At 62.8% G+C, this 54,707-nt stretch carries 51 protein-coding genes, 1 tRNA gene and 5 pseudogenes (1 of these 57 running past the window's edge); 34 read left to right on the top strand and 23 right to left on the bottom strand.

All coding sequences use genetic code 11. The features are described 5' to 3' along the window. Positions 1 to 55: 55 nt before the first annotated feature. Positions 56 to 963, top strand: a pseudogene (locus BLV47_RS37040) (LysR family transcriptional regulator). 12 nt (positions 964 to 975) lie between these two features. Here BLV47_RS37040 and BLV47_RS15810 read toward each other — a convergent pair. Both BLV47_RS15810 and BLV47_RS15805 read right to left on the bottom strand, forming a co-directional pair. Next, positions 976 to 1,050 (bottom strand) — tRNA-Gln (locus BLV47_RS15810). A 165-nt stretch (positions 1,051 to 1,215) separates the two neighbouring features. Further along, positions 1,216 to 1,911, bottom strand: a complete 696-nt coding sequence (locus tag BLV47_RS15805) for a hypothetical protein (RefSeq protein ID WP_244168886.1) — start codon at positions 1,909 to 1,911, stop codon at positions 1,216 to 1,218. A gap of 228 nt (positions 1,912 to 2,139) precedes the next feature. Here BLV47_RS15805 and BLV47_RS15800 point away from each other — a divergent pair, with 228 nt between their 5' ends. The 5 genes from BLV47_RS15800 to BLV47_RS15780 all read left to right on the top strand — a co-directional run bounded on the left by BLV47_RS15800 (position 2,140) and on the right by BLV47_RS15780 (position 9,964). Further along, the gene (locus BLV47_RS15800; RefSeq protein ID WP_092315093.1) at positions 2,140 to 3,735 is read left to right on the top strand and encodes an FAD-binding oxidoreductase; all 1,596 of its coding nucleotides are present in this window, start codon (positions 2,140 to 2,142) and stop codon (positions 3,733 to 3,735) included. A 3-nt stretch (positions 3,736 to 3,738) separates the two neighbouring features. Next, positions 3,739 to 5,331 carry a glycerol-3-phosphate dehydrogenase/oxidase gene (locus tag BLV47_RS15795; RefSeq protein WP_092315091.1) on the top strand — a complete coding sequence of 531 codons (1,593 nt, stop codon included), beginning with the start codon at positions 3,739 to 3,741 and terminating at the stop codon, positions 5,329 to 5,331. A 21-nt stretch (positions 5,332 to 5,352) separates the two neighbouring features. After that, positions 5,353 to 6,927: an FGGY-family carbohydrate kinase gene (locus BLV47_RS15790; RefSeq protein ID WP_092315089.1), complete on the top strand. Its 1,575-nt coding sequence runs from the start codon at positions 5,353 to 5,355 to the stop codon at positions 6,925 to 6,927. 128 nt (positions 6,928 to 7,055) lie between these two features. Further along, positions 7,056 to 7,559, top strand: a complete 504-nt coding sequence (locus BLV47_RS15785; protein WP_092315087.1) for a hypothetical protein — start codon at positions 7,056 to 7,058, stop codon at positions 7,557 to 7,559. A gap of 278 nt (positions 7,560 to 7,837) precedes the next feature. Beyond that, positions 7,838 to 9,964, top strand: coding sequence for a TonB-dependent receptor family protein (locus BLV47_RS15780; protein ID WP_092315085.1), 2,127 nt, complete (start codon positions 7,838 to 7,840; stop codon positions 9,962 to 9,964). Positions 9,965 to 10,006: 42 nt separating this feature from the next. Here the strand turns inward: BLV47_RS15780 and BLV47_RS15775 are convergent, their stop codons facing one another. Next, positions 10,007 to 10,504, bottom strand: coding sequence for a hypothetical protein (locus tag BLV47_RS15775; RefSeq protein ID WP_092315083.1), 498 nt, complete (start codon positions 10,502 to 10,504; stop codon positions 10,007 to 10,009). Positions 10,505 to 10,721: 217 nt separating this feature from the next. On the opposite strand from BLV47_RS15775, the pseudogene BLV47_RS37035 reads away from it, so the two are divergent. Continuing rightward, positions 10,722 to 11,495, top strand: a pseudogene (locus BLV47_RS37035) (PAS domain-containing protein); the annotation flags it as partial. Then, positions 11,493 to 12,035 (top strand): methyl-accepting chemotaxis protein, encoded by a 543-nt coding sequence (locus BLV47_RS37030; protein WP_371826212.1) that lies wholly within the window; start codon positions 11,493 to 11,495, stop codon positions 12,033 to 12,035. The pseudogene BLV47_RS37035 and the gene BLV47_RS37030, both read left to right, overlap by 3 nt. 62 nt (positions 12,036 to 12,097) lie before the next feature. Here the strand turns inward: BLV47_RS37030 and BLV47_RS15765 are convergent, their stop codons facing one another. The 3 genes from BLV47_RS15765 to BLV47_RS15755 all read right to left on the bottom strand — a co-directional run bounded on the left by BLV47_RS15765 (position 12,098) and on the right by BLV47_RS15755 (position 15,273). After that, the gene (locus tag BLV47_RS15765) at positions 12,098 to 13,810 is read right to left on the bottom strand and encodes an amidase (RefSeq protein WP_092315079.1); all 1,713 of its coding nucleotides are present in this window, start codon (positions 13,808 to 13,810) and stop codon (positions 12,098 to 12,100) included. Positions 13,811 to 13,957: 147 nt separating this feature from the next. Next, a complete protein-coding gene (locus BLV47_RS15760; RefSeq protein ID WP_092315077.1) occupies positions 13,958 to 14,404 on the bottom strand; it encodes a hypothetical protein in 447 nt (148 codons plus the stop codon). A gap of 20 nt (positions 14,405 to 14,424) precedes the next feature. Continuing rightward, positions 14,425 to 15,273 carry a suppressor of fused domain protein gene (locus BLV47_RS15755; RefSeq protein WP_208605270.1) on the bottom strand — a complete coding sequence of 283 codons (849 nt, stop codon included), beginning with the start codon at positions 15,271 to 15,273 and terminating at the stop codon, positions 14,425 to 14,427. Positions 15,274 to 15,463: 190 nt separating this feature from the next. Between BLV47_RS15755 and BLV47_RS15750 the strand changes: the two genes are divergently transcribed. Beyond that, on the top strand, positions 15,464 to 15,829 hold the full coding sequence (locus tag BLV47_RS15750) for a DUF7677 family protein (protein ID WP_092315073.1): 366 nt from the start codon (positions 15,464 to 15,466) through the stop codon (positions 15,827 to 15,829). A 132-nt stretch (positions 15,830 to 15,961) separates the two neighbouring features. On the opposite strand, the gene BLV47_RS15745 is transcribed toward BLV47_RS15750, so the two are convergent. The 5 genes from BLV47_RS15745 to BLV47_RS15725 all read right to left on the bottom strand — a co-directional run bounded on the left by BLV47_RS15745 (position 15,962) and on the right by BLV47_RS15725 (position 22,492). Further along, positions 15,962 to 18,181: an OsmC domain/YcaO domain-containing protein gene (locus BLV47_RS15745; protein WP_092315071.1), complete on the bottom strand. Its 2,220-nt coding sequence runs from the start codon at positions 18,179 to 18,181 to the stop codon at positions 15,962 to 15,964. A 359-nt stretch (positions 18,182 to 18,540) separates the two neighbouring features. After that, on the bottom strand, positions 18,541 to 19,539 hold the full coding sequence (locus BLV47_RS15740; protein WP_092315069.1) for an NADP-dependent oxidoreductase: 999 nt from the start codon (positions 19,537 to 19,539) through the stop codon (positions 18,541 to 18,543). 64 nt (positions 19,540 to 19,603) lie between these two features. Beyond that, positions 19,604 to 20,473, bottom strand: a complete 870-nt coding sequence (locus BLV47_RS15735; protein WP_092315067.1) for an alpha/beta fold hydrolase — start codon at positions 20,471 to 20,473, stop codon at positions 19,604 to 19,606. Between the two features lie 75 nt (positions 20,474 to 20,548). Next, on the bottom strand, positions 20,549 to 21,337 hold the full coding sequence (locus tag BLV47_RS15730; RefSeq protein ID WP_092315065.1) for an SDR family NAD(P)-dependent oxidoreductase: 789 nt from the start codon (positions 21,335 to 21,337) through the stop codon (positions 20,549 to 20,551). A gap of 54 nt (positions 21,338 to 21,391) precedes the next feature. Beyond that, positions 21,392 to 22,492, bottom strand: coding sequence for an alkene reductase (locus BLV47_RS15725; protein WP_092315063.1), 1,101 nt, complete (start codon positions 22,490 to 22,492; stop codon positions 21,392 to 21,394). 149 nt (positions 22,493 to 22,641) lie between these two features. Here BLV47_RS15725 and BLV47_RS15720 point away from each other — a divergent pair, with 149 nt between their 5' ends. From BLV47_RS15720 to BLV47_RS15710, 3 genes are all read left to right on the top strand, one after another. Then, complete coding sequence (locus BLV47_RS15720; RefSeq protein WP_208605269.1) at positions 22,642 to 23,229, top strand: TetR family transcriptional regulator; 588 nt, start codon at positions 22,642 to 22,644, stop codon at positions 23,227 to 23,229. Between the two features lie 169 nt (positions 23,230 to 23,398). Further along, the gene (locus BLV47_RS15715) at positions 23,399 to 23,941 is read left to right on the top strand and encodes a hypothetical protein (RefSeq protein WP_042941200.1); all 543 of its coding nucleotides are present in this window, start codon (positions 23,399 to 23,401) and stop codon (positions 23,939 to 23,941) included. Between the two features lie 62 nt (positions 23,942 to 24,003). Then, positions 24,004 to 24,399, top strand: coding sequence for a hypothetical protein (locus BLV47_RS15710; RefSeq protein WP_016965432.1), 396 nt, complete (start codon positions 24,004 to 24,006; stop codon positions 24,397 to 24,399). 65 nt (positions 24,400 to 24,464) lie between these two features. On the opposite strand, the gene BLV47_RS15705 is transcribed toward BLV47_RS15710, so the two are convergent. The 4 genes from BLV47_RS15705 to BLV47_RS15690 all read right to left on the bottom strand — a co-directional run bounded on the left by BLV47_RS15705 (position 24,465) and on the right by BLV47_RS15690 (position 27,669). Continuing rightward, positions 24,465 to 25,220 carry a hypothetical protein gene (locus BLV47_RS15705; protein WP_092315059.1) on the bottom strand — a complete coding sequence of 252 codons (756 nt, stop codon included), beginning with the start codon at positions 25,218 to 25,220 and terminating at the stop codon, positions 24,465 to 24,467. A gap of 169 nt (positions 25,221 to 25,389) precedes the next feature. Further along, positions 25,390 to 26,214: a GIY-YIG nuclease family protein gene (locus BLV47_RS15700; RefSeq protein ID WP_092315057.1), complete on the bottom strand. Its 825-nt coding sequence runs from the start codon at positions 26,212 to 26,214 to the stop codon at positions 25,390 to 25,392. Positions 26,215 to 26,334: 120 nt separating this feature from the next. Continuing rightward, positions 26,335 to 26,754, bottom strand: a complete 420-nt coding sequence (locus BLV47_RS15695) for a hypothetical protein (RefSeq protein WP_016966845.1) — start codon at positions 26,752 to 26,754, stop codon at positions 26,335 to 26,337. Positions 26,755 to 26,883: 129 nt separating this feature from the next. Continuing rightward, positions 26,884 to 27,669: a response regulator transcription factor gene (locus tag BLV47_RS15690; protein WP_092315055.1), complete on the bottom strand. Its 786-nt coding sequence runs from the start codon at positions 27,667 to 27,669 to the stop codon at positions 26,884 to 26,886. 138 nt (positions 27,670 to 27,807) lie between these two features. Between BLV47_RS15690 and BLV47_RS15685 the strand changes: the two genes are divergently transcribed. Both BLV47_RS15685 and BLV47_RS15680 read left to right on the top strand, forming a co-directional pair. Further along, positions 27,808 to 28,911 (top strand): extracellular solute-binding protein, encoded by a 1,104-nt coding sequence (locus BLV47_RS15685; protein ID WP_092315053.1) that lies wholly within the window; start codon positions 27,808 to 27,810, stop codon positions 28,909 to 28,911. 165 nt (positions 28,912 to 29,076) lie between these two features. Beyond that, the gene (locus tag BLV47_RS15680; RefSeq protein ID WP_092315051.1) at positions 29,077 to 30,249 is read left to right on the top strand and encodes a contractile injection system protein, VgrG/Pvc8 family; all 1,173 of its coding nucleotides are present in this window, start codon (positions 29,077 to 29,079) and stop codon (positions 30,247 to 30,249) included. Between the two features lie 7 nt (positions 30,250 to 30,256). Here the strand turns inward: BLV47_RS15680 and BLV47_RS15675 are convergent, their stop codons facing one another. Then, a complete protein-coding gene (locus BLV47_RS15675) occupies positions 30,257 to 30,694 on the bottom strand; it encodes a hypothetical protein (RefSeq protein ID WP_092317254.1) in 438 nt (145 codons plus the stop codon). Positions 30,695 to 30,781: 87 nt separating this feature from the next. On the opposite strand from BLV47_RS15675, the gene BLV47_RS15670 reads away from it, so the two are divergent. Next, the gene (locus BLV47_RS15670; RefSeq protein WP_341865631.1) at positions 30,782 to 31,438 is read left to right on the top strand and encodes a class I SAM-dependent methyltransferase; all 657 of its coding nucleotides are present in this window, start codon (positions 30,782 to 30,784) and stop codon (positions 31,436 to 31,438) included. Between the two features lie 21 nt (positions 31,439 to 31,459). On the opposite strand, the gene BLV47_RS15665 is transcribed toward BLV47_RS15670, so the two are convergent. After that, positions 31,460 to 31,906 carry a DUF6896 domain-containing protein gene (locus BLV47_RS15665; protein WP_092315047.1) on the bottom strand — a complete coding sequence of 149 codons (447 nt, stop codon included), beginning with the start codon at positions 31,904 to 31,906 and terminating at the stop codon, positions 31,460 to 31,462. A 133-nt stretch (positions 31,907 to 32,039) separates the two neighbouring features. Here BLV47_RS15665 and BLV47_RS36750 point away from each other — a divergent pair, with 133 nt between their 5' ends. Both BLV47_RS36750 and BLV47_RS15655 read left to right on the top strand, forming a co-directional pair. Further along, positions 32,040 to 32,168 carry a hypothetical protein gene (locus tag BLV47_RS36750; RefSeq protein WP_279626581.1) on the top strand — a complete coding sequence of 43 codons (129 nt, stop codon included), beginning with the start codon at positions 32,040 to 32,042 and terminating at the stop codon, positions 32,166 to 32,168. A 78-nt stretch (positions 32,169 to 32,246) separates the two neighbouring features. Next, positions 32,247 to 32,843, top strand: a complete 597-nt coding sequence (locus tag BLV47_RS15655; RefSeq protein WP_092315043.1) for a hypothetical protein — start codon at positions 32,247 to 32,249, stop codon at positions 32,841 to 32,843. A 54-nt stretch (positions 32,844 to 32,897) separates the two neighbouring features. Here BLV47_RS15655 and BLV47_RS15650 read toward each other — a convergent pair whose 3' ends face one another. From BLV47_RS15650 to BLV47_RS15640, 3 genes and pseudogenes are all read right to left on the bottom strand, one after another. After that, a complete protein-coding gene (locus BLV47_RS15650) occupies positions 32,898 to 33,533 on the bottom strand; it encodes a helix-turn-helix domain-containing protein (protein WP_092315041.1) in 636 nt (211 codons plus the stop codon). Continuing rightward, positions 33,530 to 33,862, bottom strand: coding sequence for a type II toxin-antitoxin system HigB family toxin (locus BLV47_RS15645; protein ID WP_092317251.1), 333 nt, complete (start codon positions 33,860 to 33,862; stop codon positions 33,530 to 33,532). The genes BLV47_RS15650 and BLV47_RS15645 overlap by 4 nt, the downstream gene beginning before the upstream one ends. 349 nt (positions 33,863 to 34,211) lie before the next feature. Continuing rightward, positions 34,212 to 34,685: pseudogene (locus BLV47_RS15640) on the bottom strand (LuxR C-terminal-related transcriptional regulator); the annotation flags it as partial. Between the two features lie 225 nt (positions 34,686 to 34,910). On the opposite strand from BLV47_RS15640, the gene istA reads away from it, so the two are divergent. Further along, positions 34,911 to 36,596: an IS21 family transposase gene (istA, locus tag BLV47_RS15635; protein WP_062838241.1), complete on the top strand. Its 1,686-nt coding sequence runs from the start codon at positions 34,911 to 34,913 to the stop codon at positions 36,594 to 36,596. Continuing rightward, positions 36,484 to 37,233, top strand: coding sequence for an IS21-like element IS1474 family helper ATPase IstB (gene istB / locus BLV47_RS15630; protein WP_062838242.1), 750 nt, complete (start codon positions 36,484 to 36,486; stop codon positions 37,231 to 37,233). Before istA ends, istB begins: the two co-directional genes overlap by 113 nt. A gap of 93 nt (positions 37,234 to 37,326) precedes the next feature. Here istB and BLV47_RS15625 read toward each other — a convergent pair. After that, positions 37,327 to 37,662, bottom strand: a pseudogene (locus tag BLV47_RS15625) (helix-turn-helix transcriptional regulator); the annotation flags it as partial. Positions 37,663 to 37,795: 133 nt separating this feature from the next. Here BLV47_RS15625 and BLV47_RS15620 point away from each other — a divergent pair. Together BLV47_RS15620 and BLV47_RS15615 are read left to right on the top strand one after the other, a co-directional pair. Continuing rightward, positions 37,796 to 38,620, top strand: coding sequence for a carbon-nitrogen hydrolase family protein (locus tag BLV47_RS15620; protein WP_092315037.1), 825 nt, complete (start codon positions 37,796 to 37,798; stop codon positions 38,618 to 38,620). A 39-nt stretch (positions 38,621 to 38,659) separates the two neighbouring features. Continuing rightward, complete coding sequence (locus BLV47_RS15615) at positions 38,660 to 39,775, top strand: polyamine ABC transporter substrate-binding protein (RefSeq protein WP_092315035.1); 1,116 nt, start codon at positions 38,660 to 38,662, stop codon at positions 39,773 to 39,775. Positions 39,776 to 40,010: 235 nt separating this feature from the next. On the opposite strand, the gene BLV47_RS15610 is transcribed toward BLV47_RS15615, so the two are convergent. Continuing rightward, complete coding sequence (locus tag BLV47_RS15610; RefSeq protein ID WP_244168884.1) at positions 40,011 to 40,199, bottom strand: short-chain dehydrogenase; 189 nt, start codon at positions 40,197 to 40,199, stop codon at positions 40,011 to 40,013. A gap of 613 nt (positions 40,200 to 40,812) precedes the next feature. On the opposite strand from BLV47_RS15610, the pseudogene BLV47_RS35465 reads away from it, so the two are divergent. Then, positions 40,813 to 40,962 (top strand): annotated as a pseudogene (locus BLV47_RS35465) (IS4 family transposase); the annotation flags it as partial. Between the two features lie 10 nt (positions 40,963 to 40,972). On the opposite strand, the gene BLV47_RS15600 reads toward BLV47_RS35465, so the two are convergent. After that, positions 40,973 to 41,983, bottom strand: coding sequence for an aldo/keto reductase (locus BLV47_RS15600; RefSeq protein ID WP_092315033.1), 1,011 nt, complete (start codon positions 41,981 to 41,983; stop codon positions 40,973 to 40,975). A gap of 92 nt (positions 41,984 to 42,075) precedes the next feature. Here BLV47_RS15600 and BLV47_RS15595 point away from each other — a divergent pair, with 92 nt between their 5' ends. The 12 genes from BLV47_RS15595 to BLV47_RS15535 form a co-directional block, all read left to right on the top strand. Continuing rightward, the gene (locus tag BLV47_RS15595; RefSeq protein WP_092315031.1) at positions 42,076 to 42,975 is read left to right on the top strand and encodes a LysR family transcriptional regulator; all 900 of its coding nucleotides are present in this window, start codon (positions 42,076 to 42,078) and stop codon (positions 42,973 to 42,975) included. 600 nt (positions 42,976 to 43,575) lie between these two features. Further along, a complete protein-coding gene (locus BLV47_RS15585; protein ID WP_092315029.1) occupies positions 43,576 to 44,178 on the top strand; it encodes a transposase in 603 nt (200 codons plus the stop codon). Positions 44,179 to 44,210: 32 nt separating this feature from the next. Further along, the gene (locus BLV47_RS15580; RefSeq protein ID WP_425272153.1) at positions 44,211 to 45,887 is read left to right on the top strand and encodes a ShlB/FhaC/HecB family hemolysin secretion/activation protein; all 1,677 of its coding nucleotides are present in this window, start codon (positions 44,211 to 44,213) and stop codon (positions 45,885 to 45,887) included. 21 nt (positions 45,888 to 45,908) lie between these two features. After that, a complete protein-coding gene (locus BLV47_RS15575; RefSeq protein ID WP_092315025.1) occupies positions 45,909 to 47,726 on the top strand; it encodes a DUF2341 domain-containing protein in 1,818 nt (605 codons plus the stop codon). Between the two features lie 11 nt (positions 47,727 to 47,737). Beyond that, positions 47,738 to 48,163 carry an ExbD/TolR family protein gene (locus BLV47_RS15570; protein ID WP_011061113.1) on the top strand — a complete coding sequence of 142 codons (426 nt, stop codon included), beginning with the start codon at positions 47,738 to 47,740 and terminating at the stop codon, positions 48,161 to 48,163. A 3-nt stretch (positions 48,164 to 48,166) separates the two neighbouring features. Next, positions 48,167 to 48,883: an energy transducer TonB family protein gene (locus BLV47_RS15565; protein WP_092315023.1), complete on the top strand. Its 717-nt coding sequence runs from the start codon at positions 48,167 to 48,169 to the stop codon at positions 48,881 to 48,883. Between the two features lie 40 nt (positions 48,884 to 48,923). Then, positions 48,924 to 50,627 (top strand): putative porin, encoded by a 1,704-nt coding sequence (locus tag BLV47_RS15560; protein ID WP_092315021.1) that lies wholly within the window; start codon positions 48,924 to 48,926, stop codon positions 50,625 to 50,627. 17 nt (positions 50,628 to 50,644) lie between these two features. Continuing rightward, a complete protein-coding gene (locus BLV47_RS15555; RefSeq protein ID WP_092315019.1) occupies positions 50,645 to 51,292 on the top strand; it encodes a DNA repair protein in 648 nt (215 codons plus the stop codon). A 20-nt stretch (positions 51,293 to 51,312) separates the two neighbouring features. Next, entirely contained in the window at positions 51,313 to 51,798 is a 486-nt protein-coding gene (locus BLV47_RS15550; protein ID WP_092315017.1) for a YbjN domain-containing protein, read from the top strand. Then, complete coding sequence (locus BLV47_RS15545) at positions 51,795 to 52,733, top strand: peptidylprolyl isomerase (RefSeq protein ID WP_092315015.1); 939 nt, start codon at positions 51,795 to 51,797, stop codon at positions 52,731 to 52,733. Before BLV47_RS15550 ends, BLV47_RS15545 begins: the two co-directional genes overlap by 4 nt. Positions 52,734 to 53,159: 426 nt before the next feature. Continuing rightward, positions 53,160 to 54,137 (top strand): LysR family transcriptional regulator, encoded by a 978-nt coding sequence (locus BLV47_RS15540; protein WP_092315013.1) that lies wholly within the window; start codon positions 53,160 to 53,162, stop codon positions 54,135 to 54,137. Positions 54,138 to 54,386: 249 nt separating this feature from the next. Further along, a protein-coding gene (locus BLV47_RS15535; RefSeq protein WP_092315011.1) for a GNAT family N-acetyltransferase crosses the window boundary here: on the top strand, positions 54,387 to 54,707 show its 5' portion. 198 nt of this gene lie beyond the right edge of the window; only the first 321 of its 519 coding nucleotides appear in the window; it begins with the start codon at positions 54,387 to 54,389; its stop codon lies beyond the right edge, outside the window.

Raw genomic sequence — 54,707 nt, 5'->3', positions numbered from 1 at the left:
TTTATGATGATTTTTCTTGAGTGAATGGAAACTGATTCATGAATAAGGACGTTGCATGTTTGCTTCCGAACGCCTGAAGGGCATCGATGTTTTTGTCTGTGTGGCCGACTCCGGCAGCTTCAAGGCTGCTGCCGAGCGTCTGAACCTGACGCCGTCCGCCGTCAGCAAGGCCATTGCCCGGCTGGAAAGCCGCCTGCAGGCCCGGCTGTTGCAACGCACCACCCGCAGCCTGGCGCTGACCGATGCGGGGCAGGCCTTCTATCGCACCTGCACCGGGGTACTGGCCGACCTGCAAGAGGCCGAGTGGGCGTTGCAGGCGGAAAACACCGAGCTGCGGGGCAAGGTGCGGGTCGATCTGCCGGGGGCCTTTGGCCGCACTCAAGTGCTGGAGCTGATCTTGCGCTTTGCCCGGGAACACCCCTTGCTGCAACCCCACGTGACCTTTGCCGATGCCTTTGTCGATCCCCTTGAGGCCGGTGTCGATATTGCCGTGCGGCTCGGCGGGCCCGAGCAGTGGCCCGTCGCCCTGGGGCATCGTCAACTGGGCCACGAGCGGCATCTGTTCTGTGCCTCCCCGGCGTACCTGCAGCATCAGGGCACGCCCTTGACCGATGCCGATCTGCTGCGGCACCGCTGCATTGCCTACGGCTGGGTGGATGGACGGGTCAACCCCTGGACTTTTCCCGGCAGCCGGCCAGGGAGATCGAGCGTCGGGTGGTGCCGGCCGCTTGCGTGGTGGGGGATGGCCAGGGGCTGTTGATGGCGGTGATGGCGGGTTACGGGATCGCCCAGTTGCCGTCGTGGCTGGTCAAGCGCCAGTTGGATGAGGGCAGCCTGGTGCAGGTACTGCCGCAGTGTGCAACCCAGGGGCACGCCATCCATCTGTTATGGCTGAAGAATCGTCAGGCATTGCCCAAGGTCAGCGCCTTGCTGGAGCTGTTGGCAGAACACTTGATGGGATAGACAGAAAGAAAATGGCAGGGGCGGCTGGATTCGAACCAACGCATGGCAGGATCAAAACCTGCTGCCTTACCGCTTGGCGACGCCCCTGTAGTACTGCGACGTTACTTGCTTTGACTGCCGGTCCGGGGAGGGCCGCTGCAAGAATGGGCGCAAATTTACCAACTAATACGCGCCCTGGGAAGCCCCCAGTGCAAAAAAATCAGTTTGAAAAACAGTTGCTTAGTGTTTTTCCCGATTTTTTCCCGCCAGGCTTCAACGCTCCAGATAGGCATCCTGTGAATCACTCAGTGGCCGGGCCTTGGCCAGCGCCTGGCGAATGCTCCGCAGCTCGGCGCCCTCGAGCACGCGCCGGCCCAAGTCATAGTCGTTGCCGCCCGGGCTCAGGTACACCGAGAGCAGTCCCACCCACTGCTGCTCACCCACTTCAAGCAGCATTTGCATATGGCCTTCGTGACCGTCGCCAGCCACCAGGTAGGTCAGCCCCTGGACCTGGGCGCGAGCGCACCAGCGCGGCGCGTCCCAGTTCAGGTTGGTATTGCCGTGTTCGTCGCCGATCCTGGCCAGCTGCCAGGCCGCCGGGTCGAGCGGCTGTGTCTGCAGGAATGCCAGCAACGGCGTGCAGGACAGCACCTGGAAGCGGTAGCGCTGCTGCCCCTGGTGGATATCCAGCAAGGGGGCAGGGGGCATGGGCGCCGGCCCGTCGATCCTGACCCGCAATAGGTGGCTTTGAGCGATTTCCGATGGCTGTTCGCTCCAGCCATTGAGGTCGGAAACCGGCGGGCACCAGATCAGTTGCAGGGTTTCGCCGGGCAGGATGTGGTCCAGGCGTTCGAAGTAGGCCGAGGCTGTTTGCCCCACTTTGGGCAGCAACTGATCAAGGCTCAGGCTCGGGGCTGCATAGTCGATACCCAGGTCCGGGGACCAGAACAGGGGGGCAAGGGTTCTCATGGGCGCTGGCATGGCTGGGCTCTGTGGATCGACAGCGCGGATTTTTCGCGGTGGGGCGAGAAATGTCACGTGGTATTGGTGGCGTAGCACCACGACACAGACGCCTGTGGCCAGGCATGACTCAATCGGCTACTTCCCCTGGCGCGATGCGCCCGTGACAGCTGCCAGCCGCGCACTAGTATAGGGAGCCTGACGTAAGACCAATAAGAACAGCACAAGGACACACGTATGCGACGCTGGAACGGCTGGGGGGATGCATCCACGGTGGTTGAATTACCGGCCCAGGGCGCGGGGTTTCTCGCCGAGCGCCTGGGGCCGGGGCGTCGCTTGCCGGAGGCGACCCTGGAGCAGGCGCTGGCCAAGGTGCCGCTCTCTCGCCTGGCTGCCCACCCGCTGTACTGCATTGATCCCCAGGAACGCCTGCTGCATGCCCGCGGTCAGAGCCTGCCGGACTGGCTGGCGCTGCGCGAAGGCGAGCTGGGGGTCTACCCCGATGCCGTGGCCTTCCCGGAAACCGCCGAGCAGATCCGTCAGTTGCTGGCCCTGGCCGAGGATCGCGACCTGTGCCTGATTCCCTATGGCGGCGGCACTTCGGTGGCCGGGCATATCAATCCGCCCTGGTCCGAGCGGCCGGTGCTGACCGTATCCCTGGCGCGCATGAGCCGCCTGCTGGAGCTGGACGAAGACAGCCTGCTGGCGACCTTCGGCCCCGGTGCCAGCGGCCCGCAGGTGGAAAGCCAGCTGCGCGCCCGGGGCTACACCCTGGGGCATTTCCCTCAGTCCTGGGAACTGTCGACCCTGGGTGGCTGGGTCGCCAGTCGTTCCAGTGGCCAGCAGTCGCTGCGCTACGGGCGCATCGAGCAGTTGTTCGCCGGTGGCACCCTGGAAACCTTTGCCGGGCCGATGCCCATCGCCAGCTTTCCGGCGTCCGCCGCCGGGCCGGATATGCGCGAGGTGGTGCTGGGCAGTGAAGGGCGCTTCGGGATCATTTCCGAGGTCAAGGTGCGGGTCAGCCGCCTGCCGGACGACGAGCGCTTCTATGGGGTGTTCCTGCCCGACTGGTCCCAGGCTCTGCAGGCGGTGCGGGCCCTGGCCCAGGCCCGGGTGCCGTTGTCGATGCTGCGCCTGTCCAATGCCCTGGAAACCGAAACCCAACTGGCCCTGGCCGGCCACCCGAGGCAAATCGCCTGGCTGGAAAAATACCTGGCCCTGCGCGGCGCCGGGGTGGGCAAGTGCCTGCTGACCTTCGGCGTGACCGGCAAGCGCCAGCAGAATGCCCTGTCCCTGCGCCATGCGCGCCAGCATCTCAAGGCCTTCGGCGGGGTGTTCACCGGCACCTTGCTGGGCAAGAAATGGGCGCAGAACCGCTTTCGCTTTCCCTACCTGCGGGAAAGCCTGTGGAACGCCGGCTACCTGGTGGACACCCTGGAAACCGCCACCGACTGGAGCCATGTCGACCACCTGTTGCAGCGCATCGAGGGCAGCCTGCGCGATGGCCTGGCCGCCGAGGGCGAGCAGGTGCATGTGTTCACCCACCTGTCCCATGTCTATGGCGAAGGGTCGAGCATCTACACCACCTACGTGTTCCGCCCGGACGCCCAGTACCCGGCGACCCTGGCCCGCTGGCAGGCGCTCAAGCACGCTGCCAGCCAGACCATCGTCAATCACCACGGCACCATCAGCCACCAGCACGGTGTGGGCAAGGACCACGCGCCTTACCTGCTGCGGGAAAAGGGCCCGCTGGCCATTGATGCGCTGCAGGCCCTGAGTCGCCACTTCGACCCGGCCGGGCGCCTCAATCCCGGCACCTTGCTGGAGCAGTGAGCCATGAACCAGGACTGGAATGCCCAGTGGCGCCAGCAGGCGCTGCCCGGGTTGGCGACCCAACCCTGGGACCTGATCGTGATCGGCGGCGGCATCAGCGGCGCCGGGATTCTGCGTGAGGCGGCGCGGCGCGGCTGGCGCTGCCTGTTGCTGGAGCAGCGGGACTTTGCCTGGGGCACTTCCAGCCGTTCTTCGAAGATGGTCCATGGCGGTTTGCGCTATATCGCCAAGGGCCAGTGGCGCCTGACTCGGGATTCGGTGCGCGAGCGCCAGCGGCTGTTGCAGGAGGCCCCGGGGCTGGTGGAGCCGATGAGTTTCCTGATGCCCCATTACCACGGCCAGTTTCCCGGGCCCAAGCTGTTTGGCGGCTTGCTGAGCCTGTATGACGCCATTGCCGGGCGGCGCAATCATCGCTTTCACGACGCCCGGCAACTGCAGTACCTGGCCCCCGGGGTCAAGGAACCGGGGTTGCTCGGTGGCACCAGCTTTCTCGATGCCCTGACCGACGATGCGCGATTGGTGATGCGGGTGCTGGCCGAGGCCCGGGCCGACGGCGCCGTGGCCCTCAATGGCCTGCGGGTGACCCGCCTGCTGCGGGAGAACGGGCGAGTGTGCGGGGTGGCGATCGAAGACAGTGAAACAGGCGCCGTGCTCACCCTGGACTGCACGGTCCTGGCGGTGGCCACCGGGGCCTGGGCCGAGCGCCTGCGCCCGGCCAGCAGCCGTCGGCAGTTGCGGCCGTTGCGCGGCAGTCACCTGCTGCTGCCGGGCTGGCGCCTGCCGGTGGCCCAGGCGTTGAGCTTCATGCATGGCGAGGATCGGCGGCCGGTGTTCGTCTTCCCCTGGGAAGGCGCCACCGTGGTGGGCACCACCGACCTCGATCACCGCGACGACCTGGACCAGAGCGCCAGCATCAGCCAGGAAGAGCTGCGCTATCTGCTGGCCGCCTGCGCCCAGCAGTTTCCCCAGGCTCAGATCGGTCCCGGGGACGTGCTGTCGACCTGGGCCGGGGTGCGCCCGGTGGTGGCGGGTAGCGAAGGGCAGCAGGGCAAGCCGTCCAATGCCACCCGTGAACACGTGCTGTGGCAGGAGCCCGGCTGCGTGACCCTGGCGGGCGGCAAGCTCACCACCTTCCGCCCCCAGGCCATCGAAGTGCTGCAAGCCTGCGGGGCGATGCTCGGGCGTGAAGTGCTGGATGACGGCGCCCCGGTGTTGGCGCCCGTGGCCGCGCTGGACATCCCCGGCCTGAGTCGTGCCCAGACACGACGCCTGGCCGGCCGCTACGGCCGCGACCTGCCGCGCCTGGCGCAACAGGTGGCGAACCTGGGCGGCGACTGCATCGGTGCCAGCGACACCCTGTGGGCCGAGCTGGCGCTGGCCGCCGAGACGGAGTTGGTCCTGCACCTGGACGACCTGCTGCTGCGTCGGACCCGTATCGGCCTGCTGCTGGCCGAGGGCGCGGCCCAGTACCTGCCGGCCATCCGCCGCCTGTGCCAGCCTCGACTGGGCTGGGACGACGCCCGTTGGCAGGCCGAAGAACAGCGCTACCGGCTGCTCTGGCAGCGCCAGCACAGCCTGCCGCCCACCACCGATTGACGCCCCGACTCAGAGAGCCCCATGGACAACCACAACAACAAGAAACAGGACTACCTGCTGGCCATCGACAACGGCACCCAGAGCGTGCGCGCACTGCTGTTCGACCTTGAGGGAAACCTGGTGGGCAAGGGCAAGATCGAGCTTGAGGCCTATTACTCGAAGCAGCCCGGCTGGGCCGAACAGGACCCGGACTATTACTGGGCCAAGCTTGGCCAAGCCTGCCAACTGCTCTGGCAGCAGACCGGCATCGACCGTTCGCGGATCCGTGGTGTGTCCCTGACCACCCAGCGCGGCACCCTGATCAATGTCGATGCCCAGGGCCGAGCCCTGCGTCCGGCGATTCTCTGGCTCGACCAGCGCCAGGCCGACGTCGAGGGCCGCATCAAGGGGCCCTGGGGCTGGTTGTTCAAATTGATCGGCGCCGAGGCCACGGTGGACTATTTCCGGGCCCAGGCCGAAGCCAACTGGGTGGCCCAGCAGCAGCCCGAAATCTGGGCCGCTACCGACAAGTTCCTGCTGCTCTCGGGCTTTCTCACCCATCGCCTGACCGGCAACTTCGTCGACTCGGTGGGCTGCTGCGTGGGCTACTTGCCCTTTGACTACAAGCGCCTGCGCTGGGCCGCCCCCAGCGACTGGAAATGGCAGGCCCTGGCGGTGCGCCAGGAGCAACTGCCAACCCTGCTCAAGCCCGGTGAAACCCTGGGCCGGATCAGCGCCGAGGCCAGCCGCCACACCGGCATACCGGAGGGGCTGGCGCTGATCGCCGCCGGTGCCGACAAGGCCTGTGAGGTGCTCGGCTCGGGCGTCCAGGACTCGACCACCGCCTGCCTGTCCTATGGCACCACGGCCACCATCACCACCACCCGTTCGCGCTACCTGGAAGTGGTGCCGCTGATTCCGCCGTACCCGGCGGCGGTGCCGGATCACTACAACTGCGAGGTGATGATCTTTCGCGGCTACTGGATGGTCAGCTGGTTCAAGCAGCAGTTCGGCCTGCGGGAAGTGCAGCAGGCGGCGGAGCAGGGGCTGGAGCCGGAACAGCTGTTCGACGCCCTGGTGCAGGCGGTGCCGCCCGGGTCCATGGGCCTGACCCTGCAGCCCTACTGGTCGCCGGGCATCCGCGAGCCGGGCATGGAGGCCAAGGGCGCGATGATCGGCTTTGGCGACGTGCACACCCGGGCGCATATCTACCGGGCGATCCTCGAAGGCCTTGCCTATGCCTTGCGCCAGGGCATGGAGCGCATGGAGCAACGCTCCAAGCTGAAGATCACCCGCCTGCGGGTGGCCGGCGGCGGCTCGCAGAGCGACGCGGCCATGCAACTGACCGCGGACATCTTCGGCCTGCCGGTGGAGCGCCCCCATGTCTATGAAGCCTCGGGCCTGGGGGCGGTGATTGCCTGTGCGGTGGGCCTGGGGCTGTACCCGGACTTCCCCACGGCGATCAGCGCCATGACCCGGGTCGGCGCGGTGTTCGAGCCGCAACCGCAGGCGCAGCAGATGTACCAGCGGCTATACCGCGAGGTCTACCTGCGCATGTATCGCCAGCTCAAGCCGCTGTACCAGAGCATTCGTCAGATCACCGGCTACCCGGCCTGAGGGCACGGCGGGCGCCGGCCAGCAGGGGCAAGGGTTCCCGGTCGAAAAAACACTCCCGCACGGCACGGCTCAACTATCGTCATCCAGGTGGACGGAACCCTACGACAACCTGAACCGGTGAGCCGAACATGAACCGCCAGGACGCGCTGAACATCCTCTGGAAGCGACTGTTCATCATCTTTGTGCTGCTGTTGGCGGCGTCCCTGGTGGCGGTCGCCATGGCCGACGGCTACACCATTCCCTCGGTGGTGTTCATCGTTGGCAATATCGGCGGCTACGTAGGCTTTCACCGGCAACTGTCGCACCTCAGCGAGGAGGAGGTCGTCAGCCTGTGCCGCTCCTGGTTCAACGTGCTGCTGCCGTCGTTCATCGGCGGCATCCTCGCGGGCTTGCTGTACATCCTGTTTATCTCCGGCGTGGTGCAAGGCGAACTGTTTCCGCAGATCGTCAGTGACAAGAGCTGCAGGTATCCGGACAACAGCTTCTATGTGATTTTCTGCCAGCACGCCGACGGCTATGCCGCCTACGGCAAGTTGCTGTTCTGGTCCTTTGTCGCGGGCTTCAACCAGAACTACGTGGTCGACCTGATCGAGAACATCAAGGGCAGCAAAAAGGCCCAGGGTGAGGCGTGAGTGAAGAGGCGGTGAGCTAAGACCGTCGGGCCAAAGGACCGGCGACGTTCTTTGCGTTCATTGAAACGTACTCAGCCCAGCCCTGCCTTGGTGGTGCGCTTTGCGACGTGGCCAGGTACCGTTAGGGCTGCCTGCTGCACCCAGTTCTTCTGCCAGTGAAAGCGTGCTTGCCGACATCTCGCTTCCTGGCGAAAAAAAGCCCGGTTTCCCTGTGTTCTCCTGGTTCTTTCCTGCGTCGCAACTTGCATTGCCCCTTTCTGCCGGTTGGAGTTTTCTTGATGTCTTCCCCAAAATCCTTGCCCACGGTCCTGCTGGGCCTGGCCCTTGCCTGCCCGGCGCTTGCCGAAACCCGCGCCGTGGAGCTGGCGCCGGCGCAGGTGCTGGGGCAGGAGCCGACAGGCGAGGGGCAGGGGGTGGAAGAGGCCCAGGCACGGCTGGCCCAGGTGCCGGGCGGGAGCAACCTGGTGGATATGCGCCAGCCGCTGCAGGGCCGGGTGGCCAGCAACCAGGACGTGCTGGCTTATCAGCCCGGGGTTTACGCCCAGTCGGCGGGCAACGAGGGGGTGAAGATCTCGATCCGCGGTTCGGGCATCAACCGCGCGCCGGGCGCCCATGCCTCGGGGCTGTACACGATGCTCGACGGTCTGCCGCTGACCGGCCCCGGCGGTACGCCCTATGAATTGCTGGAACCCCTGTGGGTCGACCACGTAGAGGTGCTGCGCGGCGCCAATGGTTTCGACCGTGGGGCCCTGGCCCTGGGCGGGGCCATCGACTACATCAGCCACACCGGCTACGACGCGCCGCGGTTGCAGGTGCGCTACGCCACCGGCAGCCACGGTTATCAGCAGCGTCAGGTCAGCTCCGGGCAGGTGCTGGGAGATTTCGACTACTACCTCTCGCTGACCGACGCCAACGCCGACGGTTACCAAGACCACACCCGCAGCGAGAGCCGCGGGGTGATCGGCAACTTCGGCTACCGCTTCAACCCGAACCTGGAAACCCGCTTCTACCTGCGCTACCGCGAAACCGACAACGACCTGGCCGGGCGCGTGACCAAGCGCTCCATCGAACACGACCCGCGGGCGGCCAACCCGGCCTATGTCAGTCGCGACGACCGGCGCAAGCAGCCCGGCAGCACCTTTGTCGGCAACAAGACCACCTACTACATCGACGATGATTCAAGCATCCAGACCGGCCTGGTCTACCACGACTACCCCATGGACCTGCGCGAAGGCCCCAACCGCCTGAAGGTGGCCTACAGCGACGTCAGCGGCACCCTGGACTACAAGCGCCGCGACAGCCTCTGGGGCATGGAAAGCCGCAGCACTCTGGGCCTGCGGGTGACCAAGCACCTGCCCAATGACGGCGCCAGCGAGTTTGTGCGAATTCCCACGGGCAACACCAAGACCTATGCGCCGGGCACGCGGATGCGCAATTTCACCTACCAGGGCTCGGACACCGTGCTGCATGTGGGCAATGACCTGGAGATCGCCGACGACCTGTGGCTGACCACGGGGCTTGCGGCCATCTACACCCGTCGCGAAAGCGCGGTGACCTACCCCGAGGGCGGCGGCAAGACCAGCCTTGGCGACTGGGACTACGCGCCGCGCCTGGGCCTGCGCTACCAGTTGACGCCGGATGTGCAACTGTTCGGCAACCTCAGCCGTTCGGTGGAAGCGCCGCACCCCTGGTCGCTGATCTACAGCTCGAACCTGCGTTTCCCGGCCGGCAGCGGAGCGGCCAGCGGCGCCCAGCGCGATCCGATCAAACTGCGCAACCAGACCGCCACCACCCTGGAACTGGGCGGCCGTGGCGACAGTGGCCTGGGGCAATGGAGCCTGGCCTGGTACTACGCCCAGGTGCGCCACGAGCTGCTCTCGGTACTGCCCGATCCCAGCGCCACCACGCCCTATGAACTCAACGCCAGCCCCACGGTGCACCAGGGCGTGGAAGCCAGTCTGCACAGCGAGCTGTGGTCGCGCCCGGGCGTGGGCCGCTTGAGCCTGCGCCAGGCCTACAGCTTCAGCGATTTCCACTACCGCGACGACGCGCGCTTTGGCGACAACCGCCTGCCGGGCCTGCCCATGCACTACTACCAGGGCGAGCTGCGCTACGACTGGCCCCTGGGCTTCTTCGCCGCGGTCAATACCCAACTGGTGTCGAAGGTGGCGGTGGACTACGCCAACAGCTACTACGCCGATCCTTACGCACTGTTCGGCGCCACCCTGGGCTACAACGCGCCGAAGAACGACTGGCAGACCTGGGTCGATCTGCGCAACCTCACCGACAAGCGCTACGCCGCCACGGTCACCCCGGGCTACGACGACAAGGGGCTGGACGCGGCGCGCTCGACGCCAGGGGAAGGGTTGGGGGTGTACCTGGGGGTGTCCTGGAGCTTGCGCTGAAGCGCTGGATCGTCAGTCCGCACGATCGCTGCGGGCCCGGGCTCAATTGCGGAAATACAACTCGTCCAGCTGCCGTCGGCGGATCACCAGGTACTCGTTCCAGACCTTGGGGAAGTCTTCGTCCCGGGTGAAGGGAAAGGTCAGGTAGACGGTGCGACCGATGACACTGATGTACTCCCGCATGCGCTTGTACGCCGGTTGCTCCAGTAGCGAAATGTACTCGTCATAGGCGTGGTGGTAATGGCTGATCGTGACCCGGTGGGGCGCGATCATGCCGCGGGAAAAGTCGATCACCCAGCCGTGACTCATGCCGTTGCCCAGGTACCCGTAGACCCCGTCCTCGGAGAGGCTGATGGCGTTTTGCGCCTGCTCGCCATCCTCATCGTTGACCAGCACGATCTGGGTTTCGAAATAGCGGATGGCCTGTTGCTCGGGGCCGCGCAGGTGCAGGTTCCAACTGATGGCGCCCATGCGAAATTCACCTTGTTCGGCAAATTCGGCAATCCAGCCGTTGGCGAGGGTAATGCGGTGTGTGGTCATGGTGAGTGGTCCGGCTCGGGCGGTGCGTGGGGGAAGGGCGCTAGTGGCGTGGCGCATGGATGGTAACCACCAGGCTGGGTGCATGACTTTATATCAGGGGAGAAAATGGAGCGCTGCAAACAATGCTTCTATAGTGTTTTTGCAGCATAAAAAAGCTGAAAACAAACCCCCAACGGTTGCCGATAGCAAAGAGTCTCTCCTTTAGCAGGATGCGCCCATGTTCAATACTCGGTTGAAAATGCAGTTGCAGTCTCTTCAGTCGGAGCTTTCAGTGGCTCGACAGTTGCTCAACGGAATTGAGACTTGCCTTGTGCGCGCGGTCCTTGACGCCAACTACAACGTTATAGATGCCAATGAAGGCTTTCTGAACATGTTGGGGTGTGACGCCAACCAAGTGCTGAACAAACCGCTCGACAATTTCATTCCGACGTATGTGCGACAGATGGATTGTTATCGTCGTTTGCTCGACAGCGTGAACAACCATGACGCGGTTATCGACACTTACCGTTTTCAGCGTCCCGATGGTGGACTGTCGTGGTTCCGTGGCCTCTGGCAGCCGATTGTCAATCAACAGGGGCAATTGGAAAGTATCCATGCCTTTGGTTCGAACATCACCGAGACCGTTGACACTTCGGCGGAGAATTCGGCGTTTATTCAAGCGCTGCTGCGCTCCACGGCGGTGATCGAGTTCGATCTTCAAGGCCATGTCCTGCAAGCAAACGAGCAGTTTCTGCGCTCAATGGGCTATCAACTCTCGCAAATCAAAGGCAAGCACCACAGCATGTTCTGCGACCCCGCCGATGCTGCGTCCAGTCATTACAAGGAGTTCTGGGCGACCCTCAATCGCGGTGAATTCGTGGCTGACCGTTTCAAGCGAGTCGATGCCCATGGTCGAGTCGTTTGGCTGGAAGCGACCTACAACCCGGTGCACAACGCACAGGGCGTTCTTTACAAGGTGGTCAAGTTCGCCACGGTCATTACCGATCAAGTGGCTCGCGAACAGCAGGTGAACGAGGCGGCGACCATCGCGTTCGAGATCTCTCAACAAACCGACATCAGCGCCCGTCGAGGCGCCGACGTGGTGCAGAACACCGTGCAAACGATGCGCATGATCTCGGATGAAATGCAGGCGGCATCCGCCGGGATTGAAGCGTTGGGCAAGCAATCGCTGTTGATCAGCTCGATTGTCCAGACCATTGGCGGCATCGCCCAACAGACCAACTTGCTCGCGCTCAACGCAGCAATCGAGGCGGCGCGGGCCGGTGAGCAGGGTCGAGGGTTTGCCGTGGTCGCCGATGAAGTGAGGCAGTTGGCCGGGCGCACCAGCGCCGCTACCGAAGAAATCGTCAGCGTTGTACAGCAGAACCAGAGTCTGGCGGATGCAGCCGTAAGCGGCATGGCCAACAGTCGCGGGCAGGCCGAAGAAGGCCTGGCACTTGCCAACGAGGCCGGCTCGGTGATTCTCGAAATCCAGGAGGGTGCGCGCCAGGTTGTGGGGGCCGTGGGGCGTTTCGCCAATCAGCTGAAATAGCCTGCGCTGCGTCAGGCTGGTAAAGATCCGGGGCGCCTCATGGGTGCCCCGGGCCTTTGCGCTTAGCGAGCGGGTGACAAGGCTGGTGTACGTGGCGGAATCAGCCGTTTGCTGCCGGTGGACTCAAAGGCCGACGCCAGGCGCAGCAAGCTTGAATCGTCATAGGCTCGGCCGGCGAAGGTCAGCCCCACCGGCATGCCGATATCCGCCATCACCCCCATGGGCACGGTCACCGTGGGCACGCCCAGGTGACGGATCGCCAGGTTGCCGTTGGCTACCCACACGCCGTTGCTCCAGGCAATGTCCGCCGATTCGGGATTGATGTCGGCGTCCGCCGGGCCAACGTCGGCCACGGTGGGGAACAGCACCGCGTCCAGCCCCAGGCGATCCATCCATTCTTCCAGGTCGATGCGCCGGGTCTGTTCCAGGCCGCGCAGGCCGTCGGCCAGGGAGGCGATCTGGTCCCAGCTCTTGAGCCCGCGCTTGGCCATGGTCACGTACTGGTCCATGCCGGCGGCCAGGTCGTCTTCGCGGTTGGGCAGGGTGCCCGGGTCATGGGGGAATATTTGCGGCCCGTCGACATCCGCCAGGCGGTTGAGCTTGGGATCGTCGTTGGCCCGCAGGAAGTCGTCGAAGGCCCAGCCCGAGAGTTCCCACAACTCGTCATGGAGGAATTCCTTGCTCACCAGGCCGCGGTTGTACACAGTCGGCGCGCCGGGGCGGTCGCCCTCGCAGTTGGACACCAGGGGGAAGTCCACTTCCAGTACCTCGGCGCCCGCGGCTTCCAGGGCTTGGCGCGCCTGCTCCCAGAGGCTGATCACCGACGGCCGGGTATGGATGCGCTGGCCGGTAGGGCCGCCGATACCGGGCTTGTCGCTGGTGCCGGCTTCGGGGTCGGCGTTGATGTACATGCGCGGCACGCCAAAACGCTTGCCCTTGAGCGCCGTGGCGTCGGCCGCCAGTTGCGGGTAGGACGCCGGGCGCACCGAGGTCACGCTGGGGATCGGCACCCAGGGTTGCAAACGCCACAGGTCGCCGCGGGTGTCCGGGTCTTCGGCCACCACCACGTCCAGCACTTGCAGCAGGTCGGCCATGGTTCGGGCGAAGGGCACCACCACGTCCATGGTCGGGGTCAGCGGCCAGTTGCCGCGTACCGAGATCACCCCGCGCGAGGGCGTGTAGGCGCACAGGCCGTTGTTGGAGGCCGGGCCACGACCGCTGGACCAGGTTTCCTCGGCCAGGCCGAAGGCGGCGAAGCTGGCGGCGGTGGCGGTGCCGGCGCCATTGGAGGAGCCCGAGGCAAAGGGCGCGGTCAGGTAAGCGGCGTTATAGGGGCTTTCCGCGCGGCCATACACGCCGCGCTGCATGCCGCCGTTGGCCATGGGCGGCATGTTGGTCTTGCCCAGGCAGATGGCCCCGGCAGCCCGCAGGCGCTCGATGGTGAAGGCATCCCGGTAGGCCACCAGCTCGGCAAAGGCCGGGCTACCCGAGGCGGCAGTCAGGCCCTTGACCAGGTAGCTGTCCTTGGCGGTGTAGGGAATGCCGTCCAGCGGGCCCAGGGTCTGGCCCTTGGCGCGACGCTCATCGGACGCGGCGGCCTCCTTCAGTGCCTCGGGGTTGCGCACCACCACGGCGTTGAGGGCGGTGGCGGTGTTGGGGCCGTCATAGGCGTCGATCCGCGCCAGATAGGCCTGGACCAGTTCCACGGCGGTGGTCCGGCCTGATTCCAGGGCGGCGCGCAGGTCGGCAATGGACACTTCGGTGACTTCGATCATGCTGCTACCGCCGTTGGCTGGTGGGTGATGAGGTGCAGTAAGCGCAATGGCGCGCGGGTGTTCGGGTAATGGCTGTGCATGGTGATTCTCGTGGTACGGCTTGGCACGACAAGGGGTGGCATGGAAAGCAGGGGGCCTTTTTAGCATTTAGCGCGGGGCAGAGGAATCGTTGAACTCGCCGAGGTAAACAAGCGTTGCGGTGTTTTCGGGCTTGCGCTGGTTGGGGCCGGGGGCATCCGATTGCCGGTCGCCATGGATCGAGTCACTGCCGATAAGGATGTAGTGGCTGTAGTCGGGGTCGATACACATGCGCAGTTGCTGTTTTTCGGCGTCGCTGCGGATCAGTGATTCCAGGTATTGCGGGCCGTCTTCACGCTCGATCAGCTCGACGAAGTCGCTGTCCATGTAGTAGCCCAGTTCCTGCTTGAGGCGCCAGCTGGGGTTGCGTGCTTCCCAGGCGCTGAATTCGGCGGCGCTGGCATCCGCCGCAGGTTCCGGTTCCCACTGTTCGAAGGTGAACAGCTCAGCTTCGGCCTGATTCGGGAAGCGTGCGGCGAACAGATGAAAGGCAAAGTAGTCATCGGCGGTGTGCATCGGTGCAAAGGCTCCCGGGCTCAGATCACGCTGGCGCGCTGCAGGTGGCTGACATGGCCCAGGCCGGCGGCGTTCAGCCGCGCGGCCAGGTCTTCCCGGGCCTGGGCGCCGCCGTTGCGCACGTAGTCCAGCTCCGAGGCGGTGATCAGCACCACCGGCACCAGGGTCACCGGCGACAGCGGCATGTCGTCCAGGCGGGTCGGGAAGTCCGCGGCCGGGCCGCCGATCAGCACTCCGGCGCAGTCGTCGGCGCTGACAAAGTGCGCCGGCAACTGCTCGCTCATGGCCCGCGACTGGCTGACCCCGGGCAGTTCCAGGGACAGCACTCCGTAGCGCTCCAGGCGCGAGCGGTAGCCGCCGGCATCGGCCACGGTGCCGGCCACGCAGCGCAGCAGTTCAAAGGTCCAGCTGTCGGCAAAGGGTGAAACGTCGCCAACCGCGCCCTGGGCGTGGGTTGGGATGTCCGGGGTTTCGATGAACAGCTCCATCTCGAAACCGTTGCCCAGGTCGTCGCCTTGCACACCATCGAACGGATCGGACAGACCCTCGGTGGCGAGGATGATGCGTTCGTTGCGGCGCACGATACGGTAGGCCTGGCGGGTGGAAGGCCAGTGCGGGCCGCCCGTGAAGCTGGGGCTGATGGCAAAGCCCAGGACGTCGGCTTCGCAGCTGCCGACCGCTTGCCAGTGGCGGTCGAGGCAAGCGGCTCCGGCCTCCATCAGGGCAATGCTGGCCAGCTGCGCTTCGGTTGGCTGGTATTGGCTGCAGGGCTGCTCTGCAGCTCCAGGCTCACTGCTGGCCAGGCCGGGCTCGGCCTTTTGTGGCGTCGGCTTTTTAAAGGCGTTGAGTAGCTTTTCCAGGAAGTTCATCGAGCGATCCTTGCGGGGGCCGTGCGCTGCATGCGGTGCAGGGCGCACGGGTAGAAAAACAGGGGCGCGCATTGTGACGGTTTTGCCGTGCCCTTGAAAACCGACGGATGCGCGTTGCTTGATGCCTTGCCTTGTCGATAGCGCTGCCCGAGAATCCGCCCCGGCCCGCTATCCGAGGAAAGTGATCAGCATGTCTTACCCGAAAAAGCTCAGCCCGGAGTTTTCCGGAGCACTGAGAACCTTTAGTTACTGGGTCGCCAACGGCACCCTCGGTTACCCGCTGCTGGAAGGTATCGACTACCGGAGTGACCTCGGCGAGGAGCCGAGCATGCTGGAGATGGCCTACGCGATCTTTGCCAATGTGCTGGAGCTGGACGAGGAGGGGGTACCGGTGAATGCCAAGTACGCCGAGTACCGCGCGGCGCAGTACATCCGCCAGTATTGCGATCCGCATTACAGCGCAGTGCCGGCGTTCGAGGAGTGGGAGCAGGAGCTGTATGGCCCGCCGGAAAGAGAGGACCGCAAGCCCTGGCCACCCGGGGTGCGCAAGGCCTGACGAGTCACTGTAGGAGCGAGCTTGCTCGCGATGGTCGCCAACGAAAACGCCGCGTTCACTGGGAACGCGGCGTTCTTGGGGGCTTCGCGAGCAAGCTCGCTCCTACGAGTGCGGGCAGGGGCAGGGGGAGTGTCAGCGCTGGGCTGCAGTCCACTGGGCCCGGGCCGCGTGCAGCTTCTTGTAGCTGTCGATCAGGCGCAGGTGACGGTCCAGGCCTTCGAGCTGCAGGTTGGTCGGGGTCAGGCCGTAAAAGCGTACGCTGCCTTCCACCGAGCCGATCACCGCGTCCATCCGTTCGTTGCCGAACATGCGCCGCAGGTTGGCTTCGTAGTCGCCCAGCTCCAGTTCGTCGTCCAGTTGCACTTCCAGCACTGCGTTCAGGGCCTGGTAGAACAGCCCGCGCTCGACGGTGTTGTCGTTGTATTGCAGGAACATCTCCACCAGCTCCTTGGCCGGGTCGAATTGCCCCAGGGCCACGTGCAGCAGCAGCTTGAGTTCGAGGATGGTCAACTGGCCCCAGGCGGTGTTGTCGTCGAACTCGATGCCGATCAGGGTGGTGATGTCGGTGTAGTCGTCCAGCTCGCTTTCTTCCAGGCGCTCCAGCAGTGAGCGCAGGCCGTCTTCGTCCAGGCTGTGCAGGTTGAGGATGTCCTCGCGGAAGAACAGCGCCTTGTTGGTGTTGTCCCAGATCAGGTCGTCCACCGGGTAGATTTCCGAGTAGTCCGGCACCAGGATGCGGCAGGCGGTGGCCCCCAGGTGCTGGTACACCGCCATGTAGACTTCCTTGCCCAGGCCTTCGAGGATGCCGAACAGGGTCGCGGCTTCTTCGGCGCTGGCTTGTTCCCTTTCGCTGAAGCCGCTCTGGCTGGTGAAGTCCCACTCGACGAACTCAAAGTCCGCCTTGGCGCTGAAGAAGCGCCACGACACCACGCCGCTGGAGTCGATGAAGTGCTCGACGAAGTTGTTCGGCTCCATCAGCGCCTGGCTTTCAAAGGTCGGCTGCGGCAGGTCGTTCAAGCCTTCGAAGCTGCGGCCCTGGAGCAGTTCGGTGAGGCTGCGCTCCAGCGCCACTTCGAAGCTCGGGTGCGCGCCGAAGGACGCAAACACGCCGCCGGTGCGCGGGTTCATCAGGGTCACGCACATCACCGGGAATTCACCGCCCAGGGAGGCATCCTTGACCAGCACCGGGAAGCCCTGTTCTTCCAGGCCCTGGATGCCGGCCAGAATGCCGGGGTACTTGGCCAGCACTTCCTGGGGTACGTCCGGCAGGGCCAGCTCGCCTTCGAGGATCTGGCGCTTGACCGCCCGCTCGAAGATTTCCGACAGGCACTGCACCTGGGCTTCGGCCAGGGTGTTGCCGGCGCTCATGCCGTTGCTGAGGAACAGGTTCTCGATCAGGTTGGAGGGGAAGTACACCACCTCGCCGTCGGACTGGCGCACGTAGGGCAGGCAGCAGATGCCGCGCTCGATATTGCCTGAGTTGGTGTCGTACAGGTGGGAGCCGCGCAGTTCGCCATCGGGGTTGTAGATGGCCAGGCAGTGCTCGTCGAGGATCTCCTTGGGCAGCTCGTCCTTGCGCCCCGGCTGGAACCAGCGCTCGTCCGGGTAATGCACGAACTCGGCGTTGGCGATTTCCTCGCCCCAGAACTGATCGTTGTAGAAGAAGTTGCAGTTCAGGCGCTCGATGAACTCGCCCAGGGCCGAGGCCAGGGCGCTTTCCTTGGTCGCGCCCTTGCCGTTGGTGAAGCACATCGGCGACTGCGCATCGCGGATATGCAGCGACCAGACGTTGGGCACGATGTTGCGCCACGAGGCGATTTCGATCTTCATCCCCAGGCCCGCGAGAATGCCGGACATGTTGGCGATGGTCTGCTCCAGCGGCAGGTCCTTGCCGGCGATGTAGGTGCTCTGGGCCGCGCTCGATGGCGGCATCAGCAGCGCCTGGGCGTCGGCGTCGAGGTTGTCCACTTCCTCGATGATGAATTCGGGGCCGGTCTGCACCACCTTCTTCACGGTGCAACGGTCGATGGAGCGCAGGATGCCCTGGCGGTCCTTGTCGGAGATGTCCGCCGGCAGTTCGACCTGGATCTTGAAGATCTGGTTGTAGCGGTTTTCCGGATCGACAATGTTGTTCTGCGACAGGCGGATGTTATCGGTGGGGATGTTGCGGGTCTGGCAGTACAGCTTGACGAAGTACGCCGCGCACAGCGCCGAGGACGCCAGGAAATAGTCGAACGGACCGGGCGCCGAGCCGTCGCCCTTGTAGCGGATCGGTTGGTCGGCCACCACCGTGAAGTCGTCGAACTTGGCTTCAAGTCGAAGGTTGTCGAGAAAATTGACCTTGATTTCCATGGGGGCACCGGCATCGCGAAGCAAAAAATGGCGGGCATTATCCGGGATTTTGCGCCGCCGTGGGGCGGTTTTTGGGCCGACGCGCGGGCACGGGCGCCGAGTGGTGGCTGCGAGTCGTCTCTTCAACGGGGTGGCGTGGTGCCTTTTATCAAGGTGATGCGTTGATGAGCGCCTTGTTCAGCCACATCGGCGTGCTTCGCCTTATGGCTCCAGCATCAAGCCGCGCCAGAGGATCTGCGGCGGCACGACAGCTTCCGCCTGCGCTGGCGATGCTGGCTTGTCCGGCGCCTGCGCTGGCGTTGCCTCGTCGGGCTCAGGGGCTGTCGTCGATTCAGTCGGGTCATCGGTAGGCGCTGTAGTCATTTGATCCTGATCACCACCTTGCCCTTGGCTCGTCCCTGCTCGACGTACTGCAGGGCCTCTGCCGTCGATTCAAGGCTGAAGCTGCGGTCAAGCACCGGCTGGATGATGCCGGCCTCGATCAGCGCGGTGATCTGTTGCAGCTGGGCGCCATCGGCCCGCATGAACACGAAGCTGTAGCTGACGTCGCGTTGGCGCGCCTTGCGCCGAATGCCGTAGCTCAGCAGGCGCATGACCTGCTGTAACGGCCAGGCCAGCCCTTGTTCCCGGGCGAACTGCAGCGTCGGCGGGCCGGAAATGGAAATCAGCCGGCCACCGGGCTTGAGCACCTGGAGTGATTTCTTCAGCACGTCGCCGCCAAGGCTGTTGAGCACCACGTCGTAGTCGTGCAGGACGTCTTCGAAGTGCTGCTGCGTGTAGTCGATCACCTGATCGGCGCCCAACGCTTTGACCCATTGGACATTCGCCGTGCTGGTGGTGGTCGCGACAAAGGCGCCAAGGTGTTTGGCCAGCTGGATGGCAAGGGTGCCGACGCCGCCTGAACCGGCATGGATCAGCACTTTCTGGCCTTTTTTCAGTTGCGCGGCTTCCACCAGCACCTGCCAGGCAGTCAGGGCCACCAGGGGGATGGACGCGGCTTGCGCCATGTCGAGATTGACCGGCTTGAAGGCCACAGCGTCCTGATGCACGGCGATCCACTGGGCAAAGGTGCCGATCCGCGCTTGCGGCGGGCGGGCATAGACTGCATCGCCGGGCTTGAAGCGCCGCACTTGCGGACCGACCTCGATCACGACCCCCGCCAGGTCATTGCCCAATGTCAGCGGCAATTTATAAGGCAGGATCAGCTTGAATTCGCCCTGGCGGATTTTTGAATCCAGCAGGTTGACGCTGCTGGCGTGGACCTCGATCAGCACATCGTGGGGCCCCACCTTGGGCGTGGGGACTTCGCTCAGGCGTCCGCTGTTCTTGCCATAGCGATCAATCGAAAATGCCTTCATGGATGTGCGGCTCTGTTGGGTTGGTGTCAGTAGGGGGGGCTGCTGCGGTTGTGGCCAGCTGCCGTCAGTCATCAAGGAAGGTCAATGCCCGGGCCACGAAGTCGGCGTGGTACTGGAAAATGCTGCCGTGGCCAGCGTCCTCATACAGCACAAGCTGCGCGTTGGGGATGCGTTCGCCCAGGGCCCGCGAGTTGCCGCTGGGCACCATGACATCGTTGTCGCCGTTGACCACCAGCGTCGGCGTCTGCAGGTGTTCGAGATCGTCTGGCGTCTGTTTTCCCCAGGCCGTGATGGCCTGCAACTGCCGCAGGAAAGCCGCTGGCGTCGGGCGCTTGTCGCGATTTTTTCTGCGTGCTTTCAGGCGCTGCAGATACTCCGAGGCGGCTCGACGACCATTGGCAGTCGAGGTGAAGAATAGGTAGACCTTGGGATCGCGCAAGGTCAGCAAGCCTTTGAGCATCAAGGGCCAGGTCACCGAACCGACCCTGTCGATACCGCTGCCGCCGGCCGGCCCGGTGCCGGTGAGAATCAAGCGGCGCACCAACTGGGGGGCCTTGAGGGCAATGTCCTGAGCGACGAAGCCGCCAAGTGAAAAGCCCAGTACATCGACGCGCTTGAACCCCAGGGCCTGTATCAGCTCGATGGCGTCTTGCGCCATTTCGCCGACCGTCAATGGCGCGGTTCCACCCGAGCCGCCGATGCCGCGATAGTCGGTGGTGATGACCCGCCGGGTCTGTGCCAGCCCATCGATGATCGCCGGGTCGAAGTTGTCCAGCACCGCGCCCCAATGGTTGAACAGCACCAGCGGCACGCCGCCGGTGGGGCCGGTATCGCGGTAGGCGAAGGGAATGCCCCTGACCGTGATCGATTGGTTCGCCGCGTTGATGAACGAGGTCTGTACCGCCGGGGCGAGAGTTGTCTGTGTTGGATTCATTGCTACTCCGAACAGCGGATCGGATTCGTCGCAGTACCTGCCGTGAATCCGCCGCGAATGCTCGCTACCTGAAGATCACCGTTGGGCCTGGTAACGCTGGGCCACCGCGGATTGCCGGATCTGCCCCAGCAGGCCCTGACGCGCGCTCTGCAGGTCATCCCAGCGTTCGGCCTGTTGCAGCGGCGGGATCGTTACCGGTTCGCGCCGATCGAAGCCGACCAGCGCGGCGTCTACCAGATCGCCCACTTCCATGATTTCGTCCAGGGTGTTGATGTCGACGCCGGAGCGGTCCCAGATTTCCGTGCGGGTGGCGGCCGGCAGCACGGCCTGCACGTACACGCCCCGGGGTGACAGTTCCAGGCTCAGGCCTTGGGACAGGAACAGCACGAAAGCCTTGGTCGCGCCATACACCGTCATACCGAACTCCGGCGCCAGGCCCACCACCGAACCGATGTTGATGATCGCGCCTTCGCCGGCCTTGGCCAGGCGCGGGGCGATGGCACTGGCCAGGCGCACCAGCGCCGTGGTGTTAAGGGCGATCAGTTGGGCAACGCTGTCGGTGCTCTGCTCGATGAAGCTGCCGGACAGGGCGGCGCCGGCGTTGTTGACCAGGATGCCGATGCGCGCGTCGTCGCGCAGGCGGGCTTCAACGCTGGTCAGATCGCTGAGTTGGGTCAAATCCGCTTTCATCACCTCGACGGCGACCCCGTGTTCGCTGCGCAATCGGCCTGCAAGTGCATCCAGGCGGGCCTGGTCGCGGGCGACCAGGAGCAGATCGTGGCCGCGTTGCGCGAAGCGCTCGGCGTAGGTGGCGCCGATGCCAGTGGAGGCGCCGGTGATCAGAACGGTAGGGCGTGGGCTCATGGGGGTATCTCTCTTTCGTAATGGGTGAAAACAGACAGCTCGGTTTCTGCTTGCTCAGCCTGCGCTGGCGTTCGATTCAACCAGCGTCGGGTAGTCGATGTAGCCCGCCGCGCCGCCGCCGTAGAGGGTGGCGGGATTGAATGCGGACAAGGTGGCGCCGGTCTTGAGGCGCTCCACCAGATCCGGGTTGCCAATGAACGGACGCCCGAAGGCGATCAGGTCGGCCTGGTCTTCGGCGAGCCGTGAGGTCGCCAGGTCCAGGTCATAGCCGTTGTTGGCGATGTAGGTGTTTTTGAAGCGCTGGCGCAGGGCGGCAAAATCGAATGGCGCCACGTCACGTGGACCGCCGGTCGCACCTTCGACCATATGCAGATAAACCACGCCGAGGGCGTCGAGTTGCTCGACGAGGTAATCGAATTGCGCCTGCGGATCGCTGCTGGAGACACCGTTGGCCGGCGACACCGGTGACAGGCGTACTCCGGTGCGTTCCGCGCCGATTTCGTCGATGACGGCCGCCGTCACCTCAAGCAGCAGACGGGCACGATTTTCAATCGAACCGCCGTAGGCATCGGTGCGCACGTTGGCGCTGTCCTTGAGGAACTGATCCAGCAGATAGCCGTTCGCGCCGTGAATTTCCACGCCATCGAACCCGGCGGCGATTGCGTTCGCCGCGGCCTGGCGGAAATCGGCGACGATCCCCGGCAGTTCGTTGATATCCAGGGCTCGCGGTTGGCTGGCCTCTTCAAAACGGTTGTTGACGAACACCTGGGTGGCCGCGCGCAGCGCCGAAGGGGCCACGGGAGCGGCGCCGTTCTCTTGCAGATCAACATGGGATACGCGGCCGACATGCCACAGCTGCACAAAGATCTTTGCGCCCTGGGCGTGGACCGCGTCGGTCACCTTGCGCCAGCCATCAATCTGCGCCTGGGTGTAGACCCCGGGGGTGTCCTGATAGCCCTGGCCTTGCTGGGAAATCTGCGTGGCTTCGCTGATCAGCAAGCCTGCGCCAGCGCGTTGGCTGTAATAGGTGGCGGCGAATTCGCTGGGAACAAAGCCTGCGCCCGCGCGGTTGCGGGTCAGCGGCGCGAGGACGATGCGGTTCGCCAGCGTGAGGGCGCCAAGGGTGTAAGGGGTGAACAGATTCTGATCGGTCATCTGGTGTCTCTTCCGTGCCCGTGAGTGGAGGTCGGTGGTGCGTGCAATTAGGATGATGATCGAAATCTAAACTGTCAACGGTTTTGATTATGCTCGACATCTATGTATGATTGAGCCCCTGATTTCCCAATGAACATGAGGTACTGCACGTGAGAGTGAGCAAGGCCCAGGCGCAGGCCAATCGAGAGCACATCGTTGAAACGGCCTCTGAGCTGTTCCGTGAGCGCGGTTTCGACGGTGTGGGTGTGTCGGATCTGATGGCGGCGGCCGGGTTCACCCACGGCGGCTTCTACAAGCATTTCGGCTCCAAGGCCGACCTCATGGCCGAAGCCTCGGCCTGCAGCCTGGCCAAATCCCTGGCAGCGGCGCAGGCGCTTGATGTGCCGGGGTTCATTGACGTCTATGTGTCGCGGGAGCACCGGGACCGGCGGGGCAACGGCTGCACCATGGTTGCGTTGGGCGGCGATGCGGCGCGCCAGCCGGACGATCTGAAAGCGACCTTTGCCGAAGGGATCGAGCACACCCTGCAAACCCTGGGTGACAAATACCCGACCGGGCCGGATGCGCCAGCGGGCGAGGGCAGAAGGAAAATGATCGACCTGCTGTCGCGTGCGGTCGGTGCGATCCTGTTGTCGCGCGCCTGTCCGGATGATTCAGCGCTGGCGGATGAGATTCTTCAGGTGTGCCGTGCTGAGATGCTGGCGTCGTTGGCGGTTGATAAAGGCGAGTCGGCGTAGAGGGGCCCCATGCCAGGGCACTGCGCTTGCGAGGTGCCTGCTTTCGGTTAGGGGGGGCTTGATGAAAGCCTATTTGGCTCGCCTCCTTTGGAGGTCTCAATATCTTTAGCAAAACCGGGGCGATTCAGACGCTACAATATGCCCTTCATATCGTGAGGGTGTCGTATAAATGAGCAAGGATGTGACGGATGCCATTCAAAAGGCGAAGCCAGGGATTGCAAAGTACCTAGCGTTGATGAACCGGTACGGGCAGGTGAACGTAACCTCAGATACAGACTTCCAACGTGCGTATAACGGCTTTTACAGAATGCGTCAGCGGACGCCGGTCTACTACCAGGCCTACTATCAGCTTATGGAGCAGTTGCGGGGTACCAAGCCGGGCTTCGATACGGTGATTGATGCGCTTTACGCCGCGACCGGCCGTTTTGAACCATCATTCTCCAGCAAGATGGTTGCGACCCTTGATCCTCACAAACCTGTTTGGGACATGTATGTGTTGCAAAATCTCGGTTTGAAGGCACCTACCGGCAACAGCAAAACGAAGCTCGACGATTTGAAAAAATGTTATCTCGCTATCGAGGGCTGGTACCAAGATTTCCTCGGCACAAGCGAAGCTCGAAACTGGATTCAACAGTTCGATAGCCTGGTTGCAGATCATGCACATTTCACTCAGCTGAAGAAGATCGACCTTATCCTCTGGCAAACCCGTTAACCAACTACGAGACAAAGACTCTCGCATCCTGGGAGAGTCATAAAGGCGACAACGGAGCATCAATGCCAGCAGAAATAAGTCAAAAGGATGGACTGAAGTTGACCATCCTGCCGTGTCCAAGCGGCCGACCGGGTTGTGTCCTGATTCGGCTCACCGGCACTGCGTTGCAGGCAGAAATACTCTCGGAAAAATACTCAGCCGGGGATGTACAGCAACCGCTGGATGAATTCTTCCTGCTGGTAGCGCAACTTGAAGAAGGCATTACTCAAGATTGGCTTTCTGAAAGTCAGGACTTGGCCTTCTCTGCCAGCAGAGATCCAATGTTTCCAGGGTTGGTTTTTTTACGCATCTACCTAGGCTCAACCTCAGATGACGACTGTGATTGGCAGATCAATGGGTCGTTGTTACTCACCCCGACCCAAGTCGCTCTGTTTGCCGAAAAGTTGAAGCAGATTTAACCGATCGTTTTTCTATTCGATTCAAGATCCACCCCAGCCACCATCAATCGTTTTTTCTCAGCGCGTCACTCCACGTAGCGCAGCCACAGGTGTGCCCGGTCGCGGATCGCTTGGACGACCGCTGAAATCAGCGCTTGCCGGTTCTCCTCAGGGGTGTTGTAGAGCGCACAAAAATCTTTCGCCACCGCGTTGGCGACGCACAGGTCGGCAGGCGCTGCACGCAGGAAACCGAGGTAAGACGCGCCAACCCCCATCAATTCATAGCCGTGGGCCTGGGCGAAATGGCGGGCTACCGCATAGTTTTGCGCGGGCCCCAGGTCGCAACTGAAATAGCCGTTGGGAAACGCAGCCAGTGCCTGGCAGGCATGCTCGACGGGAACCAGGAGTGCAGAGAGAGGCTGGTCGAGCAGTGAAACAGGGTTGTCCTGATAGTCCATCCATTCCTGCAGAGCGGGCTGGTCAAGGGTCAGGCCGTGGGCGCACGCGTCTTCGAACGAGCTACCTGCCACCAGGGCGCTGAAGTTGCGCCAGATGATCGCGAACTCGGCTTTGGTGGTGGGGTAGCCCAGATATTCGCCCTGTTCGAAGCACTCTGCAGGTAACTGGGCGATGTCCTGTTCCGAAGCATCGTCCAGCCCCAGGTTGTCGCGCGCATGTCTGGAGGTATAGCGGGCCTGGGGCAGATCATCCAGGGAGAGGAGGGGCCTGAAGCCCGGGTGGTTGCTAGCAATCTTGCGATAGACGTCGATCAACTCGTCCAGGCTGGAAATGGCGCTCAGGCTGTACTCATCGCAGGTGCCGGCAGCGGGGTTGCCAGGCATTGCATTACCGCAAAATTGGATATCCATCGAAGGGCTACCTGTTCACTGTTGATGTTCAAACGAATGATTCAGCCTTGCTCCGTGCCAGCGCACACCCGGCTAGCACCGCCGCGAGGATGATCAGGCAGCAGGTGAAATGCCCCCGGCCCATTTGGCTTGCCAAGACCCTTCAGTTGCCGTTCAGCCCGCTGTCGCGGGTCAGAAGGCGGCGCTTCCAGTGAATTTCCTTTTGCATCATTTCTTCCTTGCCTGTGTGCTTGTCGGCAATTTCAAGGATGCTGAACCTGAAGTTTTCCGCGAAAGTCTCGCCACGCCGGGCGTGCAGGTCACGTAGGCGGATGTTTCCTCCGTGCCCGTTATGGGCGTAGGTGACCCAACGGTCCCACACACCGCCAGTGCCGGTCGCGGAGCCCACATACAGCTGATGCTCGCCTTCAGTCCGGTCGGAGATGAGGTACACGCCCGCCACGCTGGAAAGTGCGGTCTGCCATGACTCCAGGCCTTGTTTGACGATGATGTTCAGTTCCCGATGAGAGATATCGACTTCCTTGAACCCGGGAAACTTGCCGACCGTCATGGGCCTTTCCAGGAGCGAGGACACCACCATGCTTTTCAGGCAGGTTTCCAGCCAGAGATAGTTTCCCCGCGGCTTGCTGTAGTCGAGTATTAAGCGACCTTCCAGCTCGGCGAATTCAGGCACGCGGCGGTAGTCGTACACCAAGTCATGCTGGTCGTTATCGCTCTTCGCCTCGTTGAGCTTGAGTGAGTCGTAGACCCCGGCCAGCAGCCATTTCTTGGTGCCGGGCAGTTCGACCAGGCCGATCACATACTCGCATTCGAAATTCCTTCGCGACTGCCGCGACTGCCAGTCGTCGAATTCGCCGGCCAGGTAAACGTCCATCGGGTGGTCAATCCCGTTGTGTTGGGCGAGATGAACCTTGGTGTTCTGTGTGTTGAGTGACGGCAGGAGGCTGGTCAGAAGCTGTATGAGCATGAAGGATTGGCTCTGTTGAAAGGTCGCAGGACGAAGCCTCAGATAGGTGCAGTCGCCTGAAACGGGGGTGAAATTACCCAACAATCGTTTGTGTAAATGGCTGGCAAGCGTAGGCGGCTGTCAGGAAAACCGCTGGCGACGCGCACCCGTTATCCGCGCCAGTGTTCCTCCCACCCACACCGCCGGGAGGATGATCAGGCAGCAGGTGAAATGCACCCAGCCCATTTGGTTCCCCAAGAAGATTCCCACCGGAACGCCCCAGACCAGCAGGATGATGACCCCGACCCAGATGGCGGGACGCAAGGTGCGGGTCGCCTGGATTCGGGTGCCGACAAATCCTCCGACGCCTGCCGCGATGGCCCAGCCAAGCACCGTCAGCCATTGGACGGTGTCGATGCTGACCAGTTGATTGTGCTGTTGTCTCCAGCCCGGTTCGCCAGGGGCCACGAACACAGGAGGGAGAAACTGTGAAATGACCAGCCCGAAAACAGGCAGCACCAGGGCGCAGGACAGCAGGCCGAAGAGAATGGCTTTAAACATGGGGTGTTCCACATCCGTGTTGAGAGGGGCTTGGAGGGTGTTGCTGAGTTCGGGGTTCGTGAGGTATCCAGGCGAAGCAGCGGTTGGGCTACGGCTTGCCGGGAAGGATCGTCATCGAGGTCGGTAGCGTCAAGAGAGAACCTCCTGCTTGGGCATGAAAAATCGAGCGAAGAGTTCGGACTGTGACTTGATGTTCAACTTGGCGTAAATGTTGCGGCGATGAACTTTGACGGTTTCTGCCGAGAGGGCGAGTTTGCCGGCGATCTCCTTGTTGGAGAAGCCGCTGAGCAACAGCCGGAGTACATCGCTTTCCCGTGTGGTGATCTGCGTGCCCACTTGGCCGATGGTTTCTGGCCATTGCGCTGGGGCGGCAAGGCTCTTCTCCAGATCACTCTCAAAGCACATGCGTTGATGCATCAGTGCAATCACCCAGGGCTTGATCAGGTCGAGCATGGTGATTTGTTCCTGATTGAAACGAGCCCGGCTGCCAATGGAAATGCACAGGGTTCTATCGGCATCGAGTTGCACGTTGTATTGCACTTCATCCATGGAAATGTACTGGGCGAAATACTGGTGGTAGTACTCGGTTTCAACGAAGTACTCCGGGGCTATATCCAATAAGTGAAAGAAGCCGCTCTGCGGGTTTTCCCGGTTGGCGATGTAAAAGGGGTCCAGCAAGTAAAGTCCCTTTACATACAGATGAGTGAAGGCGTCCACCTCTTCCACATCGGCGATCTCGGGAAGACTGATCACTTGCACCTGCTGATTGCTGAAGATCAGTACAACCCAGTTATCGATCTGCACATATTCATTTAGCGTGCGAATCAGCGAACTCCAGAAGTCTGGGCGGTTCAACTGCATGATCAGTTTTCCAATCGATCGATGCCAGGCCAGGCTATGAAGGTCGAGTGGCATTTTCTACCCCTTTAGGGTTAGGGAATCGTGGGTCAAGGGTAAGTAATTGGAGGTATTTACTATTGGCTTGGGCTCGGTATATTCGCTTGCAGGATTTACGACAGCCATGAGGGCACGTCGTCTGGACAAGGATGTTGCATGAGAAAATCACCTTTGCGAACCGTTTTTTCAGCCGCGCTTCTCTGGGCCGGGATCAGCACATCGGCAGGGGCGGCAGAGCCCGGGATGTACTTGTACAACTGGTTCGGGCTGCTCGCGCCGGAAACCCCGAAAGAGTTCGAGCAGGCCACCGGCACCCGCATTCACATGGATGCCTTCGACAGTGCCGAGGTCATGCAGAGCAAGGTCATGGCCGGGCGCACGGGCTATGACGTGGTCGTGGCGACCTCCGATGTGCTGCCCGGCCTGATCCAGGCCGGAGTGCTGCAGCCGCTGGACCCGGCGCAACTGAGCAATCTGTCCCATGTCGACCCGGACATCCTGGCCCAGCTCGCGGTCAATGATCCGGGCAATCGTTACGCGGTGCCTTACCTGTGGGGCACCACCGGCATCGGCTATGACGTGGACAAGGTCAAGACGGCCTTGGGCGACAATGCGCCGGTCAATAGCTGGGACCTGATCTTCAAGGAAGAGAACATCAGCAAGCTGCAGTCCTGTGGCGTGGCCATGCTCGACTCTCCCAGCGAGATCATTTCCATCGCCCTGAATTACCTTGGACTGCCGAGCAACAGCAAGAACCCGGATGACTACCAGAAAGCCCAAGCCCTGCTGTTGAAGATTCGTCCCTACATCCGTTATTTCGATTCGTCGCGCATCGACGCCGACTTGGCGGACGGCAACATCTGTGCGGTGGTGGGCTGGGCCAATGGTGCGCTTGCCGCGCAGGCCATCAATGAAAAGTCCAACACTGGACGGCGGATTACTTACAGCCTTCCGCGTGAAGGCGCATTGGTCTGGTCGGAGAATCTGGTGCTGTTGAAAGATGCTCCGCATCCCAAGGCAGGCCTGGCGTTTATCAACTACATGTTGCAGCCGGAAGTGATTGCCAAGACTTCAAATCACACGCTGTACCCCAATGCCAACAAGGACGCCACGGAGTTTGTCCAGCAGAAGTTGCGCGACAATCCGTGGATTTATCCAGACAAGCAAACAGTTGCCACACTGGTTCCACTTGAGCCGCTGCCATTGAAACTGGAGCGGATCCGCACACGAGTCTGGACCAAGGTGAAGAGCAATATCTGATTTCGTTCGACTCTTCATCTTCTGCCCTGTGCAACTTCCCTAGCCAGTGCGGGCTCATTATTTAAAACATTCGGTGAAATGTACTGGCCATGCGCAGAGCAACTCTTGCGCATGGCGGTATGTGCCTGCGTCCATTCAACACCTCAAGCATCAGGAGAACAGTGGATGTTCAGCCCAGCCCATCAAACGCACTTCAGCTTGACACTCGACGCACTTGATCAGGATGTTCAAGTGCTGGCCTTCACTGGCGAGGAGGCGATCGGCAAGCCGTACTTCTTCAAGGTGGAGTTTGTCTGCGAGCGGCCAGAGCCGGAGTTGCAAAGCCTGGTCGACAGTGAGGCCTTTCTGGCCTTCGACACCCAGGGCAACGGCGTTCATGGACGCATCTATCACATCGGCAAAGACACTGAGCATGCGCATCCGCAGCGCTACCACCTGGCCCTGGTCCCGCATTTGTCCTACTTGCGCCATCGCACCAACCAGCGCATCTATCAACAGTTTTCGGTGCCGGCCATCGTTGCCTTGATTCTCGAAGAACACGGGATCCTCGGTGATGCCTACCGCTTCCAACTGGACTCCACCTACCCCAAGCGTGACTGCTGCACCCAGTTCGGTGAAACGGATCTGCACTTTATTCAGCGCCTGTGCGAGGAGGAGGGGATTCACTTTCACTTCCAGCACAGCGCTCAAGGCCACGTGCTGGTGTTTGGCGATCATCAGGCGGTGTTCCCGCGGATCGAGCCAACTATGGTTGTCACGCCCGAGCCCGCCGGAGCAATCAACCTGCCGACCGGTGAATACCGCCGCGCGGCTTATCGCCAGGTGGAGGGGCAGGGGGCGCGCACCGCGCTGCACAGCGGCCATGTTCTGGACATCCCCGGCCCGCCAGGCCAAGAGCGTAATGAGGCATGGCTACTGACTCGGGTCATCCACGCAGGCGGACAACCGCAGCTGTCGGACGAGTACGCCGCCGACAACCCGGGCGCCGGGGATGGCCAGCAGTTGGGTTATCGCAATCGTTTCACGTTGGTGCCGTGGGACCTGGCCTACCGTCCACCTTCGGCGCACGAAAAGCCCCTGGTGAGCAGCCAGACTGCGGTGGTCGTCGCGGTGGACGACGAGGCACTGCGCGGTGATCGGCACCTGGGAAGGCTCAAGGTCAAGTTTCCCTGGGACCGCGAAGGTCGCTTCGATGACAAAAGCAGCTGCTGGCTCGGAGGCGCCGCCAATTGGCGCTGTGCAACCACACCGCTGCAAGCGGGCGTGGAAGTCAGGGTCACCTTTGTTGAAAGCGATCCCGATCAGCCACTGATCAGCGGTTGCCTGTGCTGTGGCTAGCGCCCGGTCATTGTCTGGCGCTTCTGGCGGCGAAGGTTTCGCCGGTCAGGATGATGACGTTCTCTCTCGAGTGGACGCTGGTGATGCTGTTGATCACCACCTTGAGCGCGCTGGAGTTCGGCAACAGGAAAAAAAACAACTCGAAATACAGGTAGTCCTGGATCAAGCGTGCCGCCAGGTCGGGATGCTCTTGCAGCAGCGCCCTGAAGCTTGGGTAGCCAAGCTCTGCCAGTTCCGGAATGTCGACAGAGCCCTGGGCCAGATCGTCGGTCCTGCATTCGGCGTTGAAGGTGTCGGCGACGTCCAGAAAGCTTGGCGGCAGATCGCTGTGGTTGATGCGCAGTTCATAGGGCGATGCCGGGATCGACAGCGCCTCGCCGAAGCCCAGGCTGCGATAGCCGACGGTTCGCGGGTCGATGAGTTGGCCGGCTGAGGTGAATTTCATGCTGCTGTTCCGGGATTCGAGGTAGGTGAAATAGGGGCTCTTATCCATGAAGCTTGATTAGAACTCTGTCAGTATCCGTGGCACTCAATGAGTCCATGGTCTTCAACGGAGGTTCGAGGAATGCAACGGCGAGATCCAGACAGGCCGTCAGGTTGGGAAGCTTACTACGCGCACCACACAGAGCGACCGATATCATTGCTTCTAGGTGCCGCGCTCAAGCGGCTGAGCCCTCAGGCGAGCCGGCGACAGGCCATTGATCTGGGCTGTGGCAGCGGCAATGAAACCCGCGGCCTACTGGAGGCTGGCTGGGATGTCGTAGCGATTGACCAGGAGCGCGCGGCAATTGAAAGGGTCAACGCCATCCGCGCCGGCTTCCCGGGCGTCTGCTTGGAAACCCGCACGCAACAGTTTGAAAGCCTCGCGACATTGCCGGCTGCCTCGTTGATTCACGCGGGCATGTCGATACCTTTTTGTCATCCGCGGCATTTCGAGAAATTCTGGGCCCAGGTCAGGGCTGCTCTGCTGCCGGGAGGCCTCTTCGTTGGGCAACTGTTCGGCAACCGGGATGATTGGGCGGGCGACCCGTCAAGAACCTTTCATTCCGAGGCGCAGGCCCGTGGTTTGTTCCAGGGGCTAGATCTGATCAGCTTCGAGGCGCATGAATACGATGGTCCCAGCCTGCGCGGCAGCAAGCATTGGCACCGCTTTGATGTGATTGCTCGACGGCCAGCGTCCCACGCCTGAAGCGACAGTGCGTGGAGCGCTTCAGGCTGAAGGTGTGTGGCCATCGACCCGGTTGCATGGCCGGGACTCGGCCGCCGCGACGTAGTAAAGGATGTAGCCCGAATACACCAGCGAGCCGGCTGCCACTTCCTGCTCGAAGCAGTGCTTGAGTTCATCCTCATCGGTAAAACCGTATTGCGCGAGCCGGTTCACGGCAAAGCCGGCGAGCCTGGACAGGGTGACGCCACCGATCTCGCCCTGCTCGCCAAAGTCAAAACTCACCGTTGCCGTTGGCAGGTGAACGGCGCAGCCATAGCCGTGCTTGAAGTAACGAATGCCGCCAGTCAGCTCCCCTTGCTGCGGAATATCGAGCCCCGCCCAGTCGCTGTTGCTGGCGGGGAGGGGGATGGCGGATTGCTGCATCAATTCGACAGCGCAGCGGACGCTGGCCTGGTAGTCACCAATAAGCTGGGCGAGGCGTGGGTTCATGGGGATGGGCGTCGTGGTCAAGGAGGCAGACGATTCCAGAGTTTGCGGTACGACACAAGCGGCGAGGCTGCCGGATGCGCGAAAGGACCATGATGCCGGTATATTCGCCCGGACGAATTTCGGAGCTGAAAACATGGGGTTCTCCACCACTGTCTGGGAATGGTACGGACAGGACGAGTACAAGCGGGTGCTGGCGGTGGGCGAGGCGCAGTTGCGCGCCTTTCTGGAGGAACTGATGGCGGATTGTCGACGTGCGTTGTAGGGCGTGAAGTCTTGGCCCAAATACTGGCCAGAGGCTGTTAATGAATGCTGCAACCTGTGACTGAGTGGAAAGAAACGGATGTTTGACGAGCTGATATTTACCGGCGGAACGCCTGCAAAAGATGATGCATATGTCGGTGGCGGGGCCTGCCTGCCCACGGATTTGGCTTGGCCCTGTTCGCCTGATGGCGTGCCGCTCACACACCTCATGGCCTTTCCTGGACGTTGGTTTTCAGGAGCCTTGATCGACAGGAATTATTGGGTTTCGGTTTTTGTGCCCTACCAGCCGGGAGAAGTGGCTCACTATCGAAAGCTGCGTGCCATTGACGGTCGTTCGCAGGCGGTTGTCATGGGCTATGTGCGAGCCGGTTCCGAGCGGGATGAGGCGGCTCAGCCGATTTCAGATCGCGGTACCGTGCGGCTGGAGGTGAACTGCGACGCCGATGATGATGAGAACCTGGCTTCCAAGTTGGATGGCGTGGACGCTTGGCTGCAGTCGCCTGTTTCAGTGGGGGCAGGGTGCAGAAGGGTATCCATTTATGGGGGCGATCTGGATAGAGCGCTGACTGAGCATAAAGGCGTGCTTTCGGATGGCATGGGGTATCTGTTTCTGGATGAGAGTTTTTCAGAGAGGACAGGGGCGGGGATTGGCCGGTTCTTTTTGCAGTTGGGGTAGGGCGATCGGGCGCTATTGAACCGATGCTCATAAAGGCAGGATGGAAACGCCCTATCACTTGGTCGGAGCTTTGCCCAAGTGCATGCGGCTCTTGGAAGCTACCCGTTTGGACTCGCCGGTATCGGCACTTTGTTCTGGGCGTAAGTTCCTGGAGATGTTGCGAACGCGGTGATGGGCTGGCGTTTTCTTGGCCTTTGTCCGAACGGTTTCGAGTGGTGCGGCCTTTCCCGAAGCTGCCGATACGAACGCCCTAGGCTCCATCGAAAATCGCTCTGCCAGCGCGTATGCCATCTTGTGACTGATGGGGCGATCCCCACTGAGTACCTTGGACACCGCTGTTTTATCGCCAATTTCCGGGAGGTCAGAGCCCGTGAGCCCGAGCGTTTCCATCAGATCCTTGATCAGTTGCACGGGGGTGCAGGTCGCCTCAAAAGCAGCGTTCGATTCGCGAAACTGCTCGGCGTGGCGCTGGTAGGCCAGGATTTCATCCTCGAGTTCGATAAGAATTTTCTCTTCGACCTTGCTCAGCTCGCGCCCGTCTGTGAGTTCATCAAGCAGGTCGGTCGCACGTTCATAGTCGGCGGGGGTCTTGATGCCGTGCACAAACTCACCACGCAGGCGCTCCAGTACCGCGTGCAGTTCGCCAAGCGTTGCGATCACGGTTTGAAGTTCGTTTCGGGCTTCGCTCATCGTTTTACCCCTTGGTTTCTTGCATACCAGGCGTTGGCAAGGTCGTAGTCGGCATGTGTGTAGATGTGTTTGACGTAAAACTTCTGTCGGGTGTAGTTGACGCCGCCGATCACCCTGAGATTGTTGCCGCCTACGTCGATCACGACCCAGTTCGCTGCGGCTCTCGGTTTGAACAAGTCGATCCCTTGCGTACCGAAAAGCTTTTGCAGGTCTGCGAAGCCCTTCGGGCGTGCCATCCTCAAAATCCGCAGGCAACGATCAAGCCCGGTCTTGTCGTTCGGATACAAAATCGCAGCGTCGGCAAAACGTGATGGCGTGAGAATGTCCATAGGCATCCCTGTCTTCGAGCCAATGCTACTCTGGTTGTGTTTTTTAACAACTGCGGTTTGTCGACAGCTTGAGACTTAATGGTCCCACCTTGCAAGGGGGGCATTTGGGCTATTCCTCCAGCAAGTTGCGACCGTCGCGCTGAGTCATTTCAGCGACCTTGGTGATGTGCTGCCGGTTGGTGTCGCCAGCATTTTTTCGGTGCGCGAGATGCGCTTGAAACGCGGGTTGGCGAACCGAGAGAGACTATGGGTGTTGGGTCCCGGAGGGGACAAGTCAGACGCGTCTGTAAGTTTTGTAGGATTGCATTATGGGGCTTGGCGGTTTGAGAACGGGTCGGTCCTCTACGGTTCAGGTTGATGTTGCGCTGAGCGAGCCCTGAGCCTTTATGAACAGCGCGAACAGTTCAGGCTGCGACTTGATGTTGAGTTTGGCGTAGAGATGCCGTCGGTGAACCTTCACCGTCTCGGTAGAGATATCCAGCTTGCGCGCGACTTCCTTGTTCGAGCAGCCGGCCAGCATCAAGCGAACCACATCCACTTCGCGCATCGTCAGCGCTGCGCCTAGGCGCTGCATGACCATCTCCATTCCAGCCTCCTGCGCCAACTGCTCGGCCACGGGCTCTGCAGGCTCTGGTTCGAAGGCCATGCGCTGGCGCATCAAGGCGATTAGCCAAGGGCGGATCAACTCCAACAGGGCGATCTGCTCGGGGGTGAAGCGGAGCTTGCTGCCCAGAGACAGGCACAGGGTGCTGTCTGCACTCAGCTGAACATTGAACTGCACCTCGTCGGCGACCACGTTGTGGGTGAAGTACAGGCGGTAGTATGCGGATTTCGGAGCACCGTGACCGGCCGTTTCGGTTGATCGTGACCGGTCATTTCGCTAACGCGTGACCGCTCATTTCGGTAGCAACGTGACCGATTTTCCGCCTGTTCCGAAACAGGTGGTCACGGCTTACCGAAATCGCCGGTCACGACTTAGCGAAAGCCTTCCCCTTCGTTGCGCATGACCTGATGCGCCGCCATCCTCGACCGATTTCGGGAGAGGAAGATGGCGGCGCCGCGAGTAGCCATGCGAAACATCAAAGAATGTCTGCGCCTCAAGTTTGAGGCCGGCTTGTCCCACGAGAAGATTGCCCGTGCCTTGCAGCTGTCCAAGGGCGTGGTTAGCAAGTACATCGCGGCGGCGCGGGTGGCCGGGCTGGACTGGCCGGCGCTGGTGGCCATGGACGAGGCCGCGCTGGCGGCCGCCTTGTTTGCACCGACGTCGACGAACAAGCCGCGCGGTGAGCGAGTGCTGCCCGATGTGCTGAGCATCCACCGCGAGTTGCGACGCAAGGGCGTGACCTTGCAGCTGCTGTGGGAGGAATATCTCGCCGCGCATGCGGGCCAGCCGACCTACCGCTACACCCAGTTCGTCGAGCACTACCGGCGCTACGCCCAGACGCTCAAACGTTCGATGCGTCAGCTGCACCGTGCGGGCGAGAAGCTATTCATCGACTATGCCGGGCCGACGCTGCCGGTGGTCGACCCGGCCACCGGCGAAGTGCGCCGGGCGCACATCTTCGTCGCCGCCCTGGGCGCCTCGAATTACACCTATGCCTGCGCGACGCCAGGCGAAACCCAGGTGGACTGGCTGACCTCGCTGGGCCAGGCTCTGACCTACTTTGGCGGCGTGCCGGAAATGGTTGTGCCGGACAATCCGCGCGCCCTGGTCGCCCAGCCGGATCGCTACGAGCCGGGCCTGAACCGGGCCACGCTGGAGTGCGCGCGTCATTACCAGACGGTGATCCTGCCGGCACGGCCACGCAAGCCTCAGGACAAGGCCAAGGCCGAGGTGGCGGTGCAGGTGGTCGAGCGCTGGATCATGGCGCGGCTGCGCCATCGGCAGTTCTTCAGCCTGCATGCGCTTAACCAGGCCATCGCCGAGCTGCTGGAGGATCTGAATCGGCGCCCGTTCAAGCGGCTCGATGGCTGCCGGCGCGACTGGTTCGAGCGCCTGGATCGCCCGGCCTTGCGAGCGCTGCCGGTGCATCCCTACGAGGTCGCCACCTTCAAGCGCTGCAAGGTCAGCATCGACTACCACATCGAGGTCAATGGCAGCTTCTACAGCGTGCCCTCCGCCCTGGCCCGGCAGAACGTGGACGTGCGACTGACGGCACACACCCTGGAAGTGCTGCATGGCAACCGGCGGGTGGCCAGCCACCTGCTGCTGGGGCGACGCGGCGCTTACAGTACCCAGCGCGAGCACATGCCCGCGGCGCACCAGGCGCATCGCGAATGGACGCCACAACGCCTGCTCGACTGGGGCGCGCGGATCGGCCCCTACACGCGCCAACTGATCGATCACCAACTGACCCACAAGCCGCACCCGGAGATGGGCTACCGCGCCTGCCTCGGCCTGCTCTCGCTGGCCCGGCGCTATGGCAATGCACGCCTGGAAGCCGCTGCCGAACGTGCCGTACACCTGCGCGCCTTCACCGGGCGCAGCGTGCGCAACCTGCTCCAGCAAGGCCTGGATCAACAGCCGCTGCCCCAGCGTGCCGCCGAAACGACCTTACCCGGCGACCACGAGAACGTCCGTGGCGCCGACTACTACCAACCCCCGCAACAGGAGCTGTTCGATGATGCCGCAACACACCCTGAATCAACTGCACCAGCTACGCCTGGACGGCATGGCCCGCGCCCTGGAAGAGCAATGGACGCTGCCGGCCAGCCACAGCCTGAGCTTCGATGAACGCCTCGGCCTACTGCTCGACCGCGAACTGGCCTGGCGTGACAACCAGCGCCTGGTACGGCTGCGCAAGAAGGCCAAGCTCAAGTACGCCAACGCCTGCCTGGAAGATCTCGACCGCCGCACCGGACGCGCCCTGGACGAGCGTCTGATCGCCACCCTGGCCAGTGGCGACTGGATCCGCCAGCAGCACAACCTGCTGCTGACCGGCCCGACCGGTGCCGGCAAAACCTGGCTGGCCTGCGCCCTGGGCAACCAGGCCTGCCGCCAGGGCTATAGCACCCTGTACCTGCGCACCCCGCGCCTGCTGGAACAACTGCGCATCGCTCATGGCGACGGCAGCTTCGGCCGTACCCTGCAACAGCTGGCAAAGGTCGACGTCCTGGTGCTGGACGACTGGGCGCTAGCCCCGCTGGAGGAAGGAGCCCGGCATGACCTGCTGGAGGTGATCGACGACCGCGCTGGCAGCCGCTCCACCATCCTGACGAGCCAACTGCCCATCGAGCACTGGCACGGCTGGATCAACGACCCGACCCTGGCCGATGCCATCCTCGACCGCCTGGTGCACAACGCCTACCGACTGACGATGAAAGGCGAGTCGCTGCGCCGAAAAAAAGCCGAGGAACAAGCCGCATCGTGACCGATGCGATTACAATCCAGAACCCGCGCAACCGGGGTGGAAGCACCGGTCACGTATTAGCGAAACGCTCGGTCACGTTCACCGAAATCCGCAGTAGTAGTCGGTTTGCTCGAAACACTCGGGAGCTACTTCGGCCAGACGCACCAGGCCGCTGCCGGGGTGCTCGCGACAGGCGATGTAGAAAGGGTCGAGCAGATACAGGCCCTTGAGGTAGTCGCAGTACAGCGGATCGCTGCTCTCACCCTCATATGGGCTCTCGGCAAATACCCGGGGGCGACCCTGGCTGAACAGCAGGACGACCCAGCTGTCGGCCGGCACGTAGTCCTGCAGCAGGCGACTCAATGCCAGCCAGAAGCCAGGGTGGTCGAGGCGCTCGATCAACTGACCGACAGCGCGGTGCCACGCCAGATCCTGCAGGGTCAGCCCCATGTCTACTACTCCCTGGGTTAGCTAATCCGGGTTATATGAAATTCAAAATGAAAACACATACTTACACCTCCCCTCTGGAAAGTCATAGTGTTTCCGGAGCCCACGCCTAATCGCATAACAACAAGGTTTGCTCATGAAACTCGAGCTCGTACAAATGGCCGGCCGCGATGGTGATACTGCCTACAACCTGCAGCGCACACTGGAAGCCATTGCCGCCTGCCAGGACGACACCGACATTCTGATTTTTCCTGAGTCGCTGATCACCGGCTTCCCCAGTCCGCACAACATCGCCAGCCTGGCCGAGCCACTGAATGGTCCGAGCCTGAGCGCGCTTCAGCAGGTGGTACGCGAGCGCGATGTCGCCGTGGTGGTCGGCTTGACCGAGAACGACCAAGGCCACTACTACAACACCAGCGTACTGATCACCCCGGACGGCATCGCCCTGAGCTACCGCAAGACTCACCTGTGGGTCGGTGAAGGCGAACTGGTTGAGGCCGGCGATCGCTACACTACGGTGGAGTGGCGCGGCGTGCGTATCGGCCTGCTGATTTGCTACGACTGCGAGTTCCCAGAGAGCGCTCGCGCCCTGGCCGAACTGGGCGCCGAGCTACTTCTGATCACGGACGGCAACATGCAGCCCTATGGCTTCGTACACCGCACTGCGGTGGCCGCGCGGGCGCAGGAAAACCAGGTGTTCGCTGCCATGGTGAACCGGGTAGGCCCAGGTATCGACGAGCTGACCTTTGCTGGCGGTAGCACCGTGGTAGATCCCTTTGGCCACCTGCTGTTCGAGGCGGGCCAGGAAGAGTGTCGGCATAGCCTGCGTCTGGACATGACGCGCATCGCCAGCGCTCGCCAGCTTTACGACTACCAGGCCGACCGACGCTTCGCCCTACCCGGCGAACGCTGTCGCCATGCCGACGGCCGTCGCGAGCTGCTGATTCCCTCATGCGCCTGATCCTCCCGTCCTCGAATAACAACACCTGAAGGAATCACCATGCAGTGCAAGCCTTTGCTCACCCTCACCCTCACCCTCACCCTCAGCCTGGTCGGTCTGCTCTCCGGCCTGGGTCACGCGCAAGCAGATACGCCCAGCGTGCATCTGTATAACTGGTCCGACTTCCTTGCCCCGGAAACGCCCAGAGAGTTCAAGCAGGAAACCGGCATCGCCCCCATCCTCGATGTGTTCGATGACGCCGAAGTGATGGAAAGCAAACTGATGGCCGGGCGCAGCGGCTATGACGTGGTGGTGGTGCCGGACGATCTGCTGCCCAACTTTGCTAAAGCCGGGCTGCTGCAGGAGCTGGATCGCTCGCAGCTCGCCAACTGGTCCCACCTGGCCCCGAACGTGATGCGCAAACTGGAGGTCAACGATCCCGGCAACCGCTACGCGATTCCCTACATGTGGGGCACCACAGGCATCGGCTACAACGTCGACAAGGTGCGCGAACTGCTCGGCAACAACGCGCCGGTCGACTCCTGGGATCTGATCTTCAAGAAGGACAACATCGCCAAGCTCAGCCAGTGCGGCGTTGCCATGCTCGATGCACCGGTCGAGATCATCCCCATCGCCCTGCATTACCTGGGGCTACCCAGCAACAGCAAGAACCCAGACGACTACCAGCGGGCTGAGGCGCTGTTGCACGAGATCCGTCCCTACATTCGCTATTTCAACTCTGCGAAGTTCAGCACCGACCTCGCCAATGGCGATATCTGCGTCGTGGTGGGCTGGGGTGGATCGGTCTACAGCGCCAAGCTCAACGCCGAGAACGCCCACAACGGCGTCAACTTGGCCTACAGCATCCCGCGCGAGGGCGCGCCCCTGTGGATCAACACCCTGGTGGTCCTCAAGAGCGCCCCCAATCCGCAGCCTGCCTACAAATTTCTCGACTACATGCTGCGCCCTGAGATCATCGCCAAGAACTCCAACTACGTCGGCTATCCCAACGGAAATCAGGCTGCCACTGCACTGGTTGATGAGCATCTGCGCAACAACCCAATGTTGTATCCACCGCAGTCAGTCATGGACAGCCTGTTTCCCCTGGAAACTCTGCCATTGAAGCTGGAGCGTGTACGTACCCGCACTTGGAGCAAGATCAAGAACGACACTTGATGGGGCAAAACAACGGCTTGAGGTCTGAGTGAGCTTGCTCATCTGTTCGGTAGGTCTGATGAAAGCCTCGGCAGCGCTGAGGCTTTTGTACTAGCCCTCGTAGTTCACCATCTGCGCCTGAATCTATGAGAAGCAAGCAGAAGGTGGTCGATTTTTAAAAGACTTTCCCCCCTAAAAAGTCCAAGACCCCATTTGAAACGCTCCGTGCCACCAAGCAGCGCGGAGCGCCCAGGCGTCAGGCTTGAAGGCGCCAGCCCATCACTCCTAACAGATCGCAACTGTCACGCAGCAGAATGGCCGCTACGTTGGAGATATGTTGCAGATCGGTGTCGTCAGCACTCTTGAACTCTGCGCGGGAGAGGCTTTCCAGCAGTTGAGTCACTGCCAGTAAACGTGCGGTGCCGTTGGCATGCAGCACGTCCAAGGGGGCGGTCTAGTCTATAAACAGACAGGGAATAAGGCAGTCGATGCCGGTGATGGGGATGTATTGCTGAGTCATGGGAACCTCCGCTTGTGGGTAAGGGAGCTGTCCTGTCGTCGCCAGTCGAATAGGTGGCAGCTATACGCGGGTTGGCGAGCCGACTCATCCCACAATAATCGGCAGATCCGAGGATCTCCCGCGTACAGCCGCCATGAAAGATCGCCGTGAACATAAAGGGTCCTCGGCAAAGCTTGCAAGCGGAAGTGCCTGTGGGTGAGTAGCCAGGTCGCCAAACCCGGTCGCCATTGGGGCGAGTGGGGACTATGGACGGTGGGTCTTGGGGGGACAAGTCAGACGCGTCTGCAAGTTTTGTAGGATTGCGGGGGAACTTGGCGGCCTGTGAGCCGGCCAGTTTTTCTCGGTGATTGGGCTACATATCCGTTGCTGCGGTAACGGCCGCTGGCGCTTTCGCCCTTACGGCCATTCCTTTCAAGGTCTTGAATAAAATCCGCTGAAACTCATTCCGGAAGATCCGAACGATGTGGGTCGATGCACTAGCGCGATTCGAGAAAAAAGCACCTGCCAGCCTGATGGCCAAACTGACACTGGAGCAAGCCATCTGGCAGCCCGCTACGACAAGATCAGCCGTACTGAACCCACTCTGTTGCGCGCCTTGGTCACAGGTTGCGCGCAACGTCTGGCGCCGACGATCAAGGAACTCGGTTGCTCGGCCATGCTTCCCGACTGGCAAGTTCGAGTGGTGGATACCCGCTTGCTCAGGCCACGCGGCCGGGTACGTTCGTACCCATGCCTTCAGGTAAGTAGTGGCTTATTTCTTCTATTTCAGCCTGACCAAGACGAACGCTGATGGCATCGATCAATCCATTCACCTGTTCGGGCCGGCGTGCGCCTACTATCGCGCCGGAAACAGCCGCATCACGCAGCACCCAAGCAATGGCGATGGCCGCCGCAGTGACCCCGTGCCTGGCACCAATGTTTGCCATCACTTCTACCAACGCGAGATTCTTGCTGAGGCGAGGTTCCTGGAAGTCGGCGCTGCGCGATTTTCGCCAGTCGTCGTCGGGCAGCTGTGCAATCCGCTCGCGGGTCATGCTTCCCGTCAGTAGGCCTGATTGTAAAGTCGAGTAGGCAATCACGCCGACCTGCGCCATCGCACAATAAGGCAGGATCTGATCCTCGATATCACGCATCAAAGCCGAATATGGCGGTTGAAGGGAGGCGATATCGGTGACCGAGCGGGCTCGCTCAAGTTGGGGAACATCGAAGTTTGACACGCCAATTGCCCTTATCTTGCCCTGCGCCTTGGCTTGGGCCAAAGTCGCCAAAGCCTCCTCGATGCCTTCGCAGGCCCCACCTGCCGGGAACGCTGGCCAGTGAATCTGATAGAGGTCGATGACATCGACCTGCAAGCGACGCAGGCTGTCCTCGATCTCTTTCATCAGTGACAGGGGGGCGAGCGAATGAGAAATCTCACGGGTCTCGGGATCCCACACCAGGCTGCCTTTGGTGAATACCAAAGGACGACGCGAAGCCGGCACCTGACGCAGCAATTGTCCCGTCAACCGTTCGGCATGGCCGAGGCCATAGACCGCCGCTGTGTCGATCCAGTTGACCCCGCGCTCTACCGCGTACTCCAGCGCCGCCAGGCTATCGCGGTCGTCTTGTGCCCCCCAGCTGAACTCCCACCCTTGCCCCGCAATGGCCCAGGTGCCCATGCCAATGGGCGAAATCAACAACTCGGACGTACCCAGTCGATTTTTTTGCATAAACACCTCACGTCGATTGATGCGCAAAGTGTCCATCAGGTGGTTGCCGACGATAAGATAGCCAATCGTGTTTGAACTACTGAATTCTATTCATGAAAACCCCATGCGATCTTTCCGAACTCGACGCCTTCGCCGCCGTGGCTCGCCATCACAGCTTTCGTAAAGCCGCCGACGAGCGAGGCGTCTCTGCATCGGCCCTGAGCCACGCCATGCGTGCCCTGGAGGGCAGGCTGGGGGTCAGGCTGCTCAACCGTACCACTCGCAGCGTGACGCCCACTGAAGCGGGCCATCAACTGCTCGCCACGCTGGTTCCAGCGTTGGCGGAGGTCGCCAAAGGTCTGCATGAACTGACCTTCAAACAGGAAGTTCCCACCGGTACGCTGCGACTGAACGTATCCCGACCTGCAGCCCGCCTCGTTATTGCACCACTGCTGGCGCCATTCATTGCTGCCTACCCACGTATCAACGTGGAGCTGGTGACTGACGATGGATTGAGCGACATCATCGACAAAGGTTTCGATGCCGGCGTGCGCTTCGGCGAGAGTCTTGCCGGGGACATGATCGCCGTCCCGGTCGGCTCACCGCAGGGATTTGTCACCGTGGCTGCCCCCGCTTACCTCAGGCAGCACGGCACACCAGACACGCCACAGAGACTGCTTGAGCACGCCTGCATCGGCAGGCGTTTCCCAAGCGGCAAACTGTACAAGTGGGAGTACCTTGCTGAGGGCCAGCCCATGCGCTTGGCCGTGGCAGGACCGTTGATACTGGAAGATGACACCTTGATGATCCAAGCCGCGAAGGACGGTGCCGGGATCGCGTATGTGTATGAGGAGATGGCCAGGGACTGCATGGCTCAGGGGCAACTGGAGGAAATTCTTGAAGACTGGAAAGCCCTGCCAAGCAGGTTTTTTATCTATTACTCCAGTCGGCGTCACGTACCGCCAGCGCTACAGGCGCTGATCGAGTTTGTGCGTGAAACGCAGCATCCATGAAAACCCGAAGGCAGTTCGCCTGCGCGCCGTCTGCAAGCATGGGGTTGTGAAGCGGGTGTTCTGATCGTTACCCCATAAGAGACGCTCCGCGCCGCCCAGCAGCGCGGAGCACCCAGGCGTCAGGCTTGAAGCCGCCAGCCCATGATTGCCAATAGGTCGCAACTGGCACGCAGCAGAATCGCCACTACGTTGGAGACATGTTGCAGGTTGGTATCGGGTGGGGGACATATCCGTTGCTGCGGTAATGGCCGCTGGCGGTAAACGGCGCGCCCGTCCGGGCGGCGCATTTTTAAGTTTTCTCCAGCACAACAATTCCCTCCCGTAGGAGCCGGCTTGCCGGCGAAGAGGGCGGTCTGCTCGTGCGCGCAATAAAGACAACTCAGCGCTGTCCTGGCGGCAGCTTTCGCCGGCAAGCCGGCTCCTACGAGGTTCGTGGGTGTCGTTGTTTCACCGTCCACCGGCCTTTGTGAATGAAGCTTTTATGACAAAAGTTCGGTAGCACATGGCCACGCATGTCTTGGGTATGTAACGCGCTTGAGGGGGCCGCCAGGCCACTTTTTTAAGCCGAGGCGGGACGCCGGGAGTGAGGCTATGGGGACTATGGAACGCTACTCGAAAGTGGGCATGCAGGAGCTGGATCAACGGCTGTCGAAGATTGTCGAGGCCGCGCGCAAGAAGCCGGTGTCGGTCTATCGCTATGGGGCGCCGTGGGTCTGGATCGTGTCCCAGGATGATTGGCAGGGCGCCTTGAAGGAGGTGTCGAGCTATATCCCGCCCGGCCATTCGCTGGTGCTGCTGCGTCCGCAGATCGATGAGTTGCTCGATCAGCACGGCGATCTGCTCCAGGGCCTCAATGCCGAGCCGGGGCTGCTGATTGCGCCGCGCACGGTGGTGCAGATTCTGTTGTTGCAGTTGCTGTATTCGGTGCCCAGCGAGCAGCAGTTGTATGAGCAGCTCAGCTACAACCTGCTGTTCCGCTGGTTCGTCGGTCTGGATCTGAACCAGAAGGTCTGGGCCTTCAGTGTCCTGAGTCGCGATATCGCCACCTTGTTGAACGATCCGCGGGCGGTGCGCCTGATCCAGAAAATCATCGGTGAAGTGTTCTGCGGCGCTCTGCTGCAAATGCCCGAGTTCTCGCTGAATTTTGCGCTGTTGCACACCTGGCTGGCGCGCCACGAAAACACCTCGATCAGCAGCAATTGAAGCGGCCAAACGCTGTGCAGACGGCGACGGCAATGCGCGCGTGCGCGCCAATTTTCAGATTTCTAGGGGGCGGTGTGGAGCATCTGGGCAAATCAGGGCGACCCGGCAGTGGCGGGCGCTGGTGGCCGTTGTGCGGTTGGTTGGCGGTGCTGGCGCTGGCGCCGGCGGTGCAGGCCGAGGAGGGCGAGCCGGTGCCGGTCGAAGCCACGGCCGCGCCGCGCTTGGTGGACGTCAATGAGTACTTTGTGCGCGGCAATACCGTGCTCGATGCCCGGGCCATCGAGGAGGCGGTATACCCGTTCCTCGGGCCGCAAAAGGCCCTGGCGGATATCGAAGGCGCTCGCGATGCGCTGCAGAAGGTCTATCAGGAGCGTGGCTATCAGTCGGTGTTCGTCGAGCTGCCGGAGCAGAAGGTCGAGGACGGTATCGTCTACCTGCAGGTGAGTGAAACCAAGGTCGGCCGGGTGCGGGTGGTGGGTGCCAAGCATTACTCGCCGGTGGAGATCCGCGATCAGGTGCCGGCGCTCAAGGAAGGCCAGGTGCCGGATTTTGCCACGGTGCAAAGCCAACTGGCCGGGCTCAATCGCGGTGCCGGGCGCCAGGTCATGCCGCTGGTGCGCGAGGGCCAGCGCCCGGGGACCATGGACGTCGACCTGCAAGTGGAAGACCAGAACCCCTGGCACGCCAGCGTCGGCCTGAACAACGACTACAGCGCCGATACCGAGAAGCTGCGCACGGTGGTCAACGTCGGCTACGACAACCTCTGGCAGCTGGGCCACAGCATTTCCCTGACCTATTTCACCGCGCCCCAGGACACCGACAACGCCAAGGTCTGGTCCGGTTCCTACACCGCGCCGCTGAGCGAGCGCTGGGCTTTGCAGTTCTCCGGTTACCAGTCCGACAGCAACATCGCCACCATCGGCGGCAGCAACGTACTGGGCAAGGGCCATTCCTACGGGGTGTCGGCGATCTACACCTTGCCCACGGCTGGCAACTGGGCCAACTCGCTGTCGCTGGGGGTGGACTTCAAGGACTTCGAGGAAGAGATGCGCTTTGGCCGCAGCAGCGACCAGATTCCGTTGAAGTACGCCCCAGTGACCTTTGGCTACAACGGCTACCGCTACAGCGAAAAATCCCAGCTGGGCCTGGGCCTGAACCTGATCGTCGGCACCCGGCGCTTCTTCGGCTACGGCAGCGACGCCGAGGAGTTCCACTACAAGCGCGACGAGGCCAGCGCCAGTTTCTCGGTGCTCAAGGGCGACCTGAATTTCACCTACACCTTCGCCAACGACTGGCAGTCGGCGTCCAAGGCCGCCTTCCAGCTGGCCTCCGGGCCCCTGGTGTCCAACGAGCAGTATTCCGCCGGTGGCGCCACCTCGGTGCGCGGCTATCTGGCCGCCGAGCGCACCGGGGACGAGGGCTACCTGTTCTCCCAGGAGCTGCGCACGCCGTCTTTGGCCAAGTTCCTTGGCAGCTACGTGCAGGAGTGGCGTTTCTACGCCTTTGCCGAAGGCGCGCACCTGTCCCTGCACGAGCCGCTGCCGGAGCAGGAAGACCAGTACAGCCTGGCCAGCGTTGGCCTGGGCACCCGCGCCAGTTTGAGCAAGTGGCTGTCCGGCAGCCTCGACTGGGGCTACCCGCTCAAAGACGGCCCCAACACCCAGAAATACGACCCGCGCCTGCACTTCAGCGTGCAAGCGACGTTCTGACCCATTACGGAGACCCTTCCCATGCAACGCTTATTCCTGAGCCTGTTGATCTGCCTGGGCTTCGTGCTCCCGGCCACGGCCCACGCCTGGTGGCAGGACGACTGGCATTACCGCAAGCAGATCTCGGTGGACACCACCCCCCAGGGCGCCGCCATCAATGAGGCCCTGGGCCGCACCGCGCTGCTGGTGCGCCTGCACACCGGCAACTTCACCTTCGATGGGGTCAAGGAAGACGGTGCCGACCTGCGCTTTGTCACCGCCGATGACAAGACCGTGCTCAACCACCAGATCGAAAGCTTCGACCCGCTGATGGGCATGGCGTTGATCTGGGTCGATGTGCCCAAGGTCGAAGGCGGCCAGCGCCAGGACCTCTGGATGTACTACGGCAACCCGAAGGCGCCGAGCATCGCCAACGGCCAGTTGACCTTCGACCCCAGCTACACCGCCATCTACCACTTCGATGGCAGCAACGGCACCCCGGCCAAAGACACCACCGCCTACGGCAACACCGCGCAGAACGCCACCGGCGCCAGCATTGACGGGGTCATCGGCCGCGCCTTGCAGTTCAGCGGCCAGCCGCTGCTGCTGCCGGCCAGCCCGTCGCTGCAGCACAACGCCGGCGGCGCTTTCACCTTCAGCGCCTGGGTGCGCCTGGATCAGGCCAGCGGTGAACAGCTGCTGCTGGCCCGCCGCGAAGGCGCCGGCAGCCTGCTGATCGGCGTCAACCAGGGCATGCCCTTCGTCGAAGTGGACGGCCAGCGCGCCGCCTCCACCCAGCCGCTGAACCCGGGGCAGTGGCAGCACCTGGCCCTGAGCGGCGAGGGCAGCCGCCTGGCGCTGTACGTCAATGGCCGGGAAACCGCGAGCCTGGCCCAAGCCATTCCAACCTTCAATTCGGTCATGGCCATCGGTGCCGACCTGCCGCCCGCCGCTGGCGCCGAGGCCAGTCGCTTCCTGCCGTTCACCGGGGCCCTGGACGAGCTGCGCCTGTCCAAGGTGGCGCGTCCGGCGGCGCTGATCCTGGCCGATGCCAGCGCCCAGGGCGCGGAGTCGAAGCTGGTGGCCTACGGCGTCGATGAAGAGCAGTCGGGTTTTGGTTTCGGCAGCCTGGGCTTTTTGCTCAAGGCGGTGCCGGTGGATGCCTGGGTGATCATCCTGGTGCTGGTGGCAATGATGATCCAGTCCTGGGTGATCATGCTGCGCAAGAACCGCATGGTCAGCCGGGTCAGCGCCGCCAATGGGCTGTTTCGCGAGCAGTTCGCCAAGGTCGGCACCCGCCTGGAGATGTTCGCCGACGATCAGGTACTGGCCAGCCGCCTGGAGCATTCCTCGCTGTGGCGCCTGTACCTGGTGGCGGTGAAGGAGATCCGCACCCGCCGCGAGCAGGGCGCCGATACCTCCTCGGTGTCGGCGGCCACCATCGAAGCCATTCGCTGCTCCATGGACGGGGTGCGCACCCGGGAAAACCAGCAGCTCAGTGCCAAGCTCTCGACCCTGTCCAACGCCATTGCCGGCGGCCCGTATATCGGCCTGTTGGGCACGGTGCTGGGGATCATGGTGGTGTTCCTCGGCACCGCCATGGCCGGTGACGTCAACATCAACGCGATCGCCCCGGGCATGGCCGCGGCCTTGCTGGCCACCGCCATGGGCCTGTTCGTCGCGATTCCGGCGCTGTTTGGCTACAACCGCCTGATCACCCGCAACAAGGAAGTCGGCGCCGACATGCGGGTGTTCGTCGACGAGTTCATCACCCGCCTGGCGGAGCTGCATGGCGAGAGCCAGCACAGCGAGAACGCCCACTGGCGGGTCAGTCACAGCAACGCGTCGGTTCCGGCCTGAGGAGAACTGCCATGGCTTCCGTGAACGCCTCCCATGACGACGAAGACGACGCCGCCGTCGACAGCATCAACATCACGCCCCTGGTGGACGTGCTGATGGTGGTGCTGGTGATGTTCATCCTCACCGCCACCGCCCAGGTTTCGGGCATCCAGATCCACCTGCCCAAGGCCAGTGCCTCGGTGTCGCTGTCCGAGGCCAAGACCAAGGCCATTTCGGTGAACGATGGCGGCCAGGTGTTCCTCGATGCCTACCCGGTGACCCTGGGCGAGCTGGAAGAGCGGCTGCGCATCGAGAAGGCACAGAACCCGGACTTCCCGATCATCGTCCGTGGCGATGCCACGGTGCAGTACCAGAAGGTCATTGAAGTCCTCGACCTGCTGCGCCGCCTGGAGTTGTCCCAGGTCGGCCTGGTCACCGGCAAACCGAGCCAGGGCTGAGCCATGACCGCACAACAACCGATCGAGCTGCCGCCGGTGCAGCACAAGCCGCGCGCCGTGCGCCTGCTGAAGTGGGGCGCCGGGCTGCTGCTGGGGGCCGTGGCTGCCTGGCTGCTGTGGCAGTGGGCCAATGACATGGCCGGGGTGCGCCGGGAAGCGCCGAAGGTGCCGACCATCATCCCGTTGCCGCCTCCGCCGCCGCCCCCACCGCCGCCTCCGGAGCAGCCCAAGGAGCCGGAACCGGTGGAGGACAAGGTGCCGGAACCCGAACCCACGCCGACCCCCGATGAGGTCAAACCGGAGGAGGAAGCCCCGCCATCGCCGGCGGACGACCTAGCCAACCCGATGCAGATCGATGGCGACGCCCAGGCCGGCAACGACGGCTTCAACGTCGGCGCTGGCAAGGGCGGCGGCATGGCCGGCGCCGGTGGCGGCGGGCTGGGCACTGGGACTTACAAGCAGTACCTGGCGGCGACCTTTCAACGGGTGCTGCGCGAGGACCCGGAGCTGCGCAAGAAGGCCTATGCGCTGCAGGTCGACCTGTGGCTCGGCGCCGACGGCCAGGTGACCCGCGCCGAGCTGGCCGGCTCCAGCGGCAACCCCGAGACCGACCAGCAGGTGCTGGCGGCGCTGCGGGCCACGCCGCGCCTGAAAGAACGTATGCCGGCGTCCCTGACCTTGCCGGTGCGCTTGTCCCTCAAGGGCCGGCGACCGGAATGAGCGAACCCCTATTTGCAGTTTCTACAGGAGTTGTGTGCAGATGATTTCCACCGTGAATCGATTGACCCTGGCGCTCGGCATGGTCGCCCTGACCCTGGCCGGACAGGCCTCGGCCGCCGCGGCCGCGCCTTCGGAGAACGCCACGATCAACCTGATCCGTCTGTTGGTGCAGCAGGGGGTACTGCCGCAGGCCAAGGCCGAGGCACTGATCGCCCAGGCCGAACAAGAGGCCCAGCAGGCCCGGCAGGCCAGCGCCGCCACCGTCGTGGCGGCCCCTGGCCCCACGGCGGCGCCGGGGGATGTGCGAGTGCAATACGTGCCGGCGATCGTCCGCGAGCAGATCCGCGATCAGGTCAAGGCCGAGGTCATGGCCACCGCCAAGCAGGAAAACTGGGCCCAGCCCAACACCTTTCCGGACTGGGTGTCGCGCATCAGCTTTGACGGCGATATCCGCCTGCGCGAGGAGTCGCGGTTCTTTGCCGACAACAACAGCAACGAGATCGTCGACTACGCCAAGCTCAACGACAACGGCCCCTACGACGTCAACAAGGACACCAACAGCAAGCTGCCGCCACTGCTCAACAGCCGTGAAGACCGTGACAACCTGTTCCGCCTGCGCGCGCGCCTGGGGATGAAGGCGGTGATCTCGCCGGAATGGACCGCCGGCATCCGCATCGGCACAGGTTCCGACAACAACCCGGTGTCCACCACCCAGACCCTGGGCGGGGGCTTTGGCAAGAAGGACATCTGGCTCGACCAGGGCTACCTGACCTGGAAGGCCAGCCAGGACCTGACCCTGACCGGCGGGCGTTTCGCCAACCCGTTCTATTCCACCGACATGCTGTATTCCAACGACCTGAACTTCGACGGCGTGGCGGCGCTGTTCAACCACAAGCTCAGCAGCGACTGGGGCCTGTTCGGCACCCTCGGCGTGTTCCCGGTGGAGTACACCAACGACACCGCCACCAGCAACGGCTTCGACAAGAACGAGAGCGACACCAAGTGGCTGTTCGGCGGGCAGATCGGCGCCAACTGGAAGATCAACCGCAGCAACAGCCTCAAGGGTGCCCTGGCCTACTACCGCTTCGATGACATCGAAGGCCAGCGCTCCAGCCCTTGCGCGCCCTGGGCCGGGGCCCCGGGCTGCGACACTGACGGCTCGCGCGTGGCCTTCATGCAGAAGGGCAACAGCGTGTTCCTGCTGCGCAACATCACCCCCAACCCGGCCACCCCGGGCCTGACTCCGCAGCCGCAGTTCGTCGGCCTGGCCTCCAAGTTCGACGTGCTCGACCTGAACCTGGCCTGGGACACCGAGCTGCCGGACGACCTGCGCCTGCGCAGCCAGACCAACTACATCCGCAACCTGGCCTACGACAAGGGCGAGATGCTCAAGCGCAGCGAAGGCCAGATCGTCAACAACATCAACCGCAACGGCGAGTTCGAAAGCGGCGGCAATGCCTTGATGGTGCAGTTCACCCTGGGCAACGCCCTGGAGATGAAGAAGTCCGGCGACTGGAACCTGCTGGCTGGCTACAAGTACATCCAGCCCGATGCCTTGCCCGACGGCTTCAACGATTCCTCGTTCCACCTGGGGGGCACCAACGCCAAGGGCTATTTCGTCGGCGGCAACTACGGCATCGACAAGAACATCTACGCCACGGCCCGCTACATGAGCGCCTCGGAAGTCTACGGGCCGCGCTACGAAGTCGATGTCATGCAGCTTGAACTCAACACGCGCTTCTAAGCATCGGGAGGAAGGTTATGAACAGCCGAGTGAGGGCAGGGGCGGTCAGCCTGTTGCTGGCCTGCAGTGTGCTGGCCTGCGCCGGAGCCAGTGCCGAAGGCATGGAGGAACGCCTGCGCACCCAGTTGCGCAGCACCACCCAGCAGTTGCAGGCCCTGCAAAGCGAGCAGGCCCAGGCCGCGGCCGCGCGGCTTGCCGCCGAGAACGCGGCCAGGGAAGCCCAGGCCCAGGTCAAGCAACTGAGCGCCGAGCTGGCCAAGACCCGCGGCGTGGCCGAGCAACTGGCCGGCCAGCAGCAGAACCTGCAAAGCCAGGCGCAGGCCCAGGCGGCGGCCAGCAGCGAGCAGTTGGGCAAGTTCAAGAAAGCCTACGAAGACTTGCTGGTGCTGGCCCGGGGCAAAGAGGCCGAGCGCGCGAAATTGCAGGCGCAATTGAGCGAACGTGACACACAAGTGCAGCAATGTGCGGTCAAGAATCAGCAGATGTACGGCATCGCCAAACAGATTCTGACGGCCTACGAAAAGATCGACGTGGCCGAGGTGGTGAATATCCGCCAGCCCTTCGCCGGCAAGGCCCGGGTCAAGTTCGAAGAATTGGCCCAGGGTTTTGGCGACGAGCTTTACCAGACCCAGTTCGACGCCCCGCGGGCGGCGAGCGCCCATTGATCACCAGGGAAGAGATGACCATGACTTTGATTGACAGCGTCACCACCGACAGCCTCACCGACCTGCTGCAAGGCGCCGGCTACCGGGTCAACCAGACCGAGCAGAACGGCATCGTGCAACTGCTCAGCGCCAGCCAGGGCATCGGCTATGCCGTGCGTTTCGGCAACCCGGGCAGCGAGGCCGGGCACTATGTGGACTTCACCTACAGCTGCGCCTTGCGAGTGCAGGGTGAGCTGCCGGCCGGGCTGGCGGAACTGTGGAACGCCTCGCGGCGCTTTGCCCGGCTGTCGCTGCAGGGCGAGTTTTTGCTGATGGAGATGGACGTGGTGGTGGCCGGGGTCGGCGAGACTCACCTGCGCAGCCAGCTGGAACTGTGGGACCGGCTGCTGCAGGAGTTCATCGTTTACCTGCGCGAATACAGCCAGCAGGCGGCCCAGTTGCAGGCCCGGGGCGAACAGCCGCCGGTGCCCGAGCAGCAGCCCCGGGAAGAGGCGGCCAGCCTGTGAAGAAGCCGACCCTGGTGGTCGGTGCTGGGGCACTGACCCTGCTCGGCCTGGCGCTGGGGCTGGCCCTGCGTCCGGGCAGCGAGCCGGTGGCGGCCCAGCAACCGGCGTCGGCCGTGCTGCAGCAAACGGCGAGCTCCCCGGCGGTGGCGCGCCTGGGCAACCAGCAAGTGGCGGCCGAGGAGTTGAAGGCGCTGTTCGCCAGCCTGCCCGAGGACGCCCGTGCGCAACTGCGGGGCAACCGTGCGGCGCTGGACGCCTGGATTCGCTCGCGGCTGGCGCAAAAGGCCGTGTTGGAGCAGGCCGATGCCCAGGGCTGGCGCCAGCGCCCGGAGGTGGAGCAGCAGACCCGCGCCGCCACTGAACAGATCGTGTTTCGCGACTATATGCAGTCGGTCAGCCAGGTCCCGGCGGACTACCCCAGCGCGGCGGAGTTGCAGCAGGCCTATGACAGCGGCAAGGCGGCCTGGATGACCCCGCCGCTGTACCGGGTTAGCCAGATCTTCCTCGCCGTCGCCGAGCCGCAGGCCGTTGAGCAGTTACGGCGCCAGGCCCAGGAACTGAGCCGCAAGGCCCAGGCCGCGCCGGCTGACTTCGCCGCCCTGGCGGCGCAGTACTCCCAGGACCGCGACAGCGACTCGGGGCTGCAACCCTTGCAGCAACTGCTGCCGGAAGTGCGCAGCGCGGTGGCCCGGCTCAAGGTTGGTGGCGTGTCCGAGGTGGTGCAGAGCGCGGCGGGTTTCCACGTGCTCAAGCTCACCGAACAGCAACCGGCGCGTACCGCGACCCTGGACGAGTTGCGCGAGCGCCTGACCCAGGCCCTGCGTGCCCAGCGTCAGGAACAGATCGCCAAGGCCTACCTGGAAGGCATGCTCAACACCGCGACCCTGAGCATCGATGGCGCGGCATTGAATCAAGTCCTGGACGACAAACTGTAGGAGCTGGCTTGCCAGCGAAGGCGATCTTGCGGTCCTCTTCGCCGGCAAGCCGGCTCCTACAGGGCAATACGCAGCATTGGGCAAGCGTAGGAGCTGGCTTGCCAGCGAAAGCGATCTCACGGTCCTCTTCGCCGGCAAGCCGGCTCCTACAGGGCGATACGCAGCATCAGGCAAGCGTAGGAGCTGGCTTGCCAGCGAAAGCGATCTCACGGTCCTCTTCGCCGGCAAGCCGGCTCCTACAAGGCAATACGCAGCATCAGGCCAGCGTAGGAGCTGGCTTGCCAGCGAAAGCGATCTCACGGTCCTCTTCGCCGGCAAGCCGGCTCCTACAGGGCGATACGCAGCAGCGGGCCAGCGATGGCGATTTCACCGGCCCCGCCGCGCGCCAGCCAAGGAAGCAATACTCAACAAGACAGGGAGTCACCCATGGCATTTCTCGAACCCGCTCCACTTCAGGGCGTAGCGCCGTACACCACGCCGCAGGAACCCCGGGAGGCCTGGCTGGCCCTGGCCGCCGGGATCGATCCGGAGGTCGCCCAGTATTTCCTGGTCAGTGCCCGTTGCGGCTGCTTCATGCAGGCGGCGCGCAGCCTGAACATCAAGGCCACCCTGTTGCGCAAGCAACTGGCGCTGCTGGAAGAGCACCTGCGCCGTTCGCTGTTCTGTTACCAGGGCAATGTCCTGAGCCTGAGCCGCGAAGGCCAGCAACTGCAGGGCCAGCTGCTGGCCCTGGCGCACCAGCGCCGGCTGCCGGTGGTGGAACAGCCGCTGATTCGCCTGGCCGTGGCGGAAGCCATTCTTCACGACATCCTCGGCCGCGACCTGATCGCCTTGCTGCGGCGCAACGCCAGCGCGCGCCTGGAGATCATCTCCATCGACAGCGACCTGTCCCTGCAGGCCCTGAGCGCCGACCTGGTGCTGTGGCTGGCGGCCGAAGATTCGCCGCTGCCGGGCCCCAGCTTCGCCACTCGCGAACCCATGCCCCTGGCGCGCATCGACTATCTGCCGCACATCGCCAAGCGCTACTCGCGGGTGGCGGCGCGTCCCGACAGCCTCGACGACCTCAGCGACTACATGTTGGTGCAATGGCAGCACGACCGTCAGGTGGAACCGTTCCGGCCCTGGAACAGCCTGGTGGAACAGCGCCTGGCCGGCGTGGTGCAGGTGCACTCTTATGAACTGATGCTGGAAATGATCCGCTGCAGCGCCTGCATTGGCCTGCTGCCGCAGTACATGAGCCACTTCGACCGCGGCCTGATCGCCTTGCCGGGGCTGTTCCAGGACAGCATGCAGCGCCGCGCCTGGCTGGCGGTGAATGCCCGGGTGGAGCATGAGGAACAGGTGCAGCAACTGGTGGAGCTGATCCTCAATACCTTCAGCGAGCGCCAGGACTGGTTTGTCTGAGCGAGCCCGCCACACCCCCCCCGCCTGTAGGAGCCGGCTTGCCGGCGAAGGGCCCGCAAGCCTGGCCCCGGCCGCAGATTCGCCTTCGTCGGCAAGCCAGCTCCTGAACCGCGCTTGATCTGCGCATAGCCGTGGTGAAGGCCCGGGTGTCGGCAAAGAGCCGACAAGCCTGCGCAACCATCCCCTCGTCAGCTCCAGGCTGATCGCCTTACACTCCCTGGCCACTTCAACTTCAAGGACGACGTCGCCATGCCCAACGCCCAACCCTCCATCGTCATCGAGCGCTGCACCGAAGCCCATATCGATGGCCTCACCGCGCTGTACAGCGAACCCAGCGTGGCCGCCCAGACCCTGCAACTGCCCTACCAATCCCGCGAGCTGTGGCACAAGCGGGTAGGGCTGGGGCAGGACCACGAAGGGCGGGTGGCTCTGGTCGCTCTGCATCAGGGCTCGGTGATCGGCAGTTGCAGCCTGAACCAGGTGGCGCGGGTGCGCCGCGCCCATTGTGCGGATGTGGCCATGGGCGTGTCCCCAAGCTGGCAGGGCCAGGGCATCGGCAGCCGTCTGCTG

The organism is Pseudomonas saponiphila (genome assembly GCF_900105185.1).
GTDB lineage: Bacteria > Pseudomonadota > Gammaproteobacteria > Pseudomonadales > Pseudomonadaceae > Aquipseudomonas > Aquipseudomonas saponiphila.
The sequence above is the reverse complement of the archived record's forward strand: the minus strand, read 5'-3'. Positions and strand labels throughout refer to the sequence as shown.

What these genes read in the sequence shown, in the direction of transcription:
- BLV47_RS15710 (WP_016965432.1), top strand. Translation starts at nt 24,004, where the DNA reads ATGCCAGCAGAAATAAGTCAAAAGGATGGACTGAAGTTGACCATCCTG.
- BLV47_RS15760 (WP_092315077.1), bottom strand. Translation starts at nt 14,404, where the DNA reads ATGCACACCGCCGATGACTACTTTGCCTTTCATCTGTTCGCCGCACGC.
- BLV47_RS15780 (WP_092315085.1), top strand. Translation starts at nt 7,838, where the DNA reads ATGTCTTCCCCAAAATCCTTGCCCACGGTCCTGCTGGGCCTGGCCCTT.
- BLV47_RS15740 (WP_092315069.1), bottom strand. Translation starts at nt 19,539, where the DNA reads ATGAAGGCATTTTCGATTGATCGCTATGGCAAGAACAGCGGACGCCTG.
- BLV47_RS15730 (WP_092315065.1), bottom strand. Translation starts at nt 21,337, where the DNA reads ATGAGCCCACGCCCTACCGTTCTGATCACCGGCGCCTCCACTGGCATC.
- BLV47_RS15715 (WP_042941200.1), top strand. Translation starts at nt 23,399, where the DNA reads ATGAGCAAGGATGTGACGGATGCCATTCAAAAGGCGAAGCCAGGGATT.
- BLV47_RS15800 (WP_092315093.1), top strand. Translation starts at nt 2,140, where the DNA reads ATGCGACGCTGGAACGGCTGGGGGGATGCATCCACGGTGGTTGAATTA.
- BLV47_RS15755 (WP_208605270.1), bottom strand. Translation starts at nt 15,273, where the DNA reads ATGAACTTCCTGGAAAAGCTACTCAACGCCTTTAAAAAGCCGACGCCA.
- BLV47_RS15795 (WP_092315091.1), top strand. Translation starts at nt 3,739, where the DNA reads ATGAACCAGGACTGGAATGCCCAGTGGCGCCAGCAGGCGCTGCCCGGG.
- BLV47_RS15805 (WP_244168886.1), bottom strand. Translation starts at nt 1,911, where the DNA reads ATGAGAACCCTTGCCCCCCTGTTCTGGTCCCCGGACCTGGGTATCGAC.
- BLV47_RS15575 (WP_092315025.1), top strand. Translation starts at nt 45,909, where the DNA reads ATGCAACGCTTATTCCTGAGCCTGTTGATCTGCCTGGGCTTCGTGCTC.
- BLV47_RS15615 (WP_092315035.1), top strand. Translation starts at nt 38,660, where the DNA reads ATGCAGTGCAAGCCTTTGCTCACCCTCACCCTCACCCTCACCCTCAGC.
- BLV47_RS15540 (WP_092315013.1), top strand. Translation starts at nt 53,160, where the DNA reads ATGGCATTTCTCGAACCCGCTCCACTTCAGGGCGTAGCGCCGTACACC.
- BLV47_RS15555 (WP_092315019.1), top strand. Translation starts at nt 50,645, where the DNA reads ATGAACAGCCGAGTGAGGGCAGGGGCGGTCAGCCTGTTGCTGGCCTGC.
- BLV47_RS15785 (WP_092315087.1), top strand. Translation starts at nt 7,056, where the DNA reads ATGAACCGCCAGGACGCGCTGAACATCCTCTGGAAGCGACTGTTCATC.
- BLV47_RS15585 (WP_092315029.1), top strand. Translation starts at nt 43,576, where the DNA reads ATGGAACGCTACTCGAAAGTGGGCATGCAGGAGCTGGATCAACGGCTG.
- BLV47_RS15645 (WP_092317251.1), bottom strand. Translation starts at nt 33,862, where the DNA reads ATGGACATTCTCACGCCATCACGTTTTGCCGACGCTGCGATTTTGTAT.
- BLV47_RS15695 (WP_016966845.1), bottom strand. Translation starts at nt 26,754, where the DNA reads ATGTTTAAAGCCATTCTCTTCGGCCTGCTGTCCTGCGCCCTGGTGCTG.
- BLV47_RS15745 (WP_092315071.1), bottom strand. Translation starts at nt 18,181, where the DNA reads ATGGAAATCAAGGTCAATTTTCTCGACAACCTTCGACTTGAAGCCAAG.
- BLV47_RS15690 (WP_092315055.1), bottom strand. Translation starts at nt 27,669, where the DNA reads ATGCCACTCGACCTTCATAGCCTGGCCTGGCATCGATCGATTGGAAAA.
- BLV47_RS15675 (WP_092317254.1), bottom strand. Translation starts at nt 30,694, where the DNA reads ATGAAATTCACCTCAGCCGGCCAACTCATCGACCCGCGAACCGTCGGC.
- BLV47_RS15620 (WP_092315037.1), top strand. Translation starts at nt 37,796, where the DNA reads ATGAAACTCGAGCTCGTACAAATGGCCGGCCGCGATGGTGATACTGCC.
- BLV47_RS15600 (WP_092315033.1), bottom strand. Translation starts at nt 41,983, where the DNA reads ATGCAAAAAAATCGACTGGGTACGTCCGAGTTGTTGATTTCGCCCATT.
- BLV47_RS15650 (WP_092315041.1), bottom strand. Translation starts at nt 33,533, where the DNA reads ATGAGCGAAGCCCGAAACGAACTTCAAACCGTGATCGCAACGCTTGGC.
- BLV47_RS15775 (WP_092315083.1), bottom strand. Translation starts at nt 10,504, where the DNA reads ATGACCACACACCGCATTACCCTCGCCAACGGCTGGATTGCCGAATTT.
- BLV47_RS15705 (WP_092315059.1), bottom strand. Translation starts at nt 25,220, where the DNA reads ATGCCTGGCAACCCCGCTGCCGGCACCTGCGATGAGTACAGCCTGAGC.
- BLV47_RS15725 (WP_092315063.1), bottom strand. Translation starts at nt 22,492, where the DNA reads ATGACCGATCAGAATCTGTTCACCCCTTACACCCTTGGCGCCCTCACG.
- BLV47_RS15580 (WP_425272153.1), top strand. Translation starts at nt 44,211, where the DNA reads ATGCGCGCGTGCGCGCCAATTTTCAGATTTCTAGGGGGCGGTGTGGAG.
- BLV47_RS15750 (WP_092315073.1), top strand. Translation starts at nt 15,464, where the DNA reads ATGTCTTACCCGAAAAAGCTCAGCCCGGAGTTTTCCGGAGCACTGAGA.
- BLV47_RS15550 (WP_092315017.1), top strand. Translation starts at nt 51,313, where the DNA reads ATGACTTTGATTGACAGCGTCACCACCGACAGCCTCACCGACCTGCTG.
- BLV47_RS15570 (WP_011061113.1), top strand. Translation starts at nt 47,738, where the DNA reads ATGGCTTCCGTGAACGCCTCCCATGACGACGAAGACGACGCCGCCGTC.
- BLV47_RS15655 (WP_092315043.1), top strand. Translation starts at nt 32,247, where the DNA reads ATGTTTGACGAGCTGATATTTACCGGCGGAACGCCTGCAAAAGATGAT.
- istB (WP_062838242.1), top strand. Translation starts at nt 36,484, where the DNA reads ATGATGCCGCAACACACCCTGAATCAACTGCACCAGCTACGCCTGGAC.
- BLV47_RS36750 (WP_279626581.1), top strand. Translation starts at nt 32,040, where the DNA reads ATGGGGTTCTCCACCACTGTCTGGGAATGGTACGGACAGGACGAGTAC.
- BLV47_RS15790 (WP_092315089.1), top strand. Translation starts at nt 5,353, where the DNA reads ATGGACAACCACAACAACAAGAAACAGGACTACCTGCTGGCCATCGAC.
- istA (WP_062838241.1), top strand. Translation starts at nt 34,911, where the DNA reads ATGGCGGCGCCGCGAGTAGCCATGCGAAACATCAAAGAATGTCTGCGC.
- BLV47_RS15765 (WP_092315079.1), bottom strand. Translation starts at nt 13,810, where the DNA reads ATGATCGAAGTCACCGAAGTGTCCATTGCCGACCTGCGCGCCGCCCTG.
- BLV47_RS15685 (WP_092315053.1), top strand. Translation starts at nt 27,808, where the DNA reads ATGAGAAAATCACCTTTGCGAACCGTTTTTTCAGCCGCGCTTCTCTGG.
- BLV47_RS15595 (WP_092315031.1), top strand. Translation starts at nt 42,076, where the DNA reads ATGAAAACCCCATGCGATCTTTCCGAACTCGACGCCTTCGCCGCCGTG.
- BLV47_RS15560 (WP_092315021.1), top strand. Translation starts at nt 48,924, where the DNA reads ATGATTTCCACCGTGAATCGATTGACCCTGGCGCTCGGCATGGTCGCC.
- BLV47_RS15665 (WP_092315047.1), bottom strand. Translation starts at nt 31,906, where the DNA reads ATGAACCCACGCCTCGCCCAGCTTATTGGTGACTACCAGGCCAGCGTC.
- BLV47_RS15565 (WP_092315023.1), top strand. Translation starts at nt 48,167, where the DNA reads ATGACCGCACAACAACCGATCGAGCTGCCGCCGGTGCAGCACAAGCCG.
- BLV47_RS15735 (WP_092315067.1), bottom strand. Translation starts at nt 20,473, where the DNA reads ATGAATCCAACACAGACAACTCTCGCCCCGGCGGTACAGACCTCGTTC.
- BLV47_RS15670 (WP_341865631.1), top strand. Translation starts at nt 30,782, where the DNA reads ATGAGTCCATGGTCTTCAACGGAGGTTCGAGGAATGCAACGGCGAGAT.
- BLV47_RS15680 (WP_092315051.1), top strand. Translation starts at nt 29,077, where the DNA reads ATGTTCAGCCCAGCCCATCAAACGCACTTCAGCTTGACACTCGACGCA.
- BLV47_RS15700 (WP_092315057.1), bottom strand. Translation starts at nt 26,214, where the DNA reads ATGCTCATACAGCTTCTGACCAGCCTCCTGCCGTCACTCAACACACAG.